Here is a 57671-nt window from a genome sequence, read left to right on the forward strand (position 1 = left end):
CTTCCACTGAGCGATCAGCGCATCACGATGAGACGCCAACGCGGCGTCGAACTTCGCGGCATCCAGATGGCCCAGGGCGATCCGATAACAGCTGCCCTGCTCGGTGCTGGTCGTGGTGAACGAACCCTCGGGCTCGGGCCCAGACTCGGGATGCGGTCGCGGCTCCAGCTTGACCGCGGTACGCAACTGAGTGACCGTGGCGCACTGCGCCAACTGCGCGTAATGCTCATCAGATCCCTTACCGCCCCGCGCCGCAATCACCCCAACCTGATCCAACGAAAACCGCCCCTCCCGCAAGCCTTGGGCACACCGGGGAAACTCCTGCAGCCGGCCCGCGATCGTGGCGATCGTGTGCGCGTTGGCCGGCGAACACCCCGTCTTCCAGGCCACCAACGCCGGCACCGACCGCGCCCCGGTGATCCCGCCCAACTGGTCGCGATCAATCTCAGCGACGATCTCCACAATGCGCCCATCAATCGCATTGCGCTGACCACACAACTCCGCCAACTCCTCAAACAACACCTCAAGACGCTCGCGAGGACCCAGCCCCACAGCGCCAACAGATGCGGTCGAAGACATAACCTCATCATCGCAGCCACCACCGACAAACCCGGGCCACCCAGTCCTGAGCCAACTTTCATCGCCGCGGGCGTAACACACTGCGAAAGCGCCGGAATCTCAGCCCGGTTACGCTGGCGGGCTTCCCAGCGCGACGTGCGCCCAACGCGGGGGCTCAATACGTGACAGCGGCCACACCGGTGTGGTAAGAGTATATTCCTAATAGGAATATACCGGCTAGATACATGGAGGACCCATGTCAGCGACCGGCAGCGCCGCCGAATCGACCACCCCTACGGCCGTCATCGACCGGATCTCGCTGGTCCTCGACGCGTTCGACGGGCCGGGACGCCTGACGTTGGCCCAAATCGTCCGTCACACGGGCCTACCCCGCTCCTCGGCTCATCGGATGCTCGAGCGCCTGGTGCAGCTGCGCTGGCTGCGCCGCAGTGGTCGCGACTACGAACTCGGCATGCGCCTGGTGGAGCTGGGCTCCCTCGCGGTGCACCAGGATCGCCTGGTGCGGGCGGCCAGCCCGCTGTTGGGCGAATTGCACCGAGCCACTGGGCTTGTCGTGCACCTTGCCGTGCTGGACGGTGGCGACGTCGTGTACCTCGACAAGGTGGGCGACCCGATGAGCAGCCCCATCCCCACGCGGGTCGGCGGTCGGCAGCCCGCGCACTGCACGGCGGTCGGCAAGGCGATCCTCGCCTACAGCGACGAGGAAGCCGGCATCGATCTACGCACCCGCATGACCAAGTACTCGATCTCCAGCCCCCCGCAGTTGACCGCCGAGCTGGCCAAGGTCCGGGCCCACGGCGTCGCGTTCGAGCGCGAAGAGGCGCTACTCGGGTTCGGCTGCGTGGCAGCGCCTATCGGGGGCCTCGGTGAAGCCGTCGCGGCCGTTTCGGTGTGCGGTCCGATGAATCACATGAGATTCGATCAGCGACTTGCCGCGCCGGTGCGCATGACCGCGATGGGCATCTGGCGCAACATCGAAGGCGGCCCACAGCGCGTCGCGCCGACGCTGCAACCGCTGCGGCCGTTGCTGCCTCACCGGCCTTCGCGTCCGGCTTCATCCTCCCGGCCGGCCCTGCAGTACGCGTGAGCCTCGACCCACAGATCGCTGGGATGCTCGAACAGCTGGACGGCGGGTTCCCTCGCGTCCAGGACATGACCGGCGCCGAAGCCAGGGCAGTGATCCGGTCCAGGCTCGTGCCACCCGCCGAGCCGGAACCCGTCACCGAGGTCGCCGACCGCGTGGTCGACGGGCAGGGCGGTCCGATTCGAGTTCGCGTGTACCGATCCCAAGATGCGGGCCCGCTCCCCATCGTGGTCTACGCCCACGGCGGCGGATTCGTGTTCTGTGATCTGGACAGCCACGACTGTCTCTGCCGCAGCTTCGCGAATCTGCTTGGCGCGATTGTTATTTCGGTCGACTATCGCTTGGCGCCGGAGCACCCCTGGCCGGCCGGCGCCGAGGACGTCTACGCCGTGACGCGCTGGGCCTTCGAGAATGCCTCCGCGCTCGGTGGCGACGCTTCGCGCCTGACTGTTGGCGGCGACAGCGCCGGTGGAAACCTGGCGGCAGTGACCGCGATCATGGCACGGGATCGCGGCGGGCCGGCGCTGGCGGGCCAGCTGCTGCTGTACCCGATGATCGCCGCCGACTTCGACACCGCGTCCTATCGGCTGTTCGGTCGCGGGTACTACAACCCGAAGCAGGCGCTGCAGTGGTACTGGGATTGCTATGTACCGTCGCCCGACGACCGTGCGCACCCCTACGCGACGCCACTGCGCGCCGACCTGCGTGGGCTACCACCGGCCGTCGTCGTGATCGCCGGCCACGACCCGTTGCGCGACGAGGGAGTGGCCTACGGGGCGGCGCTGCAAAAGGCCGGTGTGCCAACCGTGCAGCTGCGCTATGAGGGCGGCATCCACGGCTTCCTGACCATGCCGATCTTCGACCTCGCGCACCGGGCCCGCGAACAGGCCACTGCGGCCTTCGCTGACCTCCTGCACCGCTAGGAACTCCCGGTAGCCGGGAGCCGGCCAGGCCGCGCCGCGCCGATGCCATACGGTCGGATCATGTCCGACGGCGAAATCTTCGTGATCGACCGGGTAGTCACGCGGCCCGGATGTGCCAGGCAGTTCGTCGACACCTACCTTGCCGAATACGCGCCCGGCGCCCGGGAACGCGGCCTGACGCTGCGGGACGTCCTGGTCAGCCCGCCGATCTGGTTCGAACGCTCCGACGACGAGGTCAACACCATCACGCTTATCTGGACACTGCCCAGCACGCAGGCGTGGTGGGAGATGACGTGGAAGGGCCGCCCCGACCCGGCACTGGGCGAATGGTGGTCGGGGATCCGCGAATTGGTGCAGGAGCGATCCCGGTCTTTCGCCGCCACCGCCGATGATGTGGACGGATTGTGCGATGTATAGCGTCGTCAGGTTGCTCGACGTGGTCGAGCAGGACCGCCGGCGACTGCTCAATGAATTGACCGACGCCGCCGCGGCGTCCGGCGCGAAGCGCTGGATCGTCGGGCCGACGTTGCCAGGAGCGCGCAATGGCGGTGACGTCCTGCTGCACCTGCGCTTCGGCTCCCAGGACGAGTACCGAAGCACTACAACGGCTTTGGCAACGATGATGACCGATCCGAGTGTGACTCGCGTCAATGGCGCGAACTACCTGGGCGAGCCCAACACCTGTGCCGCCTACCCGGGAACGGTGTATCGGACACTGCTGCTGCGGGTCTCGCCGCACGCCGACGCGACGACGGTGAGCAAATTCGAGCACCAGCTGTCGCTAATGCCGCGCTACGTGCCGGCAATCAGAGCCTGGCAGCTGAGCCGAGTGTGCGAAGCCGTTGGTGATTCGGCGTGGACCCACGTATTCGAACAGCAATTCTCCGACGTCGACGGGCTGATGGGCCCGTATCTGAAGCACCCGATCCACTGGGCGGTCGTAGACCGCTGGTTCGACCCCGAGTGTCCCGAGGTCATCGTCCATGATCGGGTGTGCCACAGCTTCTGTCGATCCGTAGCGCGCGCATTGGCACCACTGGCAAGGGACGGACGTCAATGAATCCCAATGCGTTGCAGTCCATGCTCGACGAGCGAGACATCGAGCGTGCCCTGTACGCCGCGGCACGCGCGATGGACGACCGCGACTGGAAACTGCTGGCAACCATCCTCGCCGAAGACGCGGTCGGTGATCTCGGCACGGGTCGCATCGAGGGCGCTGCGGCCATCATCGACCTGATCCGCGGCTTTCTTGACTCCTGCGGGCCCACCCAGCATCTGCTCGGCAATGTCGTCGTCGAGGTGACTGGTGACACCGCGGTGTCTCGGGCCTACGTGCACGATCTACACCTGTCCGCAGACCTGACCGAGCGGTTCTACACAATCGGCGAATACCGGGACACCTGGCAGCGACGCGCGGGACGGTGGCTCATCGTCGAACGGATCAAGGCCAATCGGGCGTATGCCGGTTCTCTCGATGCGGTGTTCCGGGTCCGGCCACATGAGCAATCCGGTGCGGTGACTAAAGCCCTGCGGCAAGGACATTCGGGTTAGCCGTCGGGGGCGGTTCGAGCGGCGATAACACCGTGGTGCCATCCAAGCTGCGCACCGGCAGTCGCTGTGACCAGGGATAGTGCAGGCTGAACGCGACCAGGCCCGTGCGCTCCGCGGCGGCCAGGTGGCACATCGCCAGCACGGTCTCGACCAGGTACTCCACCGGTTCGGTCGGGAAGGAATCCGGGATCAACCGCGCGGCTCCCGGCGTGCGGATCGCCGTCGACGGACCGACGCAGTTCACCGCGATATTGGCGTCGAGCAGCTCAGCGGCCGCCCCCTGCGTGAACCGGTGCAGGGCGGCCTTCATGGACGCGTAGATCACGTCGCCCGACGTCTTGTTGTACTCGCGATACGGCCGCACCGGGGCCACGCCGGTGACCGAGCCGATGTTGACAATCCAGCCCGCGCCCTGCTTGCGCATGTGCGGCACAGCCGTTTTCGTCAGGATGAACGGGACGCGCAGGTAGTGCTCCACGGTGCGGTCGAACGTTTCCAGGCTCATGTCTTCGACCGGCGAGTAGTCGGCGAAACCGGCGTTGTTGACCAGGATGTCGATGCGGCCGGTGCGATCCAGCACGGTGTCGATCAGGGTGTCACGCTGCTCGGCATCCTCCAGGTCGGCCGCGATGCCGAACGCCTGCCCACCGGCGGCCTCGATCAGGCCGACCGTCTCGGCGATGGTGCCGGGCAGCGTGGCGGTCGTTCCGGCCCTCGTCGACACGGACGGGGTGGGCGACCGCGCCGTGACCGCCACGGTCGCACCCTCGGCGGCCAGTCGCTGCGCGATCGCGCGGCCGATGCCTCGGCTGCTGCCAGTCACCAAAGCGGTTCTACCGCAAAGTAACCGGCTCATCGCAGCTCGAGATCGTGCTCGACGGGCGCGCGATGATCGCGCCAGAAGTCGACCAGGCGGTACGGGAAGGCGGTCACGATCCGCCCGCCGCCCGAGCGGTAGTAGGTGTGGGCCGACGGAGTGTGGCACCAGACGGTACCGGCCATAGTCGCATCGATGTCGGCGACGTAACGCTCATAGGCGCGCTGCGTCACCTCGATCGTGGCGGCCTTGCGCAGCGCCATCAACTGAAGGCATTCCATCACGTAGTGCACCATCACTTCGACGCCGAAGTTGTGCCCAGCACCGTGCCCGGGGCTGTAGTTCGGCGCCGAGGAGATGAACATGTTCGGAAAGCCCGGCACCATTCCGCCGCGGTAGGCCCTGGGAATGTCGCCCCACTCCTCGGTCAGTCTCCCGCCGCCGCGGCCCCGGATATCCACGGTGGAAAGGAAATCCAGGTAGTAGCCAGTCGCGTAGACGATGACGTCGAGGTCGATCTGCCGGCCGTCGGCCGTCACGATTCCGGCCTCGTTGACGCGGGCCGGCTCGCTGGCCTCGACATCTACGTGTTCGCGCGCCAGCGCCGCGTAATAGCCGCCGGGGTCACGGATGATGCGTTTGCCGTAGGGAGCAAAGTCGGGCGTGACCTTGCGGGCGAGGTCGCTGCCGGCGCCGAATGACCGGTCGATGTAGTCCAGGCACATCTGCAGCAGCGCGTCGTTGGCCGGTGAGGTCGACAGGTGCTCGGCCGCCCAGTCCGGGTCGTGCAGTATCACCGGGTAGTTATTGTCCGCCGTGCCCCAATACGACTTGAGCCGAACCCAGTTGGCGTAGAAGGGCAGCCGGGTGCCCAGCCACCGCTGGTAGGCGGGGACGTCGTCCGACGCCCGCCTCCGCGGCGCCACCCAGTGCGGTTGACGTTGGAATACCGTCAGGTGCGCGACCCGGTCCACGCAGGCGTCGACGATTTGCACCGCGGTACATCCCGCGCCGATGACCGCGACCCTTTTACCGGTCAGGTCCAGGTCGGGATCCCACTGCGCCGAATGAATGGAGATACCCGGGAACGTCTCGCGGCCCGGCAGATCCGGCCACCGCGGGCGGTTGAGGTAACCGGCCGCCGGGATCACCGCGTTGGCGTAGCTGACGTCGCGGGCGCCGTTGGGGCCCACGGAGTGGATCTGCCACCGCTGGCGCCGCTCCTCCCACCACAGGGCTTCGACGTGGGTACCGAATCGTGTGTGGGTGCGCACGTCATTCTTGTCGGCCACCGATACCAGGTAGGCCTGATACTCGGCGCCCTGCGGGTAGTAGCTTGACCAACCGCCATTGATGTCTCGCGACAGCGAGTAATACGCCGACGGGGTGTCCACGCCGATGCCCGGATAGGTGGTCGTGTACCAGGTGCCGCCGACCTCATCGTTTCGCTCGAAGATCTGGTAATCGACGCCGGCGTCGGCCAGTTCCAGCGCGGCGGTCAGCCCGGCGATACCGGCGCCGATGACCGCCACCCGAAAGCCTGCGGGAAGCTCGGCCGTGCGCGGCAGGACCGGCTGCGGCGGCTGGAATCCGCCTTGCTCCAACAGCAAGGGGACGTACTCGGGCTCGACCGTTCCCCCGAGCGCCACCGGCGCGATGCGCGCGAACAGGCCGGGATCGTCGGCAGGTACGGCCGCGGCCGGGCGGGCAGACTGAACCGCGGCGACCACCGCCTCGACAAGCGCCGCGGTCGTCTCGGGATCGGTGACCCCGGCCTGCTCCGGCGGATCCGGCACATAGCTGATTTTCGGTGCGAACCGGTCAACCACTCCTGGGTCGCCGGTCAGTTGCGCCAGTACGGCGACCAGCACCCCGGGGTCCGCCCGACGCAAGTTGGCCCGCAGTTCCTCGAGGTCCAACTTCGGCCGGCCGGTGCTTTCGGCAGTGACGGGAACGCCAGCGCTCATGCCAACGAGTATCGAGGCCGTCCGCGGTTGTGTGGGGACCCTTGTCTACTCAGCGGGATACCAGCGGTCCGCTCATCGATGGCCGCGCCTACCGTGGTGGGCATGCAGCCCGATGATCTGGACACCCTGATCAGGCGGGCACGCGGTCATGGGCTCGGCGATGTTCCCCGCCGGTCGGCACGCCGGTCGCCGCGCAAGGTCGCGATCATCGACGGCGACGTCGTGCTGACATTCGGCGAGTTCGATAGCCGCGTGGATCGCGCGGCGGCCGCCCTACGCGACAACGGCTTTGAGGCCGGCGATCGTATCGGGTTGTTGTCGCACAACTGCTGGCAGTACGCCGTGCTGGCGTTCGCGACGGCGCGCGCCGGGGTGATCTTGGTGCCCGTCAACTTCATGCTGACCGCCGAGGAGATCTCCTACATTCTCGACCACAGTGGGGTCAGTGGATTCATTGTCGAAGCGGATCTGGCGCCAACGGCCGAAGAGGCGATGCGGCGCGGCGGCGCGGTCAAGACCGGCGTTGCTCTGGCGCCCGCCGGGCACGACGCCCCGCCCGGCTGGGATGACTTCGCTCGGTGGCTGACCACCGACACCGCGGCCCCGAATCCACACATCGATGACGACCAACTGATCCGGCTGATGTACACGAGCGGAACCGAGGCCCATCCCAAGGCGGCCATGCACACCAGCCGCAGCCTGATGTGGCAATACATGAGCACGATCCTCGCCGGGGAGATGGCCCACGACGACATCGAAATCCACTCGCTGCCGCTTTACCACTGCGCGCAGTTGGACAACTTCCTGGCCACCGACGTCTATCTCGGCGCCACCAGCATCATCCTGCCTCGGCCCGACCCCGAAACGGTGCTGCGGACCATCGAGCGCTACGGCGTGACCAACTACTTTGCGCCCCCGACGGTGTGGATCGCGCTGCTGCGCTCCCCCATATTCGATGAGGTAAATCTGTCGAGCCTGCGCAAGGGTTACTACGGCGCATCGGCAATGCCGGTCGAAATCTTGGCAGAAATTCGGCAACGGCTGCCCAATCTTCGGTTGTGGAACTTCTACGGCCAGACCGAGATGGCGCCGCTGGCATCGGCGCTGGCGCCCGAGGAGCAGGACGCGCACGCCGGTTCGGCCGGTCGTCCGGTCGCCAACGTCGAGACGATCATTCTCGACGACGACAACGTTCCGGTCGCCGCTGGTGTGCTCGGTGAAATCGCCCATCGCAGCCCGCATTTGATGCTCGGCTATCTCGACGACCCGCATCGCACCGCCGAGGCTTTCCATGGCGGCTGGTTTCATTCCGGCGACCTGGGCTACTACGACGAGCATGGGCTGCTATATGTCGTCGACCGCAAGAAGGACATGATCAAAACCGGGGGCGAGAACGTCGCCAGCCGAGAGGTCGAGGAGATTCTCTACCGGCACAGCGGCATTCAGGAGGTCGCGGTCTTCGCCCTGCCGCACCCGGAGTGGGTCGAGGCGGTCGTGGCGGCGGTCGTTCGCCGCGACGGCGCAACCGTGACCGAGGAGGAGATCGTCGCGCACTGTCGGGCCCACTTGGCCGGCTTCAAAACACCGAAACGCGTCTTCTTCGTCGACTCGCTTCCGAAGAACCCCAGCGGCAAGCTTCTCAAACGCCTGCTGCGAGACCGCTTCAGCCGCTGAGCCACGCGATGTTCCACTGACCGGACAATCGAGCTGTGACCGGGGCCGCGTCGGGGTTCACTGAGCTCATGACCGACGACGTCACGCTGTCCGAGCTGCAGGAGTTCATCGGCGGCTTCTGGTACCACTACGACGAAGCCCACTTCGACGAGCTGGCGGTTGCCTATGCCCACGATGTGCGCTACCTGACCAGAAGCGATTCGGGCACCAGCCCTTTCGAGGAAATGATGTCACCGGAGCTAAACGGTCGCGACACCGTGATGCAGTGGCTATCCGAACATCGCAACGAGGGCCCGTACCCGCTACGCCACCACGCCACCAACGTGCACCGCACCGGCACCGACGGTGACATCACCCGGGCACGGTTTTACATCTTCGTCAACCAGACCGCCAACTTCGTGCCGTTCGCGGTGTCCAGCGGGGTCGTCAACGTCGCGGTGCGGCGCGGCGTGAACGGGCTCGAGTTCACCGAGATGGATGTCGTTCTGGATGCGACCAATTCGGTCGCGCTGTCGGAGCTGACTGCCGGCACCGCCGCCGGTTCGTGAGCGCTCGGACAACGTTTGCCGGGGGCGTCGCCGTGATCACCGGGGCCGGCGCAGGCATCGGTGCGGGCCTGGCGCGACACGCCGCCCGGCTGGGCATGACCGTCGTGCTGGCCGACATCGATGCCGGCGCGATCGCGGCGCTGCGCGACGAAATCTGCGCGGCCGGCGCCGTGGCAACCGACATCGCCTGCGATGTGCGCGATCCCGACGCGGTGCAGGCACTCGCCGATCGGGTGTATCGGGACGTCGGTCCCGTGCGACTGCTGGCGAACAATGCTGGCGTCGAACAGTTCGGCTACCTGTGGGATACGCCGGTGACCAACTGGCGGCGCGTCGTGGATATCAACATCAGCGGAGTCTTCTACGGGGTGCGCGCCTTTCTGCCCAAGATGATGGCCAGCGACGAGCAGACATGGGTGTGGAACATGTCGTCGGTCGGCGGAGTGGTGACGATCCCGTTGCAGGCGCCCTACATCGCGAGCAAGCACGCCGTGCTCGCGCTGACCGAATGCCTGTATCTGGATGTTGAGGATGCCGGACACGCCCACCACATCCATGTGCAGGCCGTCCTGCCCGGGGCGGTGGCTTCCAACATCTTCGAGTCGGCCGGGGGCGTCGAACCCACGGGCGCCGGCGATGTCGGCGCCGCCGAGGCGCAGCGCTCGGCCATGATCGACATCAAGGCCGGGGCGATGGATCCGCTCGCCGCCGCCGAGACCCTGTTCGAGCAGGCCGCCGAGGGCCGCTTCTACCTCCTTACTCAGCCGGGCACGGTCGGCGCGGCGATGGCGGAGCGCGCGAATACCTTTGTGTCCCAACAGCCGCCGGTGCTGCGTACCGAGAGTCGATTCAACCCTGCCAAGCGGTGACACGGTGACTCCCGCATTGGATCCCGACGCCGCCGCCCGCGTCGCATCGTTCGGGACCGTCGCGCCCATGCGGGAACGCGGCTTGGCCGCTGTGCGTGCCGGACTCGAATCCACTCCGCTGCCCGAGGCGATGCCCGAGATGGCCGCCATCACCGAGGCGGCCATTCCAGGTCCGGGCGGCGATATCCCGGTCCGGATCTACCGCCCCAAGGAGGCTGCAGGCGGCCCGGTGCTGGTGTACTTCCACGGCGGCGGGCTCGTGATGGGCTCGAATCACTCATTCGAGCCGCTGGCGCGTGAGCTGGCCGCGGCGTCGGCGGCCACCGTCGTCGCCGTCGACTACCGGTTGGCCCCGGAGTCGCCGCCACCCGCACAGTTCGACGACTCGTACGCTGCGACCGAGTGGGTGTTGCGGAACGCGTGTGAGCTGGGGCTGGACGCGGAACGACTCACCGTGATCGGCGACAGCGCCGGTGGTTCCCTGGCGGCGGCGGTGGCGCTGGCCGCGCGTGACCGCGGCGGGCCGGCGATCTATGCCCAGGTGCTGCTGTATCCCGGGCTGGACCGCGACATGGATGTTCCTTCCATGGTCGCGCTCGACCAGGCGCCGATGCTCACGCGCGACGACATCGACTACATGCACGCGCTGGTGGACGGTGCTGCGGGCTCGCCCCGCGACCCGTACCTGGTCCCCGCATACGCCTCGGACCTCTGCTGCCTTCCCCCGGCGATCGTCGTGACGGCGGGCTGCGACCCTATCCGGGACTGGGGCGAGCGCTACGCGGCCCGGTTGTGCGCCGCAGGTGTGCAGACGACCCTTACGCGCTATCCGGGCATGTACCACGGCTTCTTGATGCGCTCGGATGCGACGGCGCGGGGCCGGCTGGCCGTCGCGGAGGTCGGCGCGCTGCTGCGGGCCAAGTTCAACCATCCCCTTCGTTTCGACGTCCCGATGACCGGACGCCCGCCCACCGAATCGCGTTGACGCTGCGCACAATCAATCGATCCAGAATTGCAGAGGAGACAGCTGATGCTCACCGACGAGCGGCGGATGACGCTTTCCGACGTGTTGCGGCCGGCGGCGCCGCCCCGGGAGATCGAGAACGTGTACACCGACGATCAGCGCGAGCGCCTGCTCGACGTGGCGCGCACCGAGGGACCATGGAAGTTGATCATCGCCCAGCACTTCGCGTCTGCCGAGGAACTGATCGCGACCATGAGCGGCGTCTTCCCCGAAGGCTTTACGCCGTCGCTCGACCTGTTCCTGACACCGACCTTCCGTGGCTACCTCGCCAACTACGGGGCCGTGCTCTACCCGCAACTGCACGACTGCTTCTACAACGAGCGCTTCCTGGAGTTGGCCAAGAGTTACTGGAAGGCCGAATACGCCAAGCCGCAGCTGATGCTGTTCAACATCAACGGGCCGTGCGCCAACCGCGATCCCGGGCACCTGGATTCACCGAGCTTCCGCGGCGTGCGGCACGAGAACGCACCGACGTGGCTGACCAGTGTGATGGGCAAGTCCGGATTGTTCGGCGAATACCTGATCAAGATGGCCCAGGTGATCACCTGGTTCTCGCTGGACAGTGGAAGCGGATTCACCTACTGGCCCGACGGACCACTCCAGGCACCCAAGCGTGTGCGGCCGCCGATATACAACCGCGGCCTGGTGGTGCAAAACGAGATGATGATGCACCGTGGCGAGGCGAACGGGCCGTTGGACCAACAGATTCCGGCCGGCCTGGCATTCGACACCGTGTTCAGCGGAGACCCAAGCGACGCCGACCACTGGCTGCTGAAAAACGACGACGCGGTGATCGCCCGCCATCGGACGGACGAACTGCGGTTCCTAGTGCACTGGTCGGCCGAGGTGTTCTCCGACTACGACGAGCTGAAAAAGAACATGGAGGGCTCCGACGACCTGACTATCGAAAAGGCCATCGACATCATGGTCGACGACGTCAACTCCAAGGGGATCAAACTCGACATCCCCGGCCAGCCGCTGCACGATCCCGCCTTCATCAACGCGCTCAACGCCGCCTACGACTTGGGCGGCCCGTCGGTGTACCCGGAGGAAGCCGCGGTCAGCGCCTTCCAGCTCGCTTAAACGAAAGGGCGTGCGTGATGGATCGTTTCGCCGATCGACGCGTCATCGTCACCGGCGCCGGCTCCGGCATCGGAAAGGCGACCGTGGAACGGCTGCTCGACGAGGGCGCCACCGTCGTGGCCTACGACGTCTCGGCGGACGGGCTGGCGGGGACCGCGGCGGCCGCCGACCACGCGGGCACCGGCAAGCGACTGACAACCGCTGTTCTCGACGTCTCCGACGAGGGCGCCGTGACGGCCGCGATAGACGCGGCCGTGGCCGACCTCGGCGGCCTCGAGGTCTTGGTCAACGCGGCCGCCATCCAGCGCTGCGCCAACACCCACGAACACACGCTGGCCGACTGGAACGCCACCCTGGCGGTCAATCTCACCGGGACCTTTCTGATGACCCGCCAGGCGCTTCCGGCGCTGCTGGATTCAGGCCGCGGCGTGGTCGTCAACTTCACCTCCACCGCAGCGTCATTCGCGCACCCGTACATGGCGGCTTACGCGGCCAGCAAGGGTGGAGTGCTGTCTTTCACCCACGGATTGGCGCTCGAATACTCCAAGCAGGGGCTGCGCGCCATCAACATTCAGCCCGGCGGCGTGGCCACCGCGCTGGCGCTGACCACCCTGGACAAGATGCCCGAGGGATACGACCTGGGCTTGTGGGCCAAGCAGACTCCGCTGCTGCACGGCAAGGAGAACGGGGTCCTGGGCGACCCCGGGTCGGTGGCCGCGGTGATCGCCATGGCCGCCTCAGACGACGGCGTGTTCATCACCGGCACCGAAATCCGGATCGACGGCGGCGCGCACGCCTGAACTCTGCTCACGGCTGGAGAGAGGTAACGACAGCTTGATGGTCGCGAGTGCCAACATCAGCAGCGGCAGCGGCTTCGCCGCCGAACGAGCCACACGTGTGGATGATCATTGTCTACGATATCGACTTGACGTCGTTGCCGGGAGCGCCAGCGACCCCGTGCTATCGGCCGGGGGCTGGATGTTCGACCGGGCCAGGGCGGGTTGGGCGGTATCGGTGTTGCTCGCCGGTGCCGGGGATACCCGGCCGCTACGGATCCTCGGGCTGCGGGCGGTGGATCTCGACTTGAAGTCGCTATCGGAATTTCTCGCGCCACAGGACGGCACGGGCCGCACTTTGGCCGTCAGCGCTGAGGTGTTCGCCGCGGACCTCCGCCTCCCAGAGGAGGTATTCGAAGCCCGGGACCACCGTCTGACCGAAGTGGCGTTGTGGGGTGAAGGGTGGCCCGCTGGGGTCAATCGCACGATGACCAGGGTCCAACACGTGTTGAGCCCAGCGGCGCGGGTGTTCAAGCGCCACGCGCTTGCCGCGGCCGGGACTCTTTGTGACGCAGTCGAAGCCACCGAGACCCTGCTATCCGATACGGCCACTTGCCTACCCGTCGACCCGGACCTGATCCGGCTCGGCTAGTGGCAATGAGCAAGCGGGAGTTCGGACCCCCACGCGACGCCGGAACCAACTATGTTGCTAGTCTTGCTATCTCGTCGACAATGGTCAACTCGCCGTGGCGCACCGCGTCGAGGATCGACTCGCTCAGCGCTGTGCAGGCCAGGAATACTCCCCTACCGTGCGCCGACATCTTCCGGGCCTCGGCGCGCTCGGGGCAGCGGGCCGTCGCGTCGGCGTTCCATTGCACGCTGGTCTGGTTCCAGGTGCTCTTGCGAGCCAGCACCCGCGCGCCGCAGGTCCTGCATGCCACCGGCGCCATCGGCAGCTCGTCGAGCCGGTTGTCTACCCTGACGAACGAATCGAGTGTCATCACACCGAGCCCGACAGCGTTTCCCGGGCGGCCATATTCGCCTCGACCTCTCTCATCCACGCCTCGTGGGGACGGGTCGTGTCCAGCTCGAACTCGAAGCGGTCCACCATGTCCGGTTGCACCTCGGCGGCATCGACGTAGAACTGCTGGTACCAGCGGCGGAGCTGGTAGACGGGGCCGTCCTCCTCGACCAGCAGCGGGTTGTCGATGCGCGCCTTGTGCCGCCAGATCTCGACGTCCTGCTCGAAACCGAGCTTTACGAAGTCGCCGAGGCTGATCGCGGTCTCGATGGCCTGATCGCCCGGCAGCGTGTCGGATTTCTTCACGATGATGCCATATTGCAGCACAAAGGAATTCGCGTCGATCGGATAGTGGCAATTGATGAGAATTGTTTGGGCGTCGCCATTCTCATAGTGATAGGTGAGATCGTCGATCATGAAGGATGGGCCATAGTACGACGCCACCGACGTCGTGCCGAGCATGGTCGTCCCTTCGGGGCTACCCAAGTCGGGGCGGTTCCCCCCGTTCATGTACTGCGTCGCGACGTGCCCCTCGAAGATGTTCTTGAAGTACGTGGGCAGCGACCCGTGGATGTAGAAGAAGTGGGCCATATCCACGACGTTGTCGATGATTTCGCGACAATTGCTGTGTACGACGGTGGTGTACCAGTGCCAGTCGGTCCATTCGTCGCTCGTAGCGCCCTCGATGCTTGGGATCGTGACCTCCGGCGGAGGCGGCCTGCGCTCCGGGTCGTTCCACACGAACAACATCCCGTCCTGTTGCAGGGTGGTCCATGCCGCCGTCCGCGCGAGTTTGGGGGTGCGCCGGCTGTAGGGCACCCGCTTGCACCGTCCGTCACCGCCCCAGCGCCAGTCGTGGAACGGACACGCGATCTCGCCGCCCTTGACCTCGCCCCGCGAGAGGTCACCGCCCATGTGGCGGCAGTACGCGTCGAGCACGTTGATGTCGCCGTCCGCGCCGCGGAAGACGACAAGCTTGTGCCCGAAGGCGTTGACCGCGTGCGGCTTGCCGTCACCGAAATCCCGGATCAAACCAAGGCAGTGCCAGCCGCGGGCGAACCGTGTCGGTGCGGCCTGCGCTTCGATGAGCCGAACCTCGTCGGCCTCCGACTGCGACGTCATAAGCATGATTAAACTCCCGTGGCCGGCCGATGGGGCCGGGTTGTTCCACTGATCAGGATGGCTCTTCCATCGCCGCGCCGCCCCGGCATAGCGTTTCCCACGTGACCCAGCGCAGCACGACGATCCCCGCCGGACTTCGTGTGGCCGACACCTCCGTCGACCTGCTCGTGATCGGGTCCGGCACCGGCATGGCCGCAGCGTTGGCCGCCCGCGAACGCGGCCTGTCGGTGCTGATCGTGGAGAAGTCGTCACAGGTGGGCGGTTCGACGGCCCGGTCCGGCGGCGCGTTGTGGCTGCCCGCCTCCCCCGTTTTGCGCGAGGCCGGTGCCGACGACACCGCGGTGCGCGCCGCGACGTACCTGGACTCGGTGGTTGCGGGCTCGGCGCCCCGGCAACGCTCGGCCGCATTTGTGACGCAGGTACCCGCCATGGTCGAGATGCTGCGCCGCACCACCCCGCTGCGGCTGTTCTGGGCCCGCGACTACGCCGATTACCACCCCGAGGACCCCGGCGGCAGCGCGGCGGGCCGCACCTGCGAATGCCGCCCCTTCGACACTTCATTGTTGGGCGAATACCGGACCCGTCTGCGGCCCGGCGTGCTGGAGGCGGGCGTCTCGATACCGACCACCGGCGCCGACTACCGCTGGATGAACCTGGTAACCCGGGTCCCACACAAGGGCATTCCGACGTTCGGCAAACGGGTGGCACAGGGCCTCGGTGGCCGGCTGCTGGGCCGGCGCTACGTGGCGGGCGGCCAGGGCCTGATGGCCGGGCTGTTCGCCGGCGTGCTGCGCGCCGGCATCCCGGTGTGGACGGACACCACCCTAAAGCGCCTCGATGGTGATCGTGATCGCGTGACGGGCGCGGTCGTGGACCACGAGGGACGCGAGGTGACCGTCACCGCCCGGCGCGGCGTCGTGCTGGCCACCGGCGGTTTCGACCACAGCATGGACATGCGGTGGAAATTCCAGTCCGAATCGCTGGGCGCCCACCTGAGCCTGGGCGCCAAGTCCAACACCGGCGACGGAATCCGCGCCGCCCAGGAGTTGGGCGCGGGCATCGCCTTGATGGACCAGGCGTGGTGGTTCCCCGCCATCGCACCGCTGCCCGGCAAGGCGCCCGCGGTGATGCTGGCCGAACGGTCACTTCCGGGCTGCGTGATCGTCGACCAGAACGGTCGCCGGTTCGCCAACGAGTCGTCGGACTACATGACATTCGGCCAGCGGCTGCTGGAGCTTGAGCGGGCGGGCAGCCCCGTCGAAGCGATGTGGATCGTCTTCGACCAGCAATATCGCAACAGTTATGTCTTTGGCGCGCAATTGTTTCCGCGAATGCACGTCCCGCAGGCGTGGTACGACGCCGGCATCGCGTTGCGGGCGGACAGCCTCGCAGAGGTCGGCGCGCGGATGGGCCTCCCGTTGCCCGAATTCCGCCAGACGATGACGCGATTCAACCAAAACGCTTCCGCCGGTGTGGATCCCGACTTCGGCAGGGGCCGCAGCGCATACGACCGCTACTACGGCGACCCGACGGTCAAGCCCAACCCCAATCTGCGTCCGCTGATCAAGGGACCCTTCTACGCGGTGAAAATGGTGCTCAGCGACCTGGGCACCTGCGGCGGCCTCGAGGCTGACGAGCGGGCGCGGGTGCTACGCGAAGACGGCGGCGTGATCGCCGGGCTGTATGCGATCGGCAATACCGCAGCGAACGCGTTTGGCACCACGTATCCCGGCGCGGGGGCCACCATTGCGCAGGGCCTCGTGTATGGCTATATCGCGGCCCGCGACGCGGCCGGCTAGCGGTGATCGGGAGCGCGGCAAAGCCGGGCGAAGCGGGTCGCCACCATCAGGATTAGTCGGTCTCCCGCTTGGCCTGGACCTGCTTCTCGACCTCGCGCCAATAACCGGGCTTGGGGCGTGCTTTTCCGAAGCCGCCCTTGGCGGCCTTCTGCATGATGGCGTCGGCCTCGTCGATTTCCTTCATCAGTTCCAGGGCGAACTCACGCTCGGCGGCGTAATACTTGGCCGCCCAGCGTAGGGCGATCACCGAGTACGCCCAGGCGGGCTCGACCTCGGCCCCGTCGGCGTCCTCCACCGCTTTGCGATGCCTGGCCTCCGCGTAGGCCACATGCTCCTGCAGCAACTCCTTGAGCCGAGTCGGGTTGCTGAGGTGGCCAAACGTCACCCGCAGGAGAACGCTGTGCTTGAGCACCGGAGGATCCACGGGTGCGTCTTTGGTCCATTCGGTTACGGCGGCCATCCCGGCCGGAGTGATTTTGTAGAGCCGCCGGCTGCGGGTGCCCTCGTCGTGCTCGACGCGCGACGTCACGAGCCCCAGGCTCTCGAGCTTCTTGAGCTCGGTGTAGATCTGGCTGTACGACGGGCTCCAGTAGTAGAGGTCGACGCTCCAGTCGATCCACTTCTTGAGGTCGTAGCCGGAGACCTCCTCCTCGTACGACATCATGCCCAGCAGCGCCCAACTGGTGGCGGCAAGTCCCGCCTTCGCCGGATTTTCGCTGGTCTCGCCCACTCAGCCAGCGTAACAACACAGGTCACCAGCTCCCGGTGTTACCGACCGCTGGCCGGGACAGCAGCGTGCTGCCGGGCGTCGGGGTTCAGGATGTCGCGGGTGCCGCTGAACACCGTCGGGGGCCGAGGCCGGTCAGGTCCGCGCGCGGCGGACTGACCATCGGGTCGGTGGCCAGGAGGTCACCGCACCACCGCAGGGCCCGACTCCCTAGCATGGCGTCACCGGATCTGGAACCCGCGCCTGCGCGTCCAGAGCAGGGCCGCGACTGTTCCGATGATCCACACCGCGGCGGCGGTCGCCAGGTGTACGAGGCTTTTGGTGTCGCGTCCGAAAACCGGCCAGATCAGTTGGGGCAGCTGGGTCCATAGGACGCGGTGCTCCACCCCGTTCATCGGGTCGGCGACGTAGTAGAGCGCGTACGGCAGCGTGAGGGCCAACGCCCAGCCGCCGGTGCGGCGACGATTGCCACGCTGTCGCCACCGTCGGATCAGCGGCTCGGCGCTGACCGGATGGAGCACCGAGATGAGGTTGCCCACGCCGAGCCAGGACACGATGGGCACGGCGACGGTGGGAATGGTCACGGCGAGGCGCCCGGGCGTTTGGAACCACAACGTGAGGGCCATCGCGGTCAGCAAGGTGGGCAGCCCCACGAGCGTGAGCAGGGCCAGGTTTTTGATCAGCATCACCCGCCACAGCGGGACCCCGTCGGACAGGGCCTGAAGGACGCGATAGTGATCGGCGCCGAGCAGGTTGGTGGTGGTGACGTCGGCGAGGACCCATGAGGAGAAGTAGGTACCGACCAACACGGCCCAGTCGTGGTGGTGGCGGCCGGGGGTCAGCGGCTGCACGAGCAACCACGCCGCGGCGAAAATGACATTGGCCAACACCCCCATCAGCCAGGTCCGTGGCGGGGTGAACGACCACCGGATCTCGGCCCCGACGGCCCGCCACAGGCCTTGCCGAAAGTCCTTGGCGGCGCGCTTGGCCGCGGTCGGCCGGGGGGCCGATGCACGAGCCGCGGCACGCAGCGCCGCGCCCAGGTGTGGGCGCATCGTTGCCTGTAACTCCACCATTTGCTCCCCCAGAGCGGTCTAAGCTTGCAACGCGGAATCGCCAGGCGCCGGCGGCGGCGGGATCAAGCGCCGATGCAATTCCTCAGTCAGCACGTGGATCTCACGAGTGAGTTGGGTGTTGGTCTTCAGCTCCAATTCCTGGGTCTCGAAGTCATGGTCGGCCCGGGCTTGCTGAAAGGCGGATTGCCGGTTCTGGCCGATCATCACGAAGGTCGACAGGAAAATGGCCTCCAGCGAGACCACCAGGGTCAAGGTGGGCCACGGGTTTTTCTCCAGCAGCAGCATCCACACGCCGAATACGGCCGCGTGGATCCACACGAAGTTCATCGATCCGGCGAACGCGGTGATCCGGTCGGCCAAGCGCAGCTGAAGATCCGCGCTGCGCCTCCTGGCCTCCTCCAGCACGGCCGGATGGTGCACCTGTCCCCCCCGCAACAGCCGAAGTGGAATCAGTTGCGGGCTGTGCCGATGGGTGTCGGCCTGGGTCGTCATCTGAGCGTCCTTTCGGTGTCTGACACATATCGACCGGTGGAAGGGCCGCTGGCTAATGCTACTGATCGAGCCGACGACGCAGCGGTAGAACGTGTTACAGTTTGCCGACCGCGGCGGGGATCCGGCGGCCCACCCGGGCTTTGCGCGGAAGGAGGCCGGGATGGATCGCATCGCCGGCCATAAAATCTCCGAAAAGCTCAGGCGCGGAAGCCAAATGGGAGTAGTACGCCGCCACCGGGTCGTCATCGCCGGGCTCGGGGACGCGGGCGTCCTCACCGCCGTCCGCCTGGCCAGGCACGCCGACGTGGTCGGAATTTCGGTCAAACCCGCGCTGGTCAGCGGCCAAGAACTCGGCGTCCGGCTCTCCCGTCCGCAGGATTGGGCACGCGACTACTGGATCCCATTCGACAGGTTCCGCCGGCTGGATCGGGTGCGGACCGTGCAGGCGACGCTGACGGGCGTCGACCTGGCCGCTCGAACCGTGTTGGGTCGCCGACACGACGGCACAACCTTGACCGAAGAGTACGACGCGCTCGTCATCTCGACGGGGGTAACCAACGGCTTCTGGCGGCGGCCGACGCTGCAGTCGGCCGCCGATATCGGCGCGGACCTGCGCGCGGCGCACGAACGGCTCGCCGCTGCCGATTCGGTGATCGTCGTGGGTGGCGGCGCGGCCGCGGTCAGCAGCGCCCTCAACATGGCGACCACCTGGCCGGACAAACGGATCGATCTGTACTTCCCCGGAGAGCGGGCGCTGAGCGAATATCACCCGGCGACCTGGAAGCGCCTCCGGGCCCGGCTGACCGGGCTAGGTGTGGGGGTCCACCCGAGGCACCGCGCCGGCGTGCCCGAGGGTTTCGCGGGTGATGAGATCACCGGCGAACCGGTGCGCTGGAGCACCGGGCAACCGTCCGCCCGCGCCGACGCGGTGCTGTGGGCGATCGGCCGGGTGCGGCCCAACACCGACTGGCTGCCGCCCGAGCTGCTCGACGAGCGCGGGTTCGTGCGCGTGACGCCGGAGCTGCGGGTGCCCGGACATCCGGGCGTCTTCGCGGTCGGGGACGTCGCGGCGAGCGACCCGCTGCGCAGCTCCGCCCGCAATCGTGGAGATGCGCTCATGGCGCACAACATTCGTGCCGAGCTCGCGGGACGCGAGCTGCGCACATTCCGGACGCCGGGCCGGCGTTGGGGCTCGTTGGTGGGTATCCAGCCGGACGGGCTGGAGGTCTTCTTCCCCACCGGCCAGTCGTTTCGCTTTCCGACGTGGTCGGTCGAGCGGGTGGTGATGCCGTGGGTCGTTCGCTGGGGCATGTATCGCGGGGTGCGGCAAAACCATCCGCTTGGCTAACCGCCGATGGTCGGCCTAATCGCCTGTGCGGGTATATGTTTCGACAAAGTCGACGCTCCCGGAACACGAGCGACTGCCCGACTGCTCCAGGCGGTTCTGCCCGCTGAGCAGCGTGATCGGGTCCTGTGGTGGCTGCGGCAGCGGATACTGGCCGGTGACCTTCACAAAGACAGGGCCGCCACACTGGGGGCCGGGTTCGTCGTGTTCGACGTCCAAGGTCCATGAGCCGCCGCCGAAAACCAGCGGTGTGTCAAGGGTTTTGGAGTGAAAGTAGCTCATGCACCGGTCGCCGGTGCGCAGGCAGTCGGTGGTGACGGCCTGGTCCGCCTGCTGCTGAGGTCCTCTGCTGAACTTCCGCGTGACGTGGTAACGGCCGTGCAGCGCTTGGGCCGGCGACACCACCCTCGGCGGTAGCGTGTTCGCGTCGGGCAGGCTGTTGACATCGACGTCCCCGGTACGGGTGAAGGTCACGGTTCGTTTCTGATCGCAGGCGTTGGCGGCGGCCCCGCGGTAGTCGCCGGTGAAGGTGCCGTCGGGGCTCCGTTGCAAGGTGAACACCTGCCAGATTTCCGCGGGCGCGTCGCGGCACTTGTCCGAGCCGATGGTGACGGCCACCCAGCGCCCGTCGACCTCGTCGAACACCGTGGTGGAGGCGAGCCTCATCTCGCCGCTGAGACGTGACGCCGTCGCCCGGCACCCGGTGGGCCCGCACACCGAGCGGACCGCGTACGTGTCCGTCAACGCGGCCGCACCCGGAGCAGGGACGTCGTCGAGGTTGGTGCCCGGGCCGAATTGGACCCGATAGACGCCGGTGAATGGGCCCGAGTTGGGCGCCGCGGCCGCGGGAGTGGCCGGCGCCGCGGCGGTGTTGCGTCCGCCGGTGTGGTCTCGATCGTTCAGGAGCTTCACCCCCGCGACGACAGCACCGGCGACGACGAGCAACGCGGCGGCCGCCAGGGCGCCGGCCCGGGCGCGAGAACGCCGCCTCGATGGTGACACGGCGGGCATCGTGGCTTCCACTGCGGGATCGGTGTCCGGGAACGGGATCTCACCCGCGCGTGAGAACCCCGGACCGAGCTGCCGGGCCAGTCGGTCGGCGAACTCGCGGCAGCTGTCGAAGCGGTCGGACGGCTCCTTGGCCATCGCGGTGGCGAACACCGGATTCAGCGCGGCCAGCTCCGGTCGGTGCGCACCGATCGGCGGCGGCGGGGCGCCGATGTGTTGGCTGATCACCACGGCGGCGTTGGAATCAGCGTAGGGCGGCACCCCGGCCAGCAGATGAAAGGCGGTGCAGGCCAACGCGTATTGATCGGCGCTTCCGTCGACCCGCTCGCCCTTCAATTGCTCGGGTGCCACGTAGGCCACCGTGCCGACCGTCATGTTGGTCGCGGTCAGCCCGGTCGCGTCGTCGATGTGGCGCGCAAGCCCGAAATCGGCGAGGTAAACGCGCCGGGACTGCGCGTCGGGTTCGGTCAGCAGGATGTTGGCCGGCTTGACATCGCGGTGCAACAACCCGCGATGATGCGCATAGTCGAGTGCCGAGGCCACCGCGGTAACGATCGACACCACCAGCTCGAGCGGCATGCCGCCCGGGTAGTTCTCGTGCAGCAGGCGGCCGGCATCGGTGCCGGCCACGTAATCCATTGAGATCCAAAACTGGCCGTCCTCTTCGCCGCGGTCGTGAATCGACACGATGTGCGGATGAGACAGGCCCGCCGCGACTTCCGCCTCGCGCATGAAGCGCGCCCGAAATTCCGGATCGCCGGTCAGGTCGCCCGGCAGGACCTTCAGCGCGTCCTCGCGCGGCAACCGCGGATGCGACGCCAGATAGACCCGCCCCATCCCGCCCGCGCCCAGGACCCGCACGATCGTGTAGCCGGCAAACACCTGACCAACCTCAAGCGACATGGCCAAATGGTAAATCCTCAAGGCGCAGCGGCAACTACCATTCCCGTCGAATACGCATGCGACCGCGCCGGCAAAATGACGGTGGGGCGACGCGTGGGTGTTCCCGGGGACGCCCGCTAATCGCCCGTGCGCGTTATTGTTTCGTCGAAATCCGCATTCATGGCGCAGGGTTCGGTCTGTTCCTGGTGACCGCGCCCGACGAGCTGCAGGATGGGGTCCTGTGGCGGCTGCGGCACCGGCGCCTGCCCGCTGGACTTCATGTGCGCGGTGTCGGTTGACCTGCCACACCTGATGTCGACGTCGATGTTCCAGGTCCAGCTCCCGCCGCCGAACACCAGCGGCAGGTCACCCGACGGTTCGTGGAAGTAGCTCATGCACCGATCGCCGGTGCGCAGGCAGGCGGTGGTGACGGCGGTGTCCAGCTGCTGCCGTGGGATCCCGTTCGTCAAGGTGCGTGTAACGCGATAGTGGCCGCGGAGCCCCTGGGCCGGCGACGGCACCCGCGGCGGTGGGCCGGACGGGTCGGGAAGCCCGTTGGCATCGGCGTCGCCGGTGCGGGTGAGGATCACGCTTCGCTTGTCGGCGCAGGCGTTGCCGGAGGTCGCGGTGTATTCGCCGGCCAGGCTGCCGTCGGGCCGGGGCTGCAGCGAGAACACCTGCCAGAATTCGGCGTCGGCGTTTCGGCAGCTGTCCGGGCCGAGGGCTACCGCCACCCAGCGGCCGCCGATCTCATCGAACACCATGCTCGGCTGCCCGACGGTTGCCCCGCCCAGGCGCGCCGCCGTCATCACGCAGCCGCTGGAGCGACACACCGAACGCAGGCCATAGGTGCTCGTCAGCGCCGGCGTCCCGCCGGTGTCCGAGACGTCGTCGAGCGCGATGATCGGGCCGAAGTCGGCCCGGTAGGTGCCGCCGAACGGTCCGACGGCCGGGGCCGGATCATGCCGGCCGGTGAGCCTCGCGGTGGCAAACGCGCCGGCGGCGACCAGCAACGCGACGGCCAGCAGGGCGCCGATGAGGAGGGCCGGGCGCCGGCCCGGCCGCCTCCGGTTGGGTAGCGGCGGCCGAGGTCCCGCGGGGACCGTGAGGCCCTGGGGAACCGAGGGCGCGCTCAGGTGCTCGCTCAATTGCCGGGCGAATTCCCCGCAGCTGCCGTACCGGCCGGACGGCTCCTTGGCCATCGCGGTGGCGAACACCGTGTCCAGCCCGGCCAATTCGGGCCGGCGGGCACCGATCGAGGGCGGCGGGGCGCTGACGTGTTGCCCGATCACCACCACAGGGCTGGAACCGCGATACGGCGGCGCCCCGACAAGCAGGTGAAAAGCGGTGCAGGCCAACGCGTATTGATCGGCACGGCCGTCAACCGAACTGGCCATCAGCTGCTCGGGCGCGGCGTAGGCCACCGTGCCCACCGCCATCCTGGTCGTGGTGGGCCCCGTCACGTCGTCGATGCGGCGCGCGATGCCGAAATCGGCCAAATAAACGCGTCGCCCCTGCCCGTCCGAATCGGCCACCAAGATGTTGGCCGGCTTCACGTCGCGGTGCAGCACGCCGCGGCGATGCGCGTAATCCAGCGCCGAGGCGACCGCGGTGATGATCGCCATCGCCTCACCGACGGGCATCCCACCCGGAAACCGCTCCCGCAGCAGCCTGGCCACGTCGGTGCCGGCCACGTAGTCCATCGAGATCCAAAACTGGCCGTCATGCTCGCCGCGGTCGTGAATGCCCACGATGTGCGGATGCGACAAACCCGCGGCCAACTCGGCCTCGCGCTCGAACCGCTCCCGATACCGCGGGTCGGCGGTCACTTCGGGCGGCAACAGCTTCAGGGCGTCCTGGCGCGGCAACCGGGGATGCGCCGCCAGGTACACCCGGCCCATCCCGCCCGAGCCCAGCACCCGCAGGATCGTGTACCCGTCGAACAACTGACCGGCCTCGAGCGACATGGCCGAATCGTAAGTCCTTCCGTGGCGGATCAGCCGCTATTGAGCAGCAGCATCAGCCCGTAGTCCATGTGGATCTGCTGATGACAGTGCAGGAGTGACAGTCCGGGTTGGTCGGCGACGAAGTCGACGTCCATGCTCTGATAGCCGCCTAGCATCGCGACGTCCTTGCGCACGCCGGCGGTGGGCGTGCCGGCGACATGGGTGATTTCGAAGGTGTGCCGATGCAGGTGCATCGGGTGCAGGTCGTCGCTGGCGTTGCGGAAGCGCAGCCGGTAGCGCTTGTCGCGCTGGATGTTGAGCACGGGTTGGTCGTTGTCCATGGAGAACGGTGTGCCGTTGAAAGTCCATACGTTGAACCCGTTGTCGGCGGCGTTGCGCTTCTCGATCAGCAGCTCGATGGTCTGGTCGGGCGGTGCGGCGGGCGCGGGCCGCGCGAAAAGTCGGTAATCCCACTTGAACGGCGGCGGCGCCACCCACTGCGGATCCGCGCCGCGCCCGGCGTATTCCACGACGATGCCCATGCCGCGGTCGCGGTCGTCGTCGGACACGTCCCCCAGCACCCACACCCCGGGGTTGGTCATGGTGACGACCGCCGAAATGCGTTCTGCGGCACCCAGCCACAGCACCGGCACCGATGACGGGTTGGGTACCGGGTTGCCGTCGAGCGCGATCACGGTGAAGGTATGACCGGGCAGGGCCAGGCTTCGGGTTTCGGTGGCGCTGCCGTTGAGGACGTGCAGCAGCACCCGCTGACCGGTCTGCACGCGGATGGGATCGCCGTGGCCCAGCATCCGTCCGTTGACGGTGAACGCCCCGTAACTGACCTCATTGCCGCGCGGGTCGCCGCGACCCAGCGAGGCCGCCATCTCCGATTCGCCTTTGTCCTTCAGGCCGGGCTGCTCGTCGCCGGCCAGGAAGTCGGCGGCCATGTCGCCCCCGCTGGTGAAACTGGGATCAAACTCCTTGAGCGTCAAGAAGATCTCTTGGTCGTAGGCGCCGGGGTTCTGTTTGGGTTCGATGTAGACCGGACCGACCAGGCCGCTGTACTGGCCGCGGGACAGATCGGCGCGCGGGACCACGTGGGTGTGATAGAAGCGGAAGCCCGCGGGCCCCGGGACAAAGGAAATGCGCCGCATGCCGTGCGCGGGGATGTCAGGCGTGCCCTCCTCGGCGGCGCCGTCGACGTCCACGCCCAAGTGCTGGCCGTGCCAGTGCAGCTGCTCGGGGAAATCGGTGTCGTTGAAAATGTCCACCCACGCCCGCCGGCCCTCCTTGAACCGCACCAGAGGGCCGGGGAATTGGCCGTTGTAGGTCAGGGTCGAGGCGACCCGGCCGGGCGCCAATTCCACCCTGCCCGTACCGATCCGCAAGGTGTAGTCCGGCTTTCCATTGGGCGGGGCCGGCGGCGCGTTCCGCGAGCACGCGCCCGCACCCATGCCGGTGCCGCCGATCGCGGCGATCAACGCCGCCGATTTCAAGAATTCGCGCCGGCCGATCGGCGCCGTCATCGGTCTCCGCCTTCGGGACCCAGCGCGAGGACCGGTAGCAGGAAATCGATTCGGGTGTCCAATTCGCTTGCCACACGGCGGAATTGCGGATAGCTGGCGCGGTCGTTGTCACCGGCGGCCGACGGGTCGGGCAGGCTCCAATGCATCGTCGTGGCCACGCCGTGCTCACGCGCGTATTCGCGCACCTTGTCGCACAACGTGATGACGTAATCGAAGCGCCGCCGGCCTACCGCGGTCAACGGCTGGGGTCGGCCGTCGTGCAGGTCGATGCCGTACAGGTCGCGCAGGATTCGAATGGCGTTGGGATGCATGCGCGGTTTGGGATGACTGCCCGCGCTCGCGGTGCGGATGCGCCCGTGGCCCTTTTTCCGGAGCAGGGCCTCGGCCATCGGCGAGCGCGCGCTATTCCCCGAGCACAAAAACAGCACCGACCGTGCCGCGGGTTTAGCGGTGGCCGTCGACACGAGCGCCGGATGCAACGCGGCGGCCGCCTCCCCGAACGCCCCCGCGCACCGGCGCAGGTTCAGCTGGTAGTAGGTGTCGCGGCCGTCGAACGTGCTTTGCCGCGCGCCGATGAGCCCGGCCGTGCGCAACAGCCGTAGGTGATAGGAGACCAGGTTTTGCGGCTCATCAACGGCGGCAGCCAATTCCCGCACCCGGTGGTCGCCGGCCGCCAGTTCGGTCAGCAGCGCCCAGCGCACCGGATGCGCCGCCATGCGCATCAGCGGCGGCACCGCCGCCCGCTTGGGTATCGCCACCTTTCGGACGATACATCAAACTGATTTGATAGGTTTGGGGAGATCCCGGGTGACGAGGAGGCCGAGTGTCCGACAGCGGTCAGCTGCGCCGCAGCCTGGGGCTGTTCGACGCGGTGGTGATCGGGCTCGGGTCGATGATCGGCGCCGGGATTTTCGCCGCGCTGGGCCCGGCGGCGCATGCCGCGGGCTCGGGGCTGCTCCTTGGACTGGGGTTGGCGGCGGTGGTGGCCTACTGCAACGCCACCTCCTCGGCGCGGCTGGCGGCCCTCTATCCCGCGTCCGGCGGCACCTACCTGTACGGCCGCAAGCGGCTTGGTGATTTCTGGGGTTATCTGGCGGGTTGGGGATTCGTCGTCGGCAAGACGGCGTCCTGCGCGGCGATGGCCTTGACCGTGGGCGCGTACGCGTGGCCGTCGCAGGCGCACCCGGTGGCCGTCGCCGCGGTGGTGGCGTTGACCGCCGTGAACTATGTCGGGGTGCAGAAGTCGGCCTGGCTCACCCGCGTCATCGTCGCGCTGGTGCTCGCCGTCCTGGCGGCGGTGGTCGTCGCCGTGTTCGCCTCCGGGACCGCCTACGCCGATCGGCTGCAGGTGGCCGGTGCCTCCGTGGGCGGCGTGGTGCAGGCCGCCGGCCTGCTGTTTTTCGCCTTCGCCGGCTACGCGCGCATCGCCACCCTCGGAGAGGAGGTGCGCGACCCCGCGCGCACCATCCCGCGGGCGATCCCGCTGGCGCTGGCCATCGCCCTGGTCGTCTACGCGCTGGTGGCCGTGGCCGCGCTGGCCGCGTTGGGGCCACAGCGTCTCGCCGAGTCGACCGCCCCGCTGGCCGACGCGGTGCGCACGGCCGGGATGGGCTGGCTGGCGCCCGGGGTGCGGGTGGGCGCGGCGGTAGCGGCGCTGGGCTCGCTGCTGGCGCTGATCCTCGGCGTCTCGCGCACCACCCTGGCGATGGCTCGCGACCGCCATCTGCCGCACGCGCTCAGCGCCGTGCACCCCAGGTTCGAGGTGCCCCACCGGGCCGAGCTGCTGATCGGCGTCGTCGTGGCGGTGCTGGCCGCCACCGCGGACCTGCGCGGCGCGATCGGCTTCTCGTCGTTCGCCGTGCTGATCTACTACGCGGTCGCCAACGCCTCCGCGTTGACCCTCGGGCCCGACGAGGGCCGCCCACACCGGGTGATCCCCCTGGTCGGGCTGGTCGGGTGCGTGGTTCTGGCGTTCGCGATGCCGCTGTCCTCGGTGCTGACCGGCGTCGCGGTGCTCGGTGTCGGTGTCGCCGCCTACGCCGTTCGGCGGGTGATGGGCAGGAGGAGTGGCAACCTGATTCGATAAATGCTTATATAGAAGGATGTCGAATCAAGCGCAGCGGTGCTGCCCGGCGCTGGGCACGGCGGCGATGGGTGAGTCGCAGGCGGCGGAGTTGGCGGCGATGTTCAAGGCGCTGGGCGACCCGGTGCGCCTGCGGCTGCTGAGCCTGATCGCCAGCCACCCCGGCGGTGAGGCCTGCGTGTGCGAGATCTCGGCCACCTTCGACGTATCGCAACCAACGATCTCCCATCACCTCAAGCTGCTGCGCTCGGCCGGCCTGCTCGACTGCGAGCGGCGAGGCACCTGGGTGTACTACTGGGTGATTCCCTCTGCATTGCAGCAACTTTCGTCGGTCCTGCACATCGATGACCTCGTTGGGGCAACGAGGCCAGGATGCGGGCCATGACCAACGCCTCGACGCCGGTGTCCGCCCCACCGGCGGTAGCGGCCCGGCTCTCGACGCTGGACCGGTATCTCCCCGTCTGGATCGCGGTGGCGATGGCCGCCGGCCTGCTGCTGGGCCGATCGGTGCCCGGCCTGGGCGCGGCCTTGAGTGGCGTTGCGGTCGAAGGCATTTCACTGCCCATTGCGATAGGCCTGCTGGTCATGATGTATCCGGTGCTGGCGAAGGTCCGCTACGACCGGCTGGACGACATCACCTCCGACCGCAGACTCATGGTGAGCTCTGTGCTGCTCAATTGGTTGATCGGGCCCGCCGTGATGTTCGCCCTGGGCTGGCTGCTGCTAGCGGACCTACCCGAGTACCGCACCGGGCTGATCATCGTCGGGCTGGCCCGCTGCATCGCGATGGTCATCATCTGGAACGACCTGGCGTGCGGGGACCGCGAAGCCGCGGCCGTGCTCGTCGCGTTGAACTCGCTGTTCCAGGTCGTCATGTTCGCCGCACTGGGCTGGTTCTACCTCTCGGTGCTGCCCGGCTGGCTCGGCCTGCCGCAAACCGGCATCGCCGTCTCCGTGTGGCAGATCGCCAAATCCGTGCTCATCTTTCTGGGCATTCCACTGCTGGCCGGATACCTGTCGCGCCGACTGGGTGAGCGGTCAAAAGGCCGCCAGTGGTACGAGACCCGATTTCTGCCCCGCATCGGGCCGTGCGCGCTCTATGGGCTGCTGTTCACCATCGTCATCCTGTTCGCCCTGCAAGGCCGCCAAATCGCTTCTCGGCCATGGGATGTCGCACGCATTGCGGTCCCGCTACTGGCCTATTTCGCGATAATGTGGTGCGGCGGATATGCGCTGGGCTACGCCCTGCGGCTGGGCTATTCCCGCACCACCACCCTGGCGTTCACCGCCGCCGGCAACAATTTCGAGTTGGCCATCGCGGTGGCGATCAGCACGTTCGGCGCCATGTCCGGGCAGGCCCTGGCCGGGGTCGTCGGACCGTTGATCGAAGTCCCCGTACTGGTCGGGCTGGTCTACGTCTCCCTGGCGTTGCGCGCCCGGCTGTTCCGACACGAGCCCCAGCTAGGAGCCCAAGCCGATGGCCGACAAACCCCGCGTGCTGTTCGTCTGCGTCCATAACGCCGGGCGCTCGCAGATGGCCGCCGCCTTGCTGAGCGACATGGCCGGCGATCGGATCGAAGTGCGCTCCGCCGGGACCGAACCTGCCGACCGGGTCAACCCCGTCGCCGTCGCCGCCATGGCCGAACTCGGAATCGACATCGCCATCGGCGCGCCGAAAATCCTCACCGCCGACGCGGTGCGGGTCAGCGACGTCGTAATCACCATGGGCTGCGGCGACACCTGTCCCTACTACCCAGCAGTGTCCTACCGCGACTGGACACTGCCCGACCCCGCCGGTCAACCGCTGGCCGCGGTGCGCGCGATCCGCGACGACATCGCCGCCCGAGTCCGGGCTTTGATCACCGAGCTCCTGCCGGGAGCCACCACCCCCTAACCGACGCCAGAAGGAAGGACCCACGATGTCGCGCCTGCAATTGGCCCTCAACGTCGACAATCTCGACGAGGCAATCAGCTTCTACGCCAAGCTGTTCAACGCCGAGCCGGCCAAGGTCAAACCCGGCTACGCCAACTTCGCGATCGCCGAGCCACCGCTCAAGCTGGTGCTGCTCGAGAATCCGGGCCATGGCGGCACTCTCAATCACCTCGGCGTGGAAGTCGACTCCGCCGACACCGTGCGCAGCGAAATCGCCCGTCTCACCGAGCAGGGACTGTTCACCGAAGAAGAGCTGAACACCACCTGCTGCTTCGCCGCCCAGGACAAGGTCTGGGTCACCGGCCCCGGCGGGGAACGCTGGGAGGTGTACACCGTGATCGCCGACTCCGACACCTTCGGGCCGAACACCGACCATCCCGATGAAAGCTGCTGCACCGCATAGCGCACACCAGGCAATGCTCGTTGTCAGCGGCGGCGCGCAGGATGGATGTCACGAACCCGTTTTACAGTGGATCTAATGGACAACCGATTCGGTATCCAACTCAACCGCAGGACGTTCGTGGGTGCCTCCCTCGCCTTGGGCGGCGCCGTCGCCGCCGGTCCCGGCGCTGCCGGACCCGATCAAGCCCAGGACGAAGGCCACACCACCGTCGTACATGCCCGAATCAATGGCGAAGATCGAGAAATCACCGTCGATAACCGCACGTCGCTGCTGGACATGCTGCGCGAGCGGGCGGGACTACCCGGCACCAAGAAGGGCTGCGACCAGGGAGCGTGTGGCGCGTGCACCGTGCTGGTCGACGGTCGCCGGATCAACTCGTGTCTCACACTCGCGGTGATGCACGACGGTGCGCGGATCACCACCATCGAGGGCCTGGCCGACAGCGGCCGACTCCATCCCCTCCAGCAGGCGTTCATCGATGACGACGCGTTCCAGTGCGGCTATTGCACACCCGGCCAAATCATGTCCGCCGTGGGGTGCATCGGTGAAGGGCATGCGGGCTCGCCGGCGGAAATTCGAGAGTGGATGAGCGGCAACATCTGTCGCTGCGGCGCGTACACCAACATCGTCAATGCGGTCGCCACGGCGGCGCGCGCCCAGTAGAACGTGTTCCCTTTCCGCTACACCAAAGCCGTCGACGAGCAGTCGGCGCTGAGGGCCGCGGCCGCCGGCGCCCGTTACATTGCCGGCGGCACCACGCTGGTCGACCTGATGCGGGAAACCGTGGAGCGTCCGGATTCATTGGTGGACATCAACGCTTTGCCTTACGCGTCGGTCGACGTACGGCCCGACAGAATTCGCGTCGGGGCCCTGGTGCGGATGACTGACCTCGCCGCTCATCCCGTCGTCCGGCAGCAAATGCCGGTGGTCAGTCAAGCCCTTGAGCTCAGCGCCTCGCCCCAGCTGCGCAACATGGCGACGATCGGCGGGAACCTTTTGCAACGCACCAGGTGCCTGTATTTCCGCGACGTGTCGGCCCCGTGTAACCGACGCACTCCCGGCGCGGGTTGCGCGGCTATCGAGGGACGCAACCGCACGCACGCAATATTTGGCACCAGTCAAGACTGCGTCGCGACCCACCCGTCCGATCTAGCCGTGGCCCTCGTGGCGTTGGACGCCGAGGTGGTGGCGCGGGACACGTCCGGGGAACGGCGAATACCCGTCGGCGATCTTTTTCGCGAGCCGGGTGACTCGCCTCACCAAGAGCACAACCTTCGGCCCGGCGAGCTGATCGTCGCCGTCGAGGTGCCGGTCGGGCCCGTGTCGCGCCGGTCCGGCTATCTCAAGGTGCGCGACCGCCAGTCCTACGAATTCGCATTGGAATCGGCGGCGGTGGCGCTCGACATCGACGCCGGCGCCATCCGCAGCGCCAGGGTCGCGGTCGGCGGGGTCGGCACCGTGCCGTGGCGTTTGTCGGCCGTCGAAGGAGCGCTCAGGGGAAGGCCGCCCGACGCCGACGTCTTGCGCGGCGCGGCCGCGCTTGCCGCTGACGGCGCAAAACCGCTGGGAGAGAACGGCTTTAAGGTCGAACTCCTCAAGCGGACGGTTGAAAGACAACTGACCACCGTGGCGGCGTTGCCATGACGCAGGCACTGCCCTCCGCGCTGATAGTTTCCGGCCAGCCGATCACCCGGGTCGACGGCCCGCTCAAGGTGACCGGCAAAGCGCGGTACGCGGCCGACAACGAGTTTCCCGGATTGGTGTACGCGGCGCTGGTGTGCAGCACGGTGGCGTGCGGCCGCGTCGACCGCGTCGACGCCAACGCCGCACTGGCGCACCGCGACGTGCTTCGGGTGCTGAGCGACTTCCCCGGGTTGAAGCTGCCGTTCGATACACGCCAGGTTTCCTTCTTCGGCCAGCCCGTTGCCGTGGTTGTCGCCAGCACGCTTGAGGCGGCCGCCCACGGGGCGTCGCTCGTGGCTGTCCTTTACTCGGATCGGCCGGCGTTGACGAATGTCGATGCGCCGCAGGCCATTAGCCAGCCGGGGCGTTCCAATCGCGACTATGCCCGCGGCAACGCGGATCAAGCGATTCGCAGGACGTCGGTGGTAACAGACCTCGGGTACAGTATCGCCCGCAACAACCACAATCCGATGGAATTGCCCGCGACCATTGCCAAGTGGGACGGCGACCAGCTCACGGTGTGGGACAAGGTTCAAAGCATCAGCTCGGCGCGGCAGGCCTATGCCGACGCTATGGGTATGCCCCCAGACCACGTGCGGGTGATCTCGCCGTTCGTCGGAGGTGCCTTCGGTAGTGCCGGGCAGACGTGGCCGCATCAACTGCTCGCCGCATACGCCGCTCGGCGCATGCGGAGGCCCGTGAAGCTGGTGCTGACCCGCAAGCAGATGTATAGCGGAATCGGCTACCGGCCCACCAGCCGGCAGCGCGTGGCCATTGGGGCGGACCAAACAGGCCAGATCAGCGCCATGATCCACGAGGGACGAACGGAGACAGCAAAATACGGAACCTACGAGGACGGGCTTGTCGGCATTCCGCGCTTTCTGTACCGCGTTCCCAACCTCCGTTCGACCTATCGCGTTGTGCCGCTCGACGTCCACCTGCCCACCTACATGCGGGGCCCCGGCGCGGTCACCGGCATGTTTGCCCTCGAGTCCGGCATGGACGATCTCGCACACCGGCTGGGCATGGACCCGATCGAATTACGCATGCGCAACGAACCCGACGTCGACCAGACCGACGGCAAGCCGTTTTCCACGCGGCGGCTAACCGACTGCCTCCGGCAAGGGGCGGCGAGCTTCGGCTGGGGCCGGCGGAACCCGACTCCCGGAGCCGGCCGCGAGGGCGATCAACTCGTCGGAATCGGTGTGGCCGCGGCGGCCTACCGCACCCAGCGTAGTCAATGTGGCGCAATTGCAAGGGTTTTGGCTGACGGGACGGTCGAGGTACGAAGCGGAACCAGCGACATGGGGCCCGGAACTTACACCTCGATGACGCAGGTCGCCGCAGACGCGCTTGGGATGCCGCTAAGCCGCGTGCGATTCGCCCTGGGCGACAGCCTGTTCCCGCCCGCGCCGTCGCACTCGGGGTCGCGGACCATGGCCAGTGTGGGGTCGGCCGTCTTTACTGCCGCGAATATGCTGCGCGACCGCTTCGTTCGCACGGCCATAACCGACCCGGGATCGCCGCTCAACGGCCTGCGTCCGGACGACGTCGCCGTCACGGATGGCCGCATGGTCGCGACGACAGGGCCCGAGCGTGGCGAATCGTATCAGGATCTGCTGCGCCGCCGCGGATGGCCGAGTCTGGACTCGGAACAGACATGGACACCCGACGACGCCGATAAGCGGTACTCGATGTACGCCTACGGAGCCGTGTTCGCTGAAGTCGTCGTCGACTCGTTACTTGCGACGGTGCGGATCCGCCGCATCTATGCCTGCTACGACGCCGGCCGGGTGATCAACCCCAAACTCGCGCATAGTCAGGCGATCGGCGGCATGGTCGGAGGAATCGGGATGGCGCTCCTGGAAGGGACCCAGCTGGACCACCGTGATGGCCGCATCGTCAACGCGAACATGTCGGATTATCTGGTGCCGGTCAACGCCGACGTCCCCGCGTTGGATGCAACCTTTTTACCGGCCGAGGACCGGATCGCCGATCCGATCGGCGTCAAGGGACTCGGCGAGTTGGTGATCGTCGGCGTGCCCGCCGCGATCGCCAACGCGGTGTTCAACGCCACCGGCAGGCGCGTCACCGATTTGCCCATCATGGTGGACAAGCTGCTCTGAACCGGAGGCGTCTCGGTGTTGGGCCGGCCTGCGTCGCGCGCCGCAATCGCGGCAATGCGATTCCCGCCCGGCACGAACGGGAAGACTGAGCGGGTGGCCGAGCCCGGAGCGGAAGCATTCGAAAAGCTGGTGGCGCTGCTCAACTATCCGATGTTTGTCGTGACCACGCAGGCCGACGGCGTCGCGGCCGGCTGCCTGGTGGGCTTCGCCAGCCAGGCCAGCATCCATCCGCCGCGCTTCCTGGTCGGCCTGTCCACCAAGAACCACACGTTTCGGGTGGCAGCCGGCGCCAGCCACCTGGCGGTGCACGTGTTCGACCACGAGCACCTCGAGGTCGCGGAACTCTTCGGCAGCCAGACCGGCGACACCGTCAACAAGTTCGACCGCTGCGCGTGGCACCGCGGCCCGGCACAGTTGCCCATCCTCGATGACGCGGCGGCCTGGTTCGTCGGCAAGATCCTCGATCGTTTCCCCCTCGGTGACCACGTCGGGCACCTGCTGGAGCCCGTCGACGGCGAACCGCCGCGCGAGCTGGAGAGCTGGGTGTCCTTCGGCGACGTGCGCCACCTCGAACCGGGCCACGAGGCCTAGCCGATGACGTCGCTACGGATGGGTGCCGTCGGCGACGTCACCGAGCTGGCGTCGTTTTATGCCGACCCCCCGGACGGGGTCCGGGCGAACATGATCTTCAGCGCGGACGGCGCCGCCGCGTTCGGCGGTCGCGCCGGTCCACTGTCCTGCCCCACCGACCAGCAGCTGCTGAAGATCCTGCGCGGCTTCGCCGACGTGGTCCTGGTCGGCGCCGGCACCGCCCGCGCCGAAAACTATGGCCCGGTGCGGCTCATCGACACGCAACGCGCCACCCCTCCCCCGATCGCCGTGATCAGCCGGACCGGTGCACTGCCGACGCGGCTGTTCGGCAACCCCGACCAGCCACCGATCCTGGTCACCTGCGCGCGGTCGGCCGCGCGGGAGGACCCGCGTCGACGCGTGCTGGTCGCCGGCGAGGATTCCGTCGACGTAACCCGCGCCCTCGCGCTGCTGCGCGCGCAGGGCATGAACCGCGTCCTGTGCGAGGGCGGACCGACCCTGCTCGACGAGTTGGTGGACGCCGACGCCGTCGCCGAGATCTGCGTGACGCTGGCCCCCAAACTCGCCGGGAGCCAGCCGGTTGGCCAACGAAAGCCGTCCCGGCTTTCGATACCGGTGGCGATGCGGCTCGAGCACGCGCTGACCTGCGACGACTACCTGTTCCTGAAGTATCGGCGCTGAGCCGCCGTCAGCCCCTCGGGTAGCCCCGCCGGACCGTGCGGTCGAGGATGCCCAGGGTCGCCCGCAGCGCACCCTCGGACAGCACCGGGAAGATTCCGGCCTCCCGCCACTTCGGGTCGATCTCCGACCAGTCGTAGAACGAGGTGACGACCGTGGCCGCCGCGTCGTCGGCGGGCTCCAGCCGGTAGCCGTAGACGTGGCCGATCGGCGGGCGGATCTGGCCGAGAACCGTCCAGGCGATCAGCCGATTCCGCTCGAACTCCCTGATCTCGACGGTGACGTCGTACCTTCCGAGCTGCGGGAAGTCGTTGAGCGCCTCGCGGTCCATGTGCACCACGAAGCTGTCCCCGACGCCGGTTACCGGGTCGCCATCGGCGGCCTGCAGCATTCCAGAGGAGTCGATCGCGACGTGGCCCTGCGGGTCGCACAGCACCGCGAAGATATCGGCGGCCGGCGCGTTGATGGTGCGACCAACCTCGATGCGTTCGGTCATGAGTCCTCGCAGCCAGCGGAGATGGCCGTCAGCGGCCCGCCGTCACTCTACGACGCTTCGGCGCGGGCGCATATCGGCCGGTTGCTGAACGAACGCTCGGCATGCACTGAATGCAGGTGCTTCCTATGATGAGAGCTTGGGGAAATTTTCATCGAATAGCCTGCGCGGCATTGCGTTCGGTCGATCGTCGTCCACTTTCTCGCGGGCACACCTCCGAGGAGGACCATCGGCCACGTGAGCGATTCAACCGACGAGGACGAATACCGCAATCTTGCGGTGAACCGACTGCGGCCCAGCGAACTTAACTGGGCGCTCAACCACGACGCCGTGCACGGGATCGCCTACGCCTTCAGGAACCCCGTCGCCGTCGCCGAAGCCATCGACGATCCGCATGACGACAGGAAGACCTACCTGGTCCGGGTCAGGCGCGATGACTTAGCCAAGGCGCTGTCAAACATCAACGACTGGATCGTCAAAAACCCCGGCCCGGCCGGAATGCAGGCCTACGGCTTTGTCCGTGCGCTGTCGCGAGAGGGCCTCGGCGAGCGCAAAACCGGGGACGAGGAACGCCGCTGATCGGGTGTCGCCGCCCCGCCGACCGGGAGCCGCCATAACCAGCCGAACCGGAATTAGCTGGCATTCTGGCTATTCACCGTGCCCCGCGGTTGCCGAAACCATTAGCCTTATGCCTGCACGCCACTTTGCGGTGGTTTGCGGCGCCCTGTGGCGGGTGAGGAGTCGGGATGAGTGAGACGACCGCGGATTCGCGGGAGGGCTCGCAGTTCGGGCCGTATCGGCTACGGCGGTTGGTGGGCCGCGGCGGGATGGGCGACGTCTATGAGGCCGAGGACACGGTGCGCGAACGGATCGTGGCGCTCAAGCTGATGTCGCAGGCGCTGTCCAGCGATCCCGTCTTTCGCTCGCGCATGCAGCGCGAGGCCCGCACCGCCGGGCGGCTGCAGGAACCGCACGTCGTGCCGATTCACGATTTCGGCGAGATCGACGGCCAGCTTTATGTGGACATGCGCCTGATCGACGGCAACGACCTGGCGACCATGCTGAGCCGCTACGGGCCGCTGTCGCCGCCGCGGGCGGTGGCGATCGTGCGCCAGATCGGCTCGGCCCTCGACGCCGCTCACGCCGCCGGGGTGATGCACCGCGACGTGAAGCCGGAAAACATCCTGGTCAGTGCCGATGACTTTGCGTACCTGGTGGACTTCGGCATCGCCAGCGCCACGTCCGACGAGAAGCTGACCCAGTTCGGCACCACGGTGGGCACCGTCAAATACATGGCCCCCGAACGGTTCAGCGACGCCGAGGTGACCTACCGCGCTGACATCTACGCCCTGACCTGCGTGCTGTACGAGTGCCTGACCGGTTCCCCGCCCTACACCGGCGACACCATCGGCGTGATGGGCGCCCACCTCAACCAGGCGATCCCGCGGCCCAGCGCCGCGCGGCCGAGCATCCCGGTGGCCTTCGACGGCGTCATCGCGCACGGCATGGCCAAGGATCCCGCGGCCCGCTATGCCACGTGCGGCGATCTGTCGGCGGCCGCCTACGCCGCGCTGGCCACGCCCGACCAGGACCGCGCGACCGACATTCTGCAGCGCAGCCAGGTGGCGAACATGCCGGCCGCGTTTGCCGGCCAGCCACCCGGCGGTTTTGCGCCTGCGCCGCCGCCGGTCATGGCGAACCACACGCCGCTACAGGGCCAAGCGTGGCCCGCGACGTCGACTCCACCGGCGCCGGGCTGGCTAGGCGGATCGGCGCCCCAGCCCACGGGGTGGCCCGGTGCCCCCGCCTGGGGCACCGGCGACGTGGGCGCCACCGGAACGCCACCGTGGGGTTCACCGCCCCGGCGCGGACGCAACCCCTGGCCGTGGGTCGGCGCCGGCGCCGCCGTCGTGGTGGCCGCCGAGGCCGGGCTGGTCGTCGTCGCCGCCCACCCGTGGCAGTCGTCGCCGCCGTCCCACACGTCGACATCCGCACCGCCGCCACCGGACGCGGTTGAGCTCAAGGTCCTCGATGACGGTGTGTACGTGGGTAGCTCGGCGGCCCCGACGACGATCGACATCTTCAACGAACCCATCTGCCCGCCGTGCGGCAGCTTCATCCGGTCGAACGCGAGCGATATCGACAGCGCAGTGAACAACAAGAAGCTCGCGGTGCGTTATCACCTGCTGAACTTCCTCGACGACAGGTCACACAGCAAGAACTACTCGACCCGGGCGGTGGCGGCCTCGTATTGCGTTGCGGCGCAAAACGATCCCAAGATCTACGCCAATTACTACTCGGGCCTGTTCGCCAGCAACTTCCAGCCCGCCGAGAACGCCCCGGAAGACCGCACCGACGGTGAACTGGCCCAGCTCGCCAAGACCGTCGGCGCCGACGCCAGCGCGCTCGATTGCATCAAGGCGGGCGATGACGTCGGCACGGCCAAGGCCAAGGCCGCGGCCGGCGATGCGACGCTGACCGGGCTCAACGCCACTGGGACACCGTTCGTCTGGGACGGCACCAAGTCGGTTAACTATCAGGATCCGACCTGGCTCACCAAGCTGATCGGGTAGCCGGAGCTAATCGCCGGTGCGGGCGAACTTTACGTCGACGTCGGTGCTACCGCAGTTGACGCCCGCAGAATTCGCCACGTCCTCGTGGCCGTGTCCGGTGAGCAGCGCGACCGGATCCTGTGCCGGTTGCGGCAATCCGAAGTGCGTCACGATCCTCACGTGCGCCGTGCCGCCCTTGGAGCACCGGCCGTCGAACTCGCGGTCGTAGATCCACTCCCCGCCGCCGAATACCAACGCCATGGCGGAAGCCGGCGGAGCGTGGAAGAAGCTCATGCACCGGTCGCCGGTGCGAAGGCAGTCCGTCCGGACGACGTAGTCCTGCTGCCCTTTGTAGCCACTCGGCGTGACGTCGGATTCGTGGTAGCGGCCGTGCACCGCCTCGGCCGGCGACACCACCCGCGGCGGCAGGGTGTTCGGGTCGGGGAGGCTGCTGACGTCGACGTCTCCGGTGCGGGTGAAGGTGACCGTTCGTTTGTTGGCGCACCCCTTGTCCATGATTTCGGTGGCCTCACCGGCGAGGGTGCCGTCGGGGCGCGGTTGCAGGGTGAACGTCTCCCAGATATCGCCGTCAAGTTTGGTGTTGGTGCACGTGCTCGAGCCGGCGCTGACGGCCACCCAGTTTTCGCCGACCTGGTCGAAGACCATCGTCGACACCTGCATGCTTTCGCCGGTGAGGCGTGACGCGCTCGCCACGCAACCGGTGGGGCGGCACGCCGAGCTGATGCCCCACGTTTCCGTTGTCGGCGCCTGTCCCGGTGCCGGTTGGCCTTCGATGCTGCCGATCCGGGCGAAGTCGGCCCGGTAGATCCCGGTGAAGGGACCGGTGTTGGGTGGTGGGGTCTTGGGCGACGGCGCGGCGGCGGGCGTCGCGGTGCTGGCCGGCTTGCTTGCCTGGGTGAGCTTGTCGGTTGCGAAGACGCCACCGGCGATCAGCAGCGCCACGCCCGCGAGGGCCGGGATCAGCACGCCCGGGCGGCCGAGCCGTTGCAAGGCAGGCGGTTTGGGCTGCAGCGGCGCGGTGGGTGCCACCACGCCGATCGAGGGTTCGGTGTCTTGGGTGTCCGCGCGCACCGGAATCTCGCCCGCGTACGCGAAATCCGGGCTCGGCTGCGGCCCGAGGTGGGCGGCGAATTCCCCACAGCTGCCGAACCGGCCGGCCGGCTCCTTGGCCATCGCGGCGGCAAACACCGCATCGAGCTCCGCCAACTCCGGCCGGTGTGCGCCGATGGACGGCGGCGGTGCATTGACATGCTTGCTGATCACCACGGCCGGGTTGGGATCGACATAGGGTTCGCAACCGGTCAGCAGGTGAAAGGCGGTGCACGCCAACGCATATTGGTCGGTTCGCCCGTCAATCGGCTCCCCCTTCAACTGCTCGGGGGCCGCGTAGGCCGCGGTACCCACCGTCATGTTGGTCGCGGTCAGCCCAGTCGCGTCATCGATGCGGCGCGCGACGCCGAAGTCGGCCAGAAATGCCCGGCGCGTCTGCCCGTCCGGCTCGCTCAGCAAGATGTTGGCCGGCTTGACGTCGCGGTGCAGCAAACCCCGATGGTGCGCGTAGTCCAGCGCCGAGGCCACGGCGGTGATGATCGGCACCACCTCGTCGAGGGGCATCCCACCCGGGTAGTTGTCCTGCACCAGCCGGCCCACATCGGCGCCGGGCACGTAGGCCATCGAGATCCAAAAGTGGCCGTCCTCCTCCCCGCGGTCGTGAACCCTGACGATGTGGGGGTGCGACAAACCGGCCGCCAGGTCGGCCTCCCGCACGAAACGGCCCCGAAACTCGGCGTCGGCGGTCAGCTCCGGCGGCAGCACTTTGAGCGCGTCCTCGCGCGGCAGCCGCGGATGCGCCGCCAGGTACACCTGGCCCATCCCGCCCGAGCCGAGCGGCCGAATGATCGTGTATCCGGCAAAGACCTGGCCCGCCTGGAGCGACATGGCCAAATCGTAAATCCTGTCGTTGGGGCTGTTGGCCACTTCGCACCCTTTCGGTCCGTCCGGGCGAACGGCGATTGCCCGTTGGCAGAAAGGTTGCGGCACATCGCTTGCCAGATAATGGCGAAGATCTTGCGAAATTCTTGCGCCGACAGGGGCGCCGAATAGGGGGCCGAACGCCGGGTGTGGGGGCTGCGGATCACCGCCGCTTGCGCGGTCAACCCCCACGCCCGGCGTCGGATCTAGGGGAGAAAAGCCCTCACAGGATGTACAGCATCTCCTGATAGGTGGGAAGAGGCCACAAGTCGTCGGCCACAACGCATTCCAGTGTGTCGGCGGCAAAACGCACCGCTTCCATCGCCGGCAACAGCGCTTCCTGGGCATGCGTCGCCTCATCGAGCGCAGACTGTGCCGAGTGGTCGGACAGCGCGGCCTTGAGCGTCGTCAGGGCCACGGCGAGATCGGCCAGCGGGGCCGAAACCGCTTCCAGGGCAGCCGTGCTCGGCTGCACGCCGGCGGCCTTCAGGGTCGCGACGTTCTGCGCCAGCTCGGTCTGGTAGCGGATGGCGGCCGGCAGGATGACCGTCGTCCCTATCTCCAGGGTCAGCTTCGCCTCGACAGCCACGGTCAGCACGTACTGCTCCAAGCGGACCTCGTAGCGGCTGTGCAACTCACGTTCGCTGAACACGCCGTACTTTTCGAAGATCTCGACCGCTTCCGGCTTGATCAGCTCGGGAATGGCGTCCAGCGTGGTCTTGAGGTTCGGTAAGCCTCGTTCGGCTGCCTCGATCTGCCACTTCTCCGAATACCCGTCCCCGTTGTACACCACGTCACCGTGTTCGGTGATGATGTCGGTGAGCAGCTTCTGCACGGCCACGTCGAAGTCCTCGCCGTCACCGACGGCCTTCTCCAGAATCGTGGCCATGTAGTCGAGTGAGTCCGCCATGATCGTGTTGAGGACGATCAACGGCACGGCGACCGTCTGCCCGGAACCGGGGGCCCGGAACTCGAATCGGTTGCCGGTGAACGCGAACGGGCTGGTGCGGTTGCGGTCGCCGGGGTCGGTCGGCAGCGGCGGCAGCGTGTCGACACCGATGATCATGGTGCCCTTGCCCTTCGATGACGTGGCCGCCCCCTTGGCGATCTGTTCGAACACGTCGGCGAGCTGTTCCCCGAGGAAGATCGAGATGATCGCCGGCGGCGCTTCGTTGGCACCCAGGCGGTGATCGTTGGTGGCCGATGCGACCGACACGCGCAGCAGGCCGGCGAACTTGTGCACGGCGCGGATCACCGCGGCGCAGAACACCAGGAACTGGGCGTTCTCGTGCGGGGTATCGCCCGGGACCAGCAGCGAGCCCAGCTCGGAATTGCCCATCGAGAAGTTGACGTGCTTACCGGATCCGTTGACGCCGGCGAATGGCTTCTCGTGGAACAGGCATTCCATGCCGTGCTTTTTGGCGATCGTCTTGAAGATCGTCATCAGCAGCTGCTGGTGGTCCGAGGCGATGTTCGCGCGTTCAAACATCGGCGCAATCTCGAATTGGCCCGGGGCCACCTCGTTGTGCCGGGTCTTGGCGGGAATACCTAACTTGAACAGCTCCCGCTCGGTGTCCATCATGAAGCCGAGGACGCGCTCGGGCACGGCACCGAAGTAGTGGTCGTCGAACTCCTGCCCCTTGGGCGGCTTGGCGCCGAACAAGGTACGGCCGGCATTGACCAGGTCCGGTCGCGCCAGGAAGAAGTGCCGGTCGACCAGGAAGTACTCCTGCTCCGGGCCGCAGAACGACACGACCTTGTTGAGATCCTGGTGGCCGAAGAGCTTCAGGATGCGCTCGGCGTGGATGCCCATGGCCTGCTGGCTGCGCAATAGCGGCGTCTTGTAGTCCAGCGCTTCACCCGTCATCGAGACGAACACCGTCGGAATGCAGAGTGTGTTGCCGTTGGGGTTCTCCAGGATGTAGGCCGGGCTGGTGACGTCCCAGCCGGTGTAGCCACGTGCCTCGAATGTGCTCCGCAGCCCGCCCGACGGGAAGCTGGAGGCATCGGGTTCGCCCTGGATGAGGGTCTTGCCGGCGAACTCGGCGAGCGTCTGACCATCGGAGACGGGCTCCAGGAAGCTGTCGTGCTTTTCGGCGGTCAGGCCGGTCATCGGGTAGAACACGTGGGCGTAGTGGGTCGAACCCTTCTCCAGAGCCCAATCCTTCATGGCCACCGCGACGGTGTCTGCGACCGCAGGGTCGAGCTTGGTCCCCTTCTCGATCGTCGCCACGATGGACTTGAACACCGACTTGGGCAGCCGCGCCTGCATCTCAGCCTTGGTGAAGACGTTGGAGCCGAAGATCTCGCCTGGCGCTTCACCGGGTACGAAGCTGTTCGCCGGTGGGACGTATGCCTCGACGTTGTTGATCGCCTGCAGGCGGACTGCGTTGCCGCTCAATGGAGTTCCTATCGCTGACGGGGGACGCGATGTTCGCTACGGAAATAGACCGCCTCACCCTAGGAACGTTCGATGGCGAACTTGTTACGCCGGTGTCAATAGCGGATCCGCGATGGTTGCGATCACGAAACGCCCCCCGGCGATGCGCTCAGGCGGTACGGCCGCCGTGGCTTGGGTTCGTGTCGTCACCTTCGGCGTCGGCCACCGTCAACGGCAACGCCAATTCTTCGAGCGGGCGTTGCTCGGCCGCCACGCCGAGCCACAGTTCGATCAGGCCCGCAATCGCCATCACCGCCGCCCCGATCAGGAACGACCAGACCACCAGGCCGCGCTGGCCGGAACTGATCAACTGCCCGAACAACAGCGGGCCGCTGATGCCGCCGATCGCCGTGCCGACCGCGTAGAAGAACGCGATCGCCAGCGCCCTGGTCTCCATCGGGAAGATTTCGCTGACGGTCAGGTAGGCCGCGCTCGCGCCCGCCGAGGCCAGGAAGAACGCCACCGCCAGGACGGCGATGAAGGTCCAGGGGCCGCCGGTTTGGCTCACGAAGACCACCGCGAGGACGACGGCCACCACGGCCGAACCGATGTAGGTCAGCGTGATCATCGGTTTGCGGCCAACGGTGTCGAACAGGTGGCCGAGCACCAGGGGCCCGGCGAAATTGCTCAGCGCCCACAGGATGAAGAACAGCGGCACCTTGCCCGACGGGACTCCGTAGAACCCGCTCAACAGGGTGCCCAGGTTGAACGTCACGCCGTTGTAGAGGAACGCCTGGCCGATGAACAGCGCCAAGCCCAGCACCGCGCGCCGAGGGTAGAGCGTGAACGCCACCTTGGCGATCTCCCGGAAAGAAATGGTTTGGCGCTGGCGGATTTTGAGCGGTCGCCCCTGCGGCTCGGGCAACGGCTCTCCCGTTTCGCGCCGCAGGTCGCCCTCGATTTCGCCGACGATGCGCTCGGCTTCCTCGTCGCGCCCGTGGATGAACAACCACCGCGGGCTTTCCGGAACGTTGCGCCGGACGAGCAGGACGAAGATGCCGAAGACGGCTCCGATCCCGAAGGCGAGCCGCCACCCGATGTTCGCCGGGAAGTTCGACGTGTCCAGCAGCACCAGCGCGCCGGCCGCCCCGGCGGCCGATCCCAGCCAGTACGTCCCGTTGATGATCAGGTCCACGCGACCGCGCACCCGCGCGGGGATCAGCTCGTCGATCGCGGAGTTGATCGCGGCGTATTCCCCGCCTATGCCGGCGCCCGTGAAGAAGCGCGCGATGAAGAAATACCAAGGCGCGAAGGAGAATGCGGTCGCGACGGTCGCGGTCAAGTACACCGCCAGGGTCAGGATGAACAGGTTGCGCCGTCCGAACCGGTCCGTCAGGTGGCCGAAGAACAACGCACCCAAGCAGGCCCCGCCGATGTAGAACGCCGCCGCCAGGCCGATCTGGGCGGGATTGAGGTCGATGCCGCTGCCCTTTTCGGTGAGGCGCGACGACACGTTGCCGACCATGGTGACCTCGAGCCCGTCGAGGATCCACACGCCGCCGAGCCCGATGACGACGCGCCAGTGAAATCGGCCCCAGGGCAGTCGGTCCAGCCGCGCCGGGACGTTGGTGGTGATGGTTCCGGTTTGCACGCTTTCGCTCATCGGGCTCCTCTCGCAGTGAACGGAGAATTACCCCGGCGAGGCGTATCGCAAGCCTCAGTCCCGGTCGGTGCGTGATTCCTCAGGAGTCCAGGCCGGCGGCTGGCCGGGGTGGCCGGGGAACAGGAAGTCGATGAACGCCGCGGCCGTGGGCTGGGGTTCGTGGTTGGCAAGTCCGGGTCGCTCGTTGGCCTCGATGAAGGCGTAGTCGGTGCCGGTGACGTCGGGCACCAGCAGGTCGATGCCCGTCACCGGGATCCCGATCGCCTCGGCCGCGGCCACCGCGACCCGATACAGGTCGGGGTTCACCTGGGCGGTCACGTCGTGGATCGTGCCGCCCTGGTGCAGGTTGGCGGTGCGACGCACGCGGAGCCGGGTGCCCTGGGGCAGCACGTCGTCCAGCCCCCACCCGGCCTCGGCGACAGTGGCCTCGGTGAGGCCGTCGAGCGGAATCTTCGACTCGCCACCGGTGGCCGCCGAGCGCCGCCGGCTCTCGGCCGCGATCAAGTCCCGCACGGTGTGCTCGCCCGTGCCCAGGATTTCGGGCGGCATCCGCAGCGCGGCGGCAACGACGCGCCCGTCGATCACCACCAGGCGCAGGTCGTGGCCCGTGACCCGCTCCTCGATCAGCACCTCCGGGTGAAGCTCGCGCGCCCTGGCCACGGCGGCCGACAGCTCGCCGGGCCCCTTTTCGGCGGTCACCCCCACCGTGATGCCCTTGCCCTGTTCCCCGCGGGTGGGCTTGACCACGGCCTCCCCGATCTCCTGCAGGAAGTCGTAATCGTCATCGTCGCCGGTGGCCAGCCGGGCGCGGGGAACCGTAATGCCCGCGTCCGAGACCAGGCGACGCGTCAGGCGCTTGTCGTCGCAGCGGCACATCGCGATCGCCGAGGTGAACTCGGACAGCGATTCACGGGTGATGACGCTGCGGCCACCGTGGGTGAGCCGCATCTCGCCGGTCTCCGCGTCGAGGACCTCGACCCAGATGCCGCGGCGCAGCGCCTCGTCGGCGATGATCCGCGCGTAGGGATTGAGGTCGTCGACGGTCTCCGGGGGCGGGCTGAACAGCGGCTCGTTGATCGCGTTCTTCCGCTTGATCGCCAGCACCGGAACGCGGCGGAAACCGAGCTTCTCGTAGAGGCCGATCGCGGCGGCGTTGTCGTGTGCCACCGACAGATCCAGGTAGGCGCGGCCCTTGCGACGGAAATACTCGGCCAGGGCGCGGGTCAGGGTCTCACCGACCCCGGGTAGCGCCGCGGCGGGATCGACGGCGAGGGTCCACAGGCTCGATCCCTCCTCGGGATCTCTGAACAGCAGCTCGTGGTCTACGCCGGTAACCGTGCCCACCACGGCGCAATCGTCGTCCCGGACCGCGAGCAGGTATTTCACCGCCTTGACGTGCTGATGGTTGTGCCAGATGGTCTCGACGGGCGCGGGCACCATCCCGCAGCGCACGAACACGCGGTTCATCGCGTCCGCGTCGGCAGGCGTCTTCAGCGTGCGGACCGTCACCCCGACCGGCGGCGACGGGGCGCGGCTCTCGTTGTCCGCGCCGGTGAAGCGCAGCCGATAGGTGTGGCTCGGGTCGATGAACAGCTCGTTCGGCGCCCCGGCGACCACCACGTGGGACTCGCGGGCATAGATGCAGATGTCGCGCCGCCCCGGGGCTTCCCGTCGCAGCGCCTCGGCCAGCGTGCCGGCGTTGGCGAAGGTCTGGCCGAAAATTAATCGGCCCCAACCTAATTCGAGCTCGACGTCCTTGGCCATCGCGTCCACCAGCTCGGGCGGCGACGCGTCGTGCAGGGCCAGCGTGATGGCCTCGGTGTGTTCCTCTGGGTGGTCGGTGCCGCTCATGCGGCCGGCCCCGTCACGCCGTGACGCTGCAACCAGAGCTCGAGCAACGCGATCTGCCAGAGCTCATTGCCGCGAAGCGGAGTCAGCTTGCCGTTGGGGTCTGCCAGCAGGGCGTCGACCGCGTCTGCGCGAAACAGGCCGCGCTCCTTGGCGACCGGCGCGTACAAGGCGTCGCGCACCATGTCGAGGTACGGGCCTTCGAGGTGGGTCAGCGCCGGAACGGGGAAATAGCCCTTGGGCCGGTCGATGACCTCCGACGGAATCACCCGTCGCGCAGCCTGTTTGAGCACGCCTTTGCCTTCGTGGGCGATCTTCAGCTCCGGGGGGCAGGTCGCCGCCAGCTCGACCAACTCGTGGTCGAGGAACGGGACCCGGCCCTCCAGTCCCCAGGCCATGGTCATATTGTCGACGCGCTTCACCGGGTCGTCGACCAGCATCACCGTGGTGTCCAGGCGCAGCGCACGGTCGACGCCGGTTTCGGCGCCCGCCCGCGCGAAGTGCTCGGTGATGAACCGCTCGCTGGGGTCGCCTTCGGCGAAGTAAGCCCGTCCCAACAGATCCCGGACGCCCGCCGCGTCGCGGTCAAAGAACGCGCCCCGATATTCGTCCACCGAACCCGCCACGGTCGCGGCGGCCGGCGAACCCATCGGCGGATACCAGTGGTAACCCGCGAAGACCTCGTCGGCGCCCTGACCCGATTGCACGACCTTGACGTGCCGCGCCACTTCCTGGCTGAGCAGGTAGAAGGCGACGCAGTCGTGGCTGACCATCGGCTCGCTCATCGCGCCGATCGCCCCGTCGAGAGCCGGCAGCATCCGGTCGGTGCCGATGCGGATCTGATGGTGGTCGGTGCCGAAACGCTCGGCGATGATGTCCGACCACCGGAACTCGTCGCCTTCGACGCCACCCGCCGACTCGAAGCCGATGGAAAAGGTCGACAACCCGTGCTGACCGGCCTCGGCCAGCAGGCCGACGATCAGGCTGGAGTCGACGCCGCCGGACAGCAGGCACCCGACCGGAACGTCGGCGACCAGCCGGCGCTCGACCGCAACCCGCAACGACGTGAGCACGGCGTCCTCCCAGTCGCGTTCGGACCAGTCGCAACGGTCGTCGCGCCGGGTGAAGTCCGGCGTCCAGTAGGTCGTGGTGGTGCGCCGGCCGTCCGGCTCGATGGCGACGAGCGACCCAGGGGAGATCTTGCGCACGCCGCGCAGGATGGTCAGCGGGGCGGGCACCACGGAGTGGAAGGTCATGTAGTGGTGCAGCGCGTCGGGGTCGATGCGGGTGTCCACGCCACCGCCGGCCAGCAGTGCCGGAAGCGTCGACGCGAACCGGATCCGGTGGCCGTCCTCGGTCAGGTACATGGGCTTGATGCCGAGCCGATCGCGGCCCAGCAAGACGCGACCGCTGTCGCGTTCGACGATGGCGAACGCGAACATGCCATGCAGGTGACTGACGAAGTCGTCACCCCAGCGGTGATACGCCTTGAGCAGGACCTCGGTGTCGCTGTGCGAAAAGAACCGGTAGCCATGCCCGGCGAGCTCGCGGCGCAGCTCCTTGTAGTTGTAGATGCAGCCGTTCCAGGCGATGGCCAGGCCCAGCTCGGCGTCGACCATCGGCTGGGCGCCCGCTTCGGTCAGGTCAATGATCTTGAGGCGACGATGCCCAAGGGCAACCCGGCCCTGTGACCAGGCGCCCGCCGCATCCGGCCCCCGTGGCGCCAACACGGCGGCCATCGCTGACACCGCCGCGAGATCGGGCACCCGGTCGTCGAGTCGCACCTCCCCGGTGACTCCGCACACCCCCTTGACCCTACCGGGTCCGCTGCGCCGCCAGCCCAGCGATCTAGGGATCGGCGTTTGCCGGGCGGTGTCCGCCGGCATCTCGCGCGCGACGCGCGGCGCCGGGTGAGCACCGGGTATCGGCTTAGCGAGCAGTACGTCTGGAATTCGGCTAACGTTCAGCCGGGTCGGTGTTGACTCCAAGCAGGAACCCCTTCCAGGGGAAGGCTATGACCCGCATGCGGATAGGTCGTGGGAAGCAGTCGCTGGCGTGCGCGGCCCTGCTGTCCGCCGCAGCGCTGCTCTCCGCGGCGCCGGCACCAGCGGATCAAACCGACGACGCATTCGTCGCCGCCCTCGACAAGAACGGGATCCCCGTGCCCGATCCCGGCACCGCGATCTCGAAGGGCCGCGAGGTGTGCGCCGGGCTGGACAAGGGCCAGGACTCATCGTTTGTCGTGATGAGACTGAAGAAGGAGACGAATCTCACGGCTAAACAAGCCGGCTTCTTCGTCGGCGTTTCGGTGGTGTCCTACTGCCCGCAATACAAAGGCACTCTCGATCCGTCGATGACCTGGCTGCTGCCATTCCCGCCGATGATGTGACCATCCGCCTCAGGCCTGTGTGGCCGCTCGCGAACGGCGGACGAGCAGACTCGCCTTGACGATCAAGAACGCCACTGCGACGCCAATTCCTAAACCGCGCAAGGGATTACGGGTTAGCGACAACAATGCACGACCTGGGAGCAAACCACCCATGCCACGCGCATCGCGCGAAGCCTAACAGCGCACCGATAGCCACCCCGCTGGGCACTTTCACGACGGGCCGCACGCACACCACCGGTCGACGAGGCGCCGCACGCGGTGCAGCGCTCGTACCGTTGGTTTCCCCGCTGCCGGCCCGAACGCCGGGACGCTTGGGCCGCAGAGATCGGGCGGGGCTAAAAGTCGCGGTGATGGAAACAACGCCTTCCGTGTCGCTTCCCTCCGACGAACGGCGCAGTTACTTTTGAATCGAAGCAGAATTCAGCGCGCTAAGAGGAACCATGACCCACACGAACGTCGGTCCTGGGACGTGGGCGGCATTCGTCGCGGTCCTGCTCTGCACCGCGGCGCCGCTGTGTGCGGCGCCGGCAGCAGCGGACTCAACCGATGACGCTTTCGTCGCCGCCCTTGTCAGCCAGGGGATCCCGGTTCCCGATGGCAACGCCGCGGTTCAGGAGGGCCGCAAAATGTGCGCCCTACTCGACCAAGGCACCACGCGCCCCCTGCTGCTGATGCAGCTGATGAGGGACACCAATCTGTCGGCAAGACAAGCCGGCTTCTTCCTAGGGATTTCGACGTCCGCCTACTGCCCGCAATACAAGACGATCACCGGGTAGACATCGCGGGCTGATTCTCAGGTCCCTCTGATTCCGCTGTCTACTTCCTTTACCCGCTTGTGCGGGTAGCGACGTGCGGCCCCCATGAACTCGCGATAGTTATGCACCGAGCACGACGAAATCGATCAATTTCATGGCAGCGCAAACACATTGGGCGAGCGCACACCGAAATCGCTTGTGCCGCTTCGTCGCAGCGAGGTCGACTACATGAACACCTCACGTTCTTGAGTTGCGGACTGCGAAACTTGGTGCCACCGGCCAGGAAAACGGCCGCCGTTGGCGCTGGCTGAAAATGGATGCTTCCACACCCCCACGTCGCTTAACGATTCCGCGAACGCCGGGCCACGCGGTATCGTTGCTAACGGTTGACTCCCCAGCCTTACCGGAAACGTCCGGTGGCGATCTACTAGAGGTCCCCGCCGTAGAGCGTGTCTGAATCGCCCGCCTATACCGACCGTCACAGGGTTTGTGGTCTCGGATTGACACTGACGGACTTGCGTGCAGAGCTCTTCGGGGGGTCCGCAATATGGGCGCGCCCGATGGCGCGTCCTTGTATGCCCTCAGGGGGCCTGAAGTGTTCGACACCTCGCTTGGGGCGGAGTGACGGACCAGCTTAGGCGTGGCTTGAAAGAGCCAGGCTCTCCCGCTGTGGTCATCGCCAGCTTCATTCCCGGGCGGGCGACGGTCGCACCGCAGTGGCACCAGCGGTGCCGTCCCGCCGCAATTTGGGTCCGAGCTTCGCGGCTCAACACCGGCGGAGCCGAAGGAATGGTCTTGAGCAAATTCACCGAAACGATGTACGGCACCGCCCAATCCAGTTCGAAGGGTTTGATCACCGGGGAGCCGAACTGCCCGATCCGGCATACCTGGGGCGAAGTGCACGAGCGGGCCCGGCGGATCGCGGGTGGCTTGGCCACCGCTGGCGTCGGCCCCGGTGACGCCGTCCCCGTGCTGGCCGGTGCCCCGGCTGAGATCGCCCCGGCCGGGCAGGGCGTCTGGATGCGCGGCGCCAGCCTCACCATGCTCCACCAACCCACGCCGCGGACCGACCTCGAGCGCTGGGCGCGGGAGACCACCGCGGTCATCAAGATGATCGGCGCCAAAGCGGTTGTGGTCTCCGACCCTTTCATCGCCGCGGCCCCGTTGCTGTCCCAGCTCGGTGTCCGGGTACTGATCATCGACCGGCTACTCGACAGCCGCCCGATCGATCCGGTCGAGACCGCCGACGACGACGTTGCGCTGCTGCAATTGACCTCGGGATCCACCGGCTCGCCCAAGGCCGTACGGATCACACACCGCAACGTGGTGTCCAACGCCGAGGCGATGTTCGCCGGAGCCAGCGTCGACATCGACACCGACGTGATCGTCAGCTGGTTGCCGCTGTTCCACGATATGGGCATGACCGGCTTCTTGACAGTGCCAATGTTTTTCGGCGCGGAGCTGGTCAAAGTCACGCCGATGGACTTCCTGCGCGACACCCTGCTATGGGCCAAGCTGATCGACAAGTACAAGGGCACCATGACGGCGGCGCCGAACTTCGCCTACAAGTTGTTCGCCAGACGCCTTCGCAAACTGGCCCAGCCGGGCCAGTTCGACCTGTCCACGCTGCGTTGGGCGCTGTCAGGCGCCGAACAGGTTGAACCAGCCGACGTCGAAGAGCTCTGCGAAGCCGGCAAGCCGTTCGGGTTGCGTCCGGAGGCCATCCTGCCGGCTTACGGCATGGCCGAGACCACCGTGGCGGTGTCGTTCTCCGAGTGCGGCGGGGGCCTGGTGGTCGACGAGGTCGACGCCGACCTGCTCGCCGTATTGCACCGAGCGGTCCCTGCGACCAAGGGCAAAACTCGGCGGCTGGCCACGCTTGGCCCTCTGCTGAACGGCCTCGAGGCACGCATCATCGACGAAGATGGCAGCATCCTGCCCGCCCGGGGCGTCGGGGTCATCCAGGTGCGCGGCGAGCCGGTGACACTGGGTTATGAAACGATGGCCGGTTTCGTCGCTGCTCAAGACGACCAGGGTTGGTATGACACCGGCGACCTCGGCTACCTCACCGAGGCCGGCCACGTCGTGGTCTGCGGTCGTGTCAAGGACGTGATCATCATGGCCGGCCGCAACATCTACCCCACCGACATCGAACGCGCCGCCGCGCGCGTTTCCGGAGTCCGGCCAGGCTCTGCCGTCGCCGTCCGGCTGGACGCCGGGCACCCACGCGAGACGTTCGCCGTCGCCGTGGAGTCCAACAACTGGCAGACTGCGGCCGAGGTGCGCCGCATCGAGCATCAAGTGGCCCACGAGGTCGTCGCCGAGGTCGATGTCCGCCCGCGCAACGTGGTTGTGCTCGAGCCGGGAATGATCCCCAAGACGCCGTCTGGGAAGTTGCGGCGCGCCCACACGCTGGCGCTCGTCGGCTGACATTCGCAAGACGCGACGGGGGAGTAAATTTGTCGGTCACCGACGGTGTACGGGGAGGAGGCATGTTGGCCGACTTCGACGCCCAGCCCGGTCGCACGGTGTCGCCCGTGCCCTACCTCTCCCCCACCGAACGGGAAGCCGATGAGGCCGAACTGTACGCGGGGCTCCGTGGAGTTGCCGGAATCGTGGCCGGTGCCCAAGGGGTGATCGATCTCCTCCGGGACGTGGCGGAGTTCGCGGCCCACGCGATTCCGGGCGCCGACGGCGTGGGCGTCGCGTTGATCGATCCGCAGCACGGCATCTCCAGCGTCCGGACCTGGGCCGCGACAGCGGTACTGGTTCACGAGATCGACACGGTCCAGTACGACGAACTCAAAGAGGGGCCATGCATCAGCTGTATGCAGTCGCGACGACCCACACTGAGCGGATCGCTGGGCAGCGACAACCGTTGGCCGCACTTCGGTGGCCGGGTAGCCCGGATGCGCATGCACTCGGCGCTAGCGCTCCCGTTGATCGTCGGCGACGAGGTGATCGGCTCGATCAATGCCTACGCCAAAAGCCGTGATGCGTTCGCCGAGCACGCCGTGCTGTTGGGGTCCCAATTCGCCAAGTCCGCAGCAGTGTCGATCTACAACGCGCAATTGCTGGCCAACGCGCACGAACGGACCCTGCGGCTGCAGCGCGCGTTGAATAGCCGATCGGTGATCGATCAGGCGATCGGCATCGTCCGGAGCCGCTCGGGTGGCAGCGCGGACGACGCCTTCGAACGGCTCACCCACATCAGCCAAAGCGAGAACATCAAGCTTTACGCCGTCGCCGAGCGGCTGGTCGAGGAGGCCGTGCGGCGCGCCCGCGCAAGGCGTCGCTGACCCGTTATTGCGGTGGCGCCGCCATGAGCTCGGCAAGGTCGGCCACCAGTGCCGGACGGGAATGCCGATCGGTCATCAATCTGCGGGCCACGTCCGTCAGGTGTTCGCCGCGGGCCCGCGCGTAGGTCCGCAACAGATGGAACGCCGCTTCCACGGAAACGTCCAGCTTCTCGCGTAGGAAGCCCTTGGCCTGCTCGACGATGACGCGGCTGGTCAGCGCCGAGCGTAGCTGCGGCATGACGGTGGCGGGTGTCGGTGGCCGTTCCTGCAGGATCGCGACGCATGCGATGTGCGTCAGGGTCTGGCCAACGAGCAGATCCGCATCCGTGAGCTGGCCGGGGTGCGTGCCGAACAAACCGAGCGCACCCAAAACGATGCCGGCGGCGCGCATTGGGACGGCGTGCACGGAGGCAACGCCTGCCCGGACCGCAGCGGGAACGAACCGCGGCCACCGCTCGGCTGCGTCTTGCACGTCGGCGACCGAGACCGGTTGCCCCGTGGCATAGCAATCCACGCAGGGGCCCTCGTCGGCTTGCAGCTGGAAGAGTTCGAGTTCGCGGGCCTGCTCGGAGGTGGCGGCCAGCAGGCGGAGTTGTTGCAGCGGGTCGGCGAGCAGAAATCCAGCGGCCTCGACGTCGAGCAGCTCGGCACAGCGCTCCGTCAGCCCCGTCAGCAGGTCGACCACATCGAAGTCGTCGAGCAGGCTATCGACGAGCGAGACGACGGCGTCCAGCACACGGCTTTCACGAGGGGTGTCGGTCACATCGCCCTCCTCCCTGGACTTTTCCCATTTTCCGTACGAGCATCAGTCGGCCTCCAGCATCAGTCGGCGGTCGAGGATGTCGCGGGCCACGTCTGTGGCGCTGCGCCCGGTGGCGTACGCGTGGGCGCGCAACCTGACCAGGGCCTCCGCGGGCTCAACCCCTAGCTGGGCGACGAGCATGCCGGTCGCCTGGCTGACCTCCGTGCGGCTCAGCGCGTTGAGTTCCGCCCAGGCGTTGCTGTTGGGGTCGGCCACGGCGGCCTGCAGGTCAGCCTCAAGGAGGTCCAACACGGGAATGCCCGCGAGCTCCGCGGCGGCGAGCGCACCGGTCAGTTCTTCGCCCGGTAGGGGGCCCGGCTGCGTACGGAAGAGGTCGAGGGCGCCGACAAATTCGCCGGCTACAACGACGGGTATTGCGTAGACGCCTCTGATCTGGTGAGCCAGCATCGTCGGCCGGTAGGCGGGCCAGCGACCTTCCTCAGGATCGGCGAGGTCGACGACCGAGACGGGAATCCGCCGGCTAACGGCATCCAGGCATGGTCCCTCGCCCAGGATGAATTGGAGTTCGTCGTACATGCGTGCAGGCGCGCCGCTGGATCCCAATGTTCCGCTGTTCGCACCCTCGAAAATGAGCGAAATCGCCGCCGCCTCAACGTGGAAGAAAACCACGCACGCTTCGCAGATCCGGTCGGCAGCCTCCACACCTCGCCGTCCATCGACGGCGGCGAGGAGCTGCTCGTGGATCGCCACATCTAGCCGAACGAGATTCCGGCAGCCGGTGGGTTCGTCCGCAACGTCATGAGTCCACCTTTCACCAGTCGGAGTGATTTGACGAGCGCAACGCTGTTTCAGAGGGCGCCCGGTTCTCGCGAGCAAGCTTGTGACCCCGCGCGTCACCAGGTGATTTGAATACCGTGGCCGCCGTCATGTGGCCCGAGTCGCACTCAATGATGTTGTCCGGCTGCATGATTCGACTTCTGCGGCTGGTGCGGTGTCGGCCCGCCCGCGGCCGGCGTCGATGGCGCCGGATGCACATGCCGTGACACGCGACAAGTGGTGTGGGCTTGAAGGGCGCGAGTCCCAACGCTGCGGCCGGGGTGTGGTAGCGCGTTACGAAAAAATCAGCATAGAGGCCTATGAAATTCTGGTATCGGCCTAGCTTGTAGGTCTCTTGGTAGCTATGGTGAGCGATACGGGCCTAATACCACCTGCGACTCATCTGGCCGCGGCCGACCGGACTCTCGGCGCTTCAGCGCCGACACTGATGCCGCTCCATTGCGTTGGCTAAACAGCGTTGGAGCAATTAGGTAGATGAATGTTAGAGCGCTGCCGTTCTTCGCGGGCAGACGATGCGGCAATGGCTCAACTAAGCCAAATGCCTGCCCTGTTGGTGCTCGAGCAATACCCGGTTCCTGCCATAGCCCTGGCAGACGACGGCGCGGTCCTCTTCGCTAACACTGCATTCGCAGAGATACTCGGCTGCTCACGCCATGCGGTCACCTCGATGAGCTATGAAGACATCTACTCGGCCCTGCCGACCGAAGAAACACTTTTCGCCGTTGGTCGCCTACGTGCTAACACGATCAGAAGCTTGTGGCACTTAGACGGGTCGACATTCTTCGCAAAGATGAGCAAGTTGGCAATGATGCGCGGCGCTCACTCGGTTGCGATCGCAACATTCGACGAACTGATCGAGCGACTGTCGGGGCTGATGGAGTGGTGATCCACATGGCCATCTGCGGCGGTTCGCAATCGCGCTCGGTCCAGCCGAGCGGCTTGTCCGTAGCACATCAGTGCCGGGCATTCCCGATGTGACCAACGGGGCCATATGAAGTTGGGTAGCGTTTCGAGGCCCCGTTAGGCGGTGGCGGTGCTACCCCTCGCGTTGAGCAAACAGCGTGTGCCCGCGACCGCCGTGCCAGATGTGCGCGGTTCGGGCCGTGCGGATATGACGATCGTGTGCGCTTTTCCTTGCCGCGACGGGCATTTCGGCCGCGACGCACCCGACGCCGTTGAGCCCGATTTAACGTCCTCTACTTGGCTGGCGCTGACCGGCGAGTATTGCCGTTGCCAATCCGCGTCGCCGCATATCGTGCCCGTCGCCCGATAGGTGCGATCGCTTCGCGACCTTCCGGAACCGGTGCTCGGACGCGGTCTCGGGTGCGTCGTCGGAGGTAGCGGAAAGGAACCGGTCCGGTAGCGCCAATTTGCAGATTGTGCGCACGGTGAGCAGGTACTGGCGTAGTAGCGAACCCGTGGTATACGGCAGATCGTAGGCGACGCACAAAGCGCGCACCCGAACGGCGATCTCCGGGTACCGGTTGCTCGGTAGGTCGGGGTAGAGGTGGTGTTCGATTTGGTAGCAGAGATTTCCGCTCATGAACGCCAGTACCCTCCCGGCGCGGAAGTTCGCGGTACCCAGCATTTGCCGGAGATACCATTCGGGCTTTGTCTCACCGTCCAGCACGGACGGGGTGAACTTTTCCGCCCCGTCCGCGAAGTGACCGCATACGATCACGGCGCACGCCCACACGTTGCGCAGCCCGTTGGCAACCATATTGGCCGCGAGTGTGCGCCACCACCGCCGGCGACTCAGCACGGGAAAGACAACATAGTCCTTGCCGGCCTGGCGGGCCATCTTGCGGATGAGCGCTGTTCTGTGTCTGGCTTTACCGGCGTCCGTGGTCTCGCGATCCTGCGCCGAATACAAGCCGTGCATTGCTACGCCCCACTCGAATAAGAGCGCCAGGAGCAACGCACGCAGCGGCTGCACCAAGTTGGCCGGCCGCCACTCCTGGTCCCGGGTGACCCGCATGATTCCGAATCCGAGGTCGTCATCCACGCCGACCACGTTCGCGAAGACATGGTGCCGGTAATTGTGGGAGTACTGCCACTGCGACGTGAGACTGGCTGCGTCCCACTCCCACGTACTGGAATGGATTTCCGGGTCGTTCATCCAATCCCATTGACCGTGGCTGATGTTATGGCCGAGTTCCATGTTGTCGATGCACTTCGCCGCGCCCAGAGCGGCGGTTCCGACGGCCCATCCAAACCGGCTCTTGCTACAGCCGATGACTAGCCTGGCCGCGATCTCGAGGGATCGGTGAAAAGCAATGGCGCGCTTGATATATGCCCGATCCTTGGCACCGCGCGAATCCTCGATATCGCACCGGATCGCTTCCAGCGCGGCCGCGAGCTCCTCGAGGTCAGTGTCACTCAGATGCGCGTATTCAGGTACTTCGGTGATTGCCATCGACGCTCAGCGCGATTCGCGCACGGCGGCGTGCGGCGTTCGCGCGACGACGCGCTGCCAGGGCAAGTTTGCGAACCGCAGCATTCGGGGTCACGTCCGATCTTTGGGATGGTTGTTACGCGCAAGAGACGAGGATCGGCGCGAGGTCGGATGAGTCTCGATCGACGCAACAAAACCGCGGCATCGAGCCACGATCGATGATTTCAGGTGCGGCGGCCAACACGGCTGTGCGGCTGACTCTGCTGCCGTCGTCGCCCTCATCATCGGAGTCGGGCGAAACGGCGGCCTGACCGGACCATAGTGATCCGGTGAGCGGCTGAGCCATTTGCTTAAGCACCTGCCTTGTCGGCGCTACGCCGTGGCTGCTGGCCGTAGACCTAGACGGCACACTCCAGCAACACGATGGCGCATCGCGTCGACCTCCGAGGGTACACGCCCGCGAGAAGCCCAAATCAACGCATGAACCTCCGAGGCCCCTCCGACGTCTTTCAAAACATAGGAGGCGGTAACGATGCGCAGCTCAGACCTTGCGTGGCTGGCACTGGCCGGTGGCGTGGCCGCATACGATCTTGTCGCCACCGATGACGAGCAGCTCACCAACGCGGCCCGCAGGTACTTCGACTCTCAGCCGATTGCGACCGTGTCGATGATCATGGTGACAGGACTCCATCTGGTCGGCGGCATACCTCCGTGGTGCGACCCGATCACGCTGACGTTCGCCGCGTATCGGCGGCTGCTGCGGAGGTTGTCGCATCGCCCAAAGACGCGCGCGGCAAGGGCCGAACTGAAGATGCGGATCGTCGAGGAGCGAAAATCGAAGACGCTGGATTTGGCTGTCTAGCAATGGGTCTCGCCGGGCGGAAGTTGCCCGGCAATATAGGTAATGCCAGTGAGGTGGTTTTGCCGCCCTGTCCCTAATCCACGAAGCGGCTAGCGCCCGCGGAT

The 57671-nt window shown here is 67.1% G+C and carries 52 protein-coding genes and 1 pseudogene (1 of these 53 running past the window's edge); 31 read left to right on the forward strand and 22 right to left on the reverse strand.

Features of this window, described 5'->3' with window-relative positions:
* On the reverse strand, positions 1–579 hold a 579-nt coding region (locus A5764_RS00005), incomplete at its 3' end, for a DUF222 domain-containing protein (RefSeq protein WP_156664429.1).
* Positions 580–814: 235 nt separating this feature from the next.
* Here A5764_RS00005 and A5764_RS00010 point away from each other — a divergent pair.
* Genes A5764_RS00010 through A5764_RS00030 form a run of 5 tightly spaced genes read left to right on the forward strand, consistent with a single transcriptional unit; the run spans position 815 to position 4137 of the window.
* The gene (locus A5764_RS00010) at positions 815–1666 is read left to right on the forward strand and encodes an IclR family transcriptional regulator (protein ID WP_067106518.1); all 852 of its coding nucleotides are present in this window, start codon (positions 815–817) and stop codon (positions 1664–1666) included.
* On the forward strand, positions 1663–2586 hold the full coding sequence (locus A5764_RS00015; RefSeq protein WP_067106519.1) for an alpha/beta hydrolase: 924 nt from the start codon (positions 1663–1665) through the stop codon (positions 2584–2586). Before A5764_RS00010 ends, A5764_RS00015 begins: the two co-directional genes overlap by 4 nt.
* A 60-nt stretch (positions 2587–2646) precedes the next feature.
* On the forward strand, positions 2647–3003 hold the full coding sequence (locus A5764_RS00020) for a hypothetical protein (protein ID WP_067106522.1): 357 nt from the start codon (positions 2647–2649) through the stop codon (positions 3001–3003).
* Positions 2996–3646 carry a Dabb family protein gene (locus tag A5764_RS00025; RefSeq protein ID WP_067106527.1) on the forward strand — a complete coding sequence of 217 codons (651 nt, stop codon included), beginning with the start codon at positions 2996–2998 and terminating at the stop codon, positions 3644–3646. Before A5764_RS00020 ends, A5764_RS00025 begins: the two co-directional genes overlap by 8 nt.
* The gene (locus A5764_RS00030; RefSeq protein ID WP_067106529.1) at positions 3643–4137 is read left to right on the forward strand and encodes a nuclear transport factor 2 family protein; all 495 of its coding nucleotides are present in this window, start codon (positions 3643–3645) and stop codon (positions 4135–4137) included. Before A5764_RS00025 ends, A5764_RS00030 begins: the two co-directional genes overlap by 4 nt.
* Here the strand turns inward: A5764_RS00030 and A5764_RS00035 are convergent.
* The gene (locus A5764_RS00035) at positions 4106–4993 is read right to left on the reverse strand and encodes an SDR family NAD(P)-dependent oxidoreductase (protein ID WP_067106533.1); all 888 of its coding nucleotides are present in this window, start codon (positions 4991–4993) and stop codon (positions 4106–4108) included. The two genes, A5764_RS00030 and A5764_RS00035, sit on opposite strands and share 32 nt — an antisense overlap.
* Positions 4990–6921, reverse strand: coding sequence for an NAD(P)/FAD-dependent oxidoreductase (locus A5764_RS00040; RefSeq protein ID WP_067106536.1), 1932 nt, complete (start codon positions 6919–6921; stop codon positions 4990–4992). The genes A5764_RS00035 and A5764_RS00040 overlap by 4 nt, the downstream gene beginning before the upstream one ends.
* Positions 6922–7014: 93 nt before the next feature.
* Between A5764_RS00040 and A5764_RS00045 the strand changes: the two genes are divergently transcribed.
* The 7 genes from A5764_RS00045 (at position 7015) to A5764_RS00075 (ending at position 13547) form a co-directional block, all read left to right on the forward strand.
* Positions 7015–8595 carry an acyl-CoA synthetase gene (locus tag A5764_RS00045; protein ID WP_197501155.1) on the forward strand — a complete coding sequence of 527 codons (1581 nt, stop codon included), beginning with the start codon at positions 7015–7017 and terminating at the stop codon, positions 8593–8595.
* A gap of 68 nt (positions 8596–8663) precedes the next feature.
* Entirely contained in the window at positions 8664–9143 is a 480-nt protein-coding gene (locus tag A5764_RS00050) for a nuclear transport factor 2 family protein (protein ID WP_067106785.1), read from the forward strand.
* A complete protein-coding gene (locus A5764_RS00055) occupies positions 9140–10012 on the forward strand; it encodes an SDR family NAD(P)-dependent oxidoreductase (RefSeq protein ID WP_067106542.1) in 873 nt (290 codons plus the stop codon). Before A5764_RS00050 ends, A5764_RS00055 begins: the two co-directional genes overlap by 4 nt.
* Before the next feature lie 67 nt (positions 10013–10079).
* Positions 10080–10997, forward strand: coding sequence for an alpha/beta hydrolase (locus tag A5764_RS00060; protein WP_197501156.1), 918 nt, complete (start codon positions 10080–10082; stop codon positions 10995–10997).
* Positions 10998–11042: 45 nt separating this feature from the next.
* Entirely contained in the window at positions 11043–12119 is a 1077-nt protein-coding gene (locus A5764_RS00065; protein WP_067106548.1) for a hypothetical protein, read from the forward strand.
* A gap of 17 nt (positions 12120–12136) precedes the next feature.
* Positions 12137–12919, forward strand: coding sequence for an SDR family NAD(P)-dependent oxidoreductase (locus tag A5764_RS00070; RefSeq protein WP_067106552.1), 783 nt, complete (start codon positions 12137–12139; stop codon positions 12917–12919).
* Positions 12920–12956: 37 nt separating this feature from the next.
* Positions 12957–13547 (forward strand): hypothetical protein, encoded by a 591-nt coding sequence (locus tag A5764_RS00075; RefSeq protein WP_156664430.1) that lies wholly within the window; start codon positions 12957–12959, stop codon positions 13545–13547.
* 49 nt (positions 13548–13596) lie between these two features.
* On the opposite strand, the gene A5764_RS00080 is transcribed toward A5764_RS00075, so the two are convergent.
* Both A5764_RS00080 and A5764_RS00085 read right to left on the reverse strand, forming a co-directional pair.
* Positions 13597–13896 carry a ferredoxin gene (locus tag A5764_RS00080; RefSeq protein WP_067106788.1) on the reverse strand — a complete coding sequence of 100 codons (300 nt, stop codon included), beginning with the start codon at positions 13894–13896 and terminating at the stop codon, positions 13597–13599.
* The gene (locus tag A5764_RS00085) at positions 13896–15038 is read right to left on the reverse strand and encodes a Rieske 2Fe-2S domain-containing protein (RefSeq protein WP_067106559.1); all 1143 of its coding nucleotides are present in this window, start codon (positions 15036–15038) and stop codon (positions 13896–13898) included. The genes A5764_RS00080 and A5764_RS00085 overlap by 1 nt, the downstream gene beginning before the upstream one ends.
* Before the next feature lie 101 nt (positions 15039–15139).
* Here A5764_RS00085 and A5764_RS00090 point away from each other — a divergent pair, with 101 nt between their 5' ends.
* The gene (locus tag A5764_RS00090; RefSeq protein WP_197501152.1) at positions 15140–16837 is read left to right on the forward strand and encodes a 3-ketosteroid-delta-1-dehydrogenase; all 1698 of its coding nucleotides are present in this window, start codon (positions 15140–15142) and stop codon (positions 16835–16837) included.
* 52 nt (positions 16838–16889) lie between these two features.
* Here the strand turns inward: A5764_RS00090 and A5764_RS00095 are convergent, their stop codons facing one another.
* From A5764_RS00095 to A5764_RS00105, 3 genes are all read right to left on the reverse strand, one after another.
* The gene (locus tag A5764_RS00095) at positions 16890–17501 is read right to left on the reverse strand and encodes a PadR family transcriptional regulator (RefSeq protein ID WP_231989560.1); all 612 of its coding nucleotides are present in this window, start codon (positions 17499–17501) and stop codon (positions 16890–16892) included.
* A 284-nt stretch (positions 17502–17785) separates the two neighbouring features.
* A complete protein-coding gene (locus A5764_RS00100) occupies positions 17786–18619 on the reverse strand; it encodes a hypothetical protein (protein WP_067106563.1) in 834 nt (277 codons plus the stop codon).
* A 39-nt stretch (positions 18620–18658) separates the two neighbouring features.
* Positions 18659–19132: a DUF1003 domain-containing protein gene (locus A5764_RS00105; RefSeq protein WP_082951375.1), complete on the reverse strand. Its 474-nt coding sequence runs from the start codon at positions 19130–19132 to the stop codon at positions 18659–18661.
* 214 nt (positions 19133–19346) lie between these two features.
* Between A5764_RS00105 and A5764_RS00110 the strand changes: the two genes are divergently transcribed.
* Positions 19347–20480, forward strand: coding sequence for an NAD(P)/FAD-dependent oxidoreductase (locus A5764_RS00110; protein WP_067106799.1), 1134 nt, complete (start codon positions 19347–19349; stop codon positions 20478–20480).
* A gap of 15 nt (positions 20481–20495) precedes the next feature.
* On the opposite strand, the gene A5764_RS29775 is transcribed toward A5764_RS00110, so the two are convergent.
* The 4 genes from A5764_RS29775 to A5764_RS29780 form a co-directional block, all read right to left on the reverse strand.
* The gene (locus A5764_RS29775) at positions 20496–22388 is read right to left on the reverse strand and encodes a serine/threonine-protein kinase (RefSeq protein ID WP_067106565.1); all 1893 of its coding nucleotides are present in this window, start codon (positions 22386–22388) and stop codon (positions 20496–20498) included.
* A gap of 116 nt (positions 22389–22504) precedes the next feature.
* Entirely contained in the window at positions 22505–24334 is a 1830-nt protein-coding gene (locus A5764_RS28670; protein WP_067106567.1) for a serine/threonine-protein kinase, read from the reverse strand.
* Between the two features lie 29 nt (positions 24335–24363).
* Positions 24364–25842, reverse strand: a complete 1479-nt coding sequence (locus tag A5764_RS00125) for a multicopper oxidase family protein (protein WP_082951376.1) — start codon at positions 25840–25842, stop codon at positions 24364–24366.
* The gene (locus tag A5764_RS29780; RefSeq protein ID WP_304441313.1) at positions 25839–26600 is read right to left on the reverse strand and encodes an ArsR family transcriptional regulator; all 762 of its coding nucleotides are present in this window, start codon (positions 26598–26600) and stop codon (positions 25839–25841) included. The genes A5764_RS00125 and A5764_RS29780 overlap by 4 nt, the downstream gene beginning before the upstream one ends.
* Before the next feature lie 65 nt (positions 26601–26665).
* Between A5764_RS29780 and A5764_RS00135 the strand changes: the two genes are divergently transcribed.
* From A5764_RS00135 to A5764_RS00180, 9 genes and pseudogenes are all read left to right on the forward strand, one after another.
* Positions 26666–27928, forward strand: coding sequence for an APC family permease (locus A5764_RS00135; RefSeq protein WP_067106569.1), 1263 nt, complete (start codon positions 26666–26668; stop codon positions 27926–27928).
* 16 nt (positions 27929–27944) lie between these two features.
* Positions 27945–28310, forward strand: a complete 366-nt coding sequence (locus A5764_RS00140) for a helix-turn-helix transcriptional regulator (protein ID WP_067106571.1) — start codon at positions 27945–27947, stop codon at positions 28308–28310.
* Positions 28307–29819: pseudogene (gene arsB / locus A5764_RS00145) on the forward strand (ACR3 family arsenite efflux transporter). The gene A5764_RS00140 and the pseudogene arsB overlap by 4 nt, the downstream one beginning before the upstream one ends.
* Positions 29820–29844: 25 nt before the next feature.
* Complete coding sequence (locus A5764_RS00155; protein WP_067106577.1) at positions 29845–30261, forward strand: ArsI/CadI family heavy metal resistance metalloenzyme; 417 nt, start codon at positions 29845–29847, stop codon at positions 30259–30261.
* Between the two features lie 75 nt (positions 30262–30336).
* Complete coding sequence (locus A5764_RS00160; RefSeq protein ID WP_067106579.1) at positions 30337–30924, forward strand: (2Fe-2S)-binding protein; 588 nt, start codon at positions 30337–30339, stop codon at positions 30922–30924.
* Positions 30925–30927: 3 nt separating this feature from the next.
* Complete coding sequence (locus A5764_RS00165; RefSeq protein ID WP_067106595.1) at positions 30928–31905, forward strand: xanthine dehydrogenase family protein subunit M; 978 nt, start codon at positions 30928–30930, stop codon at positions 31903–31905.
* Positions 31902–34070, forward strand: a complete 2169-nt coding sequence (locus A5764_RS00170; RefSeq protein WP_067106597.1) for a xanthine dehydrogenase family protein molybdopterin-binding subunit — start codon at positions 31902–31904, stop codon at positions 34068–34070. The genes A5764_RS00165 and A5764_RS00170 overlap by 4 nt, the downstream gene beginning before the upstream one ends.
* 54 nt (positions 34071–34124) lie before the next feature.
* Positions 34125–34661, forward strand: coding sequence for a flavin reductase family protein (locus A5764_RS00175; protein WP_369807258.1), 537 nt, complete (start codon positions 34125–34127; stop codon positions 34659–34661).
* A gap of 3 nt (positions 34662–34664) precedes the next feature.
* Positions 34665–35342, forward strand: a complete 678-nt coding sequence (locus A5764_RS00180) for a pyrimidine reductase family protein (protein ID WP_067106601.1) — start codon at positions 34665–34667, stop codon at positions 35340–35342.
* Positions 35343–35349: 7 nt separating this feature from the next.
* On the opposite strand, the gene A5764_RS00185 is transcribed toward A5764_RS00180, so the two are convergent.
* Positions 35350–35835, reverse strand: coding sequence for an SRPBCC family protein (locus tag A5764_RS00185; protein ID WP_067106603.1), 486 nt, complete (start codon positions 35833–35835; stop codon positions 35350–35352).
* A 276-nt stretch (positions 35836–36111) separates the two neighbouring features.
* Between A5764_RS00185 and A5764_RS00190 the strand changes: the two genes are divergently transcribed.
* Entirely contained in the window at positions 36112–36411 is a 300-nt protein-coding gene (locus A5764_RS00190) for a hypothetical protein (RefSeq protein WP_369807259.1), read from the forward strand.
* Between the two features lie 167 nt (positions 36412–36578).
* A complete protein-coding gene (locus tag A5764_RS00195; RefSeq protein ID WP_067106644.1) occupies positions 36579–38405 on the forward strand; it encodes a serine/threonine protein kinase PknE in 1827 nt (608 codons plus the stop codon).
* Positions 38406–38411: 6 nt separating this feature from the next.
* Here A5764_RS00195 and A5764_RS29785 read toward each other — a convergent pair whose 3' ends face one another.
* The 5 genes from A5764_RS29785 to A5764_RS00220 all read right to left on the reverse strand — a co-directional run bounded on the left by A5764_RS29785 (position 38412) and on the right by A5764_RS00220 (position 48072).
* The gene (locus A5764_RS29785) at positions 38412–40343 is read right to left on the reverse strand and encodes a serine/threonine-protein kinase (RefSeq protein WP_082951382.1); all 1932 of its coding nucleotides are present in this window, start codon (positions 40341–40343) and stop codon (positions 38412–38414) included.
* A 256-nt stretch (positions 40344–40599) separates the two neighbouring features.
* Positions 40600–42777: a glutamine synthetase III gene (locus tag A5764_RS00205; RefSeq protein WP_067106649.1), complete on the reverse strand. Its 2178-nt coding sequence runs from the start codon at positions 42775–42777 to the stop codon at positions 40600–40602.
* A gap of 148 nt (positions 42778–42925) precedes the next feature.
* The gene (locus A5764_RS00210; RefSeq protein ID WP_067106652.1) at positions 42926–44419 is read right to left on the reverse strand and encodes an MFS transporter; all 1494 of its coding nucleotides are present in this window, start codon (positions 44417–44419) and stop codon (positions 42926–42928) included.
* A 54-nt stretch (positions 44420–44473) separates the two neighbouring features.
* Positions 44474–46270, reverse strand: coding sequence for an N-acetylglutaminylglutamine synthetase (ngg, locus tag A5764_RS00215; protein WP_067106655.1), 1797 nt, complete (start codon positions 46268–46270; stop codon positions 44474–44476).
* Positions 46267–48072, reverse strand: coding sequence for an N-acetylglutaminylglutamine amidotransferase (locus tag A5764_RS00220; RefSeq protein ID WP_067106658.1), 1806 nt, complete (start codon positions 48070–48072; stop codon positions 46267–46269). The genes ngg and A5764_RS00220 overlap by 4 nt, the downstream gene beginning before the upstream one ends.
* 209 nt (positions 48073–48281) lie before the next feature.
* Here A5764_RS00220 and A5764_RS00225 point away from each other — a divergent pair, with 209 nt between their 5' ends.
* The 4 genes from A5764_RS00225 (at position 48282) to A5764_RS00240 (ending at position 52710) form a co-directional block, all read left to right on the forward strand.
* Complete coding sequence (locus A5764_RS00225; protein ID WP_067106662.1) at positions 48282–48656, forward strand: DUF732 domain-containing protein; 375 nt, start codon at positions 48282–48284, stop codon at positions 48654–48656.
* 440 nt (positions 48657–49096) lie between these two features.
* Positions 49097–49432, forward strand: a complete 336-nt coding sequence (locus A5764_RS00230; RefSeq protein ID WP_067106664.1) for a DUF732 domain-containing protein — start codon at positions 49097–49099, stop codon at positions 49430–49432.
* Positions 49433–50206: 774 nt separating this feature from the next.
* Positions 50207–51841: a fatty acyl-AMP ligase gene (locus tag A5764_RS00235; protein ID WP_067106812.1), complete on the forward strand. Its 1635-nt coding sequence runs from the start codon at positions 50207–50209 to the stop codon at positions 51839–51841.
* A 65-nt stretch (positions 51842–51906) separates the two neighbouring features.
* Positions 51907–52710, forward strand: a complete 804-nt coding sequence (locus tag A5764_RS00240) for a GAF and ANTAR domain-containing protein (RefSeq protein ID WP_067106814.1) — start codon at positions 51907–51909, stop codon at positions 52708–52710.
* A gap of 4 nt (positions 52711–52714) precedes the next feature.
* Here A5764_RS00240 and A5764_RS00245 read toward each other — a convergent pair whose 3' ends face one another.
* Positions 52715–53473, reverse strand: coding sequence for a GAF and ANTAR domain-containing protein (locus A5764_RS00245; RefSeq protein WP_067106667.1), 759 nt, complete (start codon positions 53471–53473; stop codon positions 52715–52717).
* Between the two features lie 42 nt (positions 53474–53515).
* Positions 53516–54223 (reverse strand): GAF and ANTAR domain-containing protein, encoded by a 708-nt coding sequence (locus A5764_RS00250; RefSeq protein WP_067106670.1) that lies wholly within the window; start codon positions 54221–54223, stop codon positions 53516–53518.
* A gap of 607 nt (positions 54224–54830) precedes the next feature.
* On the opposite strand from A5764_RS00250, the gene A5764_RS00255 reads away from it, so the two are divergent.
* Positions 54831–55196: a PAS domain-containing protein gene (locus A5764_RS00255; protein ID WP_067106673.1), complete on the forward strand. Its 366-nt coding sequence runs from the start codon at positions 54831–54833 to the stop codon at positions 55194–55196.
* Between the two features lie 300 nt (positions 55197–55496).
* On the opposite strand, the gene A5764_RS00260 is transcribed toward A5764_RS00255, so the two are convergent.
* The gene (locus tag A5764_RS00260) at positions 55497–56726 is read right to left on the reverse strand and encodes an acyl-CoA desaturase (RefSeq protein WP_067106676.1); all 1230 of its coding nucleotides are present in this window, start codon (positions 56724–56726) and stop codon (positions 55497–55499) included.
* A gap of 511 nt (positions 56727–57237) precedes the next feature.
* On the opposite strand from A5764_RS00260, the gene A5764_RS00265 reads away from it, so the two are divergent.
* Positions 57238–57567 (forward strand): hypothetical protein, encoded by a 330-nt coding sequence (locus tag A5764_RS00265; protein ID WP_067106680.1) that lies wholly within the window; start codon positions 57238–57240, stop codon positions 57565–57567.
* Positions 57568–57656: 89 nt separating this feature from the next.
* Here the strand turns inward: A5764_RS00265 and A5764_RS00270 are convergent, their stop codons facing one another.
* Positions 57657–57671, reverse strand: the end of a protein-coding gene (locus A5764_RS00270) for an epoxyqueuosine reductase (protein WP_067106682.1). It continues 1014 nt past the right edge of the window; only the last 15 of its 1029 coding nucleotides appear in the window; its start codon lies off the right edge, out of view; the stop codon is at positions 57657–57659.

It is taken from the genome of Mycobacterium sp. 852002-51057_SCH5723018 (assembly GCF_001667035.1).
Taxonomy (GTDB): Bacteria; Actinomycetota; Actinomycetes; order Mycobacteriales; family Mycobacteriaceae; genus Mycobacterium.

Coding starts and splice junctions, on each gene's coding strand:
- A5764_RS00265 (WP_067106680.1), top strand. CDS start 57,238: ATGCGCAGCTCAGACCTTGCGTGGCTGGCACTGGCCGGTGGCGTGGCC.
- A5764_RS00065 (WP_067106548.1), top strand. CDS start 11,043: ATGCTCACCGACGAGCGGCGGATGACGCTTTCCGACGTGTTGCGGCCG.
- A5764_RS00020 (WP_067106522.1), top strand. CDS start 2,647: ATGTCCGACGGCGAAATCTTCGTGATCGACCGGGTAGTCACGCGGCCC.
- A5764_RS00155 (WP_067106577.1), top strand. CDS start 29,845: ATGTCGCGCCTGCAATTGGCCCTCAACGTCGACAATCTCGACGAGGCA.
- A5764_RS00180 (WP_067106601.1), top strand. CDS start 34,665: ATGACGTCGCTACGGATGGGTGCCGTCGGCGACGTCACCGAGCTGGCG.
- A5764_RS00210 (WP_067106652.1), bottom strand. CDS start 44,419: ATGAGCGAAAGCGTGCAAACCGGAACCATCACCACCAACGTCCCGGCG.
- A5764_RS29785 (WP_082951382.1), bottom strand. CDS start 40,343: ATGTCGCTCCAGGCGGGCCAGGTCTTTGCCGGATACACGATCATTCGG.
- A5764_RS29775 (WP_067106565.1), bottom strand. CDS start 22,388: ATGTCGCTTGAGGTTGGTCAGGTGTTTGCCGGCTACACGATCGTGCGG.
- A5764_RS00070 (WP_067106552.1), top strand. CDS start 12,137: ATGGATCGTTTCGCCGATCGACGCGTCATCGTCACCGGCGCCGGCTCC.
- A5764_RS00125 (WP_082951376.1), bottom strand. CDS start 25,842: ATGACGGCGCCGATCGGCCGGCGCGAATTCTTGAAATCGGCGGCGTTG.
- A5764_RS00105 (WP_082951375.1), bottom strand. CDS start 19,132: ATGACGACCCAGGCCGACACCCATCGGCACAGCCCGCAACTGATTCCA.
- A5764_RS00030 (WP_067106529.1), top strand. CDS start 3,643: ATGAATCCCAATGCGTTGCAGTCCATGCTCGACGAGCGAGACATCGAG.
- A5764_RS00225 (WP_067106662.1), top strand. CDS start 48,282: ATGACCCGCATGCGGATAGGTCGTGGGAAGCAGTCGCTGGCGTGCGCG.
- A5764_RS28670 (WP_067106567.1), bottom strand. CDS start 24,334: ATGTCGCTCGAGGCCGGTCAGTTGTTCGACGGGTACACGATCCTGCGG.
- A5764_RS00260 (WP_067106676.1), bottom strand. CDS start 56,726: ATGGCAATCACCGAAGTACCTGAATACGCGCATCTGAGTGACACTGAC.
- A5764_RS00195 (WP_067106644.1), top strand. CDS start 36,579: ATGAGTGAGACGACCGCGGATTCGCGGGAGGGCTCGCAGTTCGGGCCG.
- A5764_RS00050 (WP_067106785.1), top strand. CDS start 8,664: ATGACCGACGACGTCACGCTGTCCGAGCTGCAGGAGTTCATCGGCGGC.
- A5764_RS00110 (WP_067106799.1), top strand. CDS start 19,347: ATGGGAGTAGTACGCCGCCACCGGGTCGTCATCGCCGGGCTCGGGGAC.
- A5764_RS00185 (WP_067106603.1), bottom strand. CDS start 35,835: ATGACCGAACGCATCGAGGTTGGTCGCACCATCAACGCGCCGGCCGCC.
- ngg (WP_067106655.1), bottom strand. CDS start 46,270: ATGAGCGGCACCGACCACCCAGAGGAACACACCGAGGCCATCACGCTG.
- A5764_RS00175 (WP_369807258.1), top strand. CDS start 34,125: ATGCGATTCCCGCCCGGCACGAACGGGAAGACTGAGCGGGTGGCCGAG.
- A5764_RS00040 (WP_067106536.1), bottom strand. CDS start 6,921: ATGAGCGCTGGCGTTCCCGTCACTGCCGAAAGCACCGGCCGGCCGAAG.
- A5764_RS00255 (WP_067106673.1), top strand. CDS start 54,831: ATGGCTCAACTAAGCCAAATGCCTGCCCTGTTGGTGCTCGAGCAATAC.
- A5764_RS00080 (WP_067106788.1), bottom strand. CDS start 13,896: ATGACACTCGATTCGTTCGTCAGGGTAGACAACCGGCTCGACGAGCTG.
- A5764_RS00140 (WP_067106571.1), top strand. CDS start 27,945: ATGTCGAATCAAGCGCAGCGGTGCTGCCCGGCGCTGGGCACGGCGGCG.
- A5764_RS00100 (WP_067106563.1), bottom strand. CDS start 18,619: ATGCGCCCACACCTGGGCGCGGCGCTGCGTGCCGCGGCTCGTGCATCG.
- A5764_RS00035 (WP_067106533.1), bottom strand. CDS start 4,993: ATGAGCCGGTTACTTTGCGGTAGAACCGCTTTGGTGACTGGCAGCAGC.
- A5764_RS00060 (WP_197501156.1), top strand. CDS start 10,080: ATGCGGGAACGCGGCTTGGCCGCTGTGCGTGCCGGACTCGAATCCACT.
- A5764_RS00075 (WP_156664430.1), top strand. CDS start 12,957: ATGGTCGCGAGTGCCAACATCAGCAGCGGCAGCGGCTTCGCCGCCGAA.
- A5764_RS00230 (WP_067106664.1), top strand. CDS start 49,097: ATGACCCACACGAACGTCGGTCCTGGGACGTGGGCGGCATTCGTCGCG.
- A5764_RS00085 (WP_067106559.1), bottom strand. CDS start 15,038: ATGACGTCGCAGTCGGAGGCCGACGAGGTTCGGCTCATCGAAGCGCAG.
- A5764_RS00170 (WP_067106597.1), top strand. CDS start 31,902: ATGACGCAGGCACTGCCCTCCGCGCTGATAGTTTCCGGCCAGCCGATC.
- A5764_RS00025 (WP_067106527.1), top strand. CDS start 2,996: ATGTATAGCGTCGTCAGGTTGCTCGACGTGGTCGAGCAGGACCGCCGG.
- A5764_RS00095 (WP_231989560.1), bottom strand. CDS start 17,501: ATGATGTCGTACGAGGAGGAGGTCTCCGGCTACGACCTCAAGAAGTGG.
- A5764_RS00160 (WP_067106579.1), top strand. CDS start 30,337: ATGGACAACCGATTCGGTATCCAACTCAACCGCAGGACGTTCGTGGGT.
- A5764_RS00010 (WP_067106518.1), top strand. CDS start 815: ATGTCAGCGACCGGCAGCGCCGCCGAATCGACCACCCCTACGGCCGTC.